Source organism: Bradyrhizobium sp. Ec3.3 (assembly GCF_000472925.1).
Taxonomy (GTDB): domain Bacteria; phylum Pseudomonadota; class Alphaproteobacteria; order Rhizobiales; family Xanthobacteraceae; genus Bradyrhizobium.
Map to the genome: position 1 here is coordinate 1 of NZ_KI421479.1, position 56,939 is coordinate 56,939.

Annotated in this window: 51 protein-coding genes and 1 pseudogene; 24 read left to right on the forward strand and 28 right to left on the reverse strand. The window is 64.2% G+C overall.

Annotated elements, in window-relative coordinates; all coding sequences use genetic code 11:
- Positions 1-208, forward strand: a pseudogene (locus YUU_RS60955) (group II intron reverse transcriptase/maturase); the annotation flags it as partial.
- Between the two features lie 59 nt (positions 209-267).
- Here the strand turns inward: YUU_RS60955 and YUU_RS54660 are convergent.
- Complete coding sequence (locus YUU_RS54660; RefSeq protein ID WP_035665385.1) at positions 268-1,089, reverse strand: class I SAM-dependent methyltransferase; 822 nt, start codon at positions 1,087-1,089, stop codon at positions 268-270.
- Positions 1,090-1,380: 291 nt separating this feature from the next.
- On the opposite strand from YUU_RS54660, the gene YUU_RS0147310 reads away from it, so the two are divergent.
- Both YUU_RS0147310 and clcA read left to right on the forward strand, forming a co-directional pair.
- Positions 1,381-2,037, forward strand: coding sequence for a phosphoribosylanthranilate isomerase (locus tag YUU_RS0147310; RefSeq protein WP_027528364.1), 657 nt, complete (start codon positions 1,381-1,383; stop codon positions 2,035-2,037).
- Positions 2,038-2,052: 15 nt separating this feature from the next.
- A complete protein-coding gene (gene clcA / locus YUU_RS0147315) occupies positions 2,053-3,639 on the forward strand; it encodes a H(+)/Cl(-) exchange transporter ClcA (protein ID WP_245288336.1) in 1,587 nt (528 codons plus the stop codon).
- Positions 3,640-3,732: 93 nt separating this feature from the next.
- Here clcA and YUU_RS0147320 read toward each other — a convergent pair whose 3' ends face one another.
- Positions 3,733-4,110, reverse strand: a complete 378-nt coding sequence (locus tag YUU_RS0147320; protein ID WP_027528366.1) for an NUDIX hydrolase — start codon at positions 4,108-4,110, stop codon at positions 3,733-3,735.
- A gap of 247 nt (positions 4,111-4,357) precedes the next feature.
- Here YUU_RS0147320 and YUU_RS0147325 point away from each other — a divergent pair, with 247 nt between their 5' ends.
- From YUU_RS0147325 to YUU_RS0147340, 3 genes are all read left to right on the forward strand, one after another.
- On the forward strand, positions 4,358-5,821 hold the full coding sequence (locus YUU_RS0147325) for a GH1 family beta-glucosidase (RefSeq protein ID WP_027528367.1): 1,464 nt from the start codon (positions 4,358-4,360) through the stop codon (positions 5,819-5,821).
- Between the two features lie 233 nt (positions 5,822-6,054).
- The gene (locus YUU_RS0147335) at positions 6,055-7,287 is read left to right on the forward strand and encodes an acetyl-CoA C-acetyltransferase (RefSeq protein ID WP_027528368.1); all 1,233 of its coding nucleotides are present in this window, start codon (positions 6,055-6,057) and stop codon (positions 7,285-7,287) included.
- A 281-nt stretch (positions 7,288-7,568) separates the two neighbouring features.
- A complete protein-coding gene (locus YUU_RS0147340) occupies positions 7,569-7,871 on the forward strand; it encodes an HU family DNA-binding protein (RefSeq protein ID WP_027528369.1) in 303 nt (100 codons plus the stop codon).
- 238 nt (positions 7,872-8,109) lie between these two features.
- On the opposite strand, the gene lon is transcribed toward YUU_RS0147340, so the two are convergent.
- Together lon and YUU_RS0147355 are read right to left on the reverse strand one after the other, a co-directional pair.
- Positions 8,110-10,494 carry an endopeptidase La gene (lon, locus tag YUU_RS0147350; RefSeq protein WP_027528370.1) on the reverse strand — a complete coding sequence of 795 codons (2,385 nt, stop codon included), beginning with the start codon at positions 10,492-10,494 and terminating at the stop codon, positions 8,110-8,112.
- An 8-nt stretch (positions 10,495-10,502) separates the two neighbouring features.
- Positions 10,503-10,889: an Hsp20/alpha crystallin family protein gene (locus tag YUU_RS0147355; protein ID WP_027528371.1), complete on the reverse strand. Its 387-nt coding sequence runs from the start codon at positions 10,887-10,889 to the stop codon at positions 10,503-10,505.
- A 185-nt stretch (positions 10,890-11,074) separates the two neighbouring features.
- Here YUU_RS0147355 and YUU_RS0147360 point away from each other — a divergent pair, with 185 nt between their 5' ends.
- Positions 11,075-11,701 carry a MarC family protein gene (locus YUU_RS0147360; RefSeq protein ID WP_027528372.1) on the forward strand — a complete coding sequence of 209 codons (627 nt, stop codon included), beginning with the start codon at positions 11,075-11,077 and terminating at the stop codon, positions 11,699-11,701.
- Between the two features lie 29 nt (positions 11,702-11,730).
- Here the strand turns inward: YUU_RS0147360 and YUU_RS59960 are convergent, their stop codons facing one another.
- A complete protein-coding gene (locus YUU_RS59960) occupies positions 11,731-12,018 on the reverse strand; it encodes a hypothetical protein (protein WP_156944965.1) in 288 nt (95 codons plus the stop codon).
- On the opposite strand from YUU_RS59960, the gene YUU_RS0147370 reads away from it, so the two are divergent.
- Together YUU_RS0147370 and YUU_RS0147375 are read left to right on the forward strand one after the other, a co-directional pair.
- A complete protein-coding gene (locus YUU_RS0147370) occupies positions 11,933-13,744 on the forward strand; it encodes a chloride channel protein (RefSeq protein ID WP_027528374.1) in 1,812 nt (603 codons plus the stop codon). The two genes, YUU_RS59960 and YUU_RS0147370, sit on opposite strands and share 86 nt — an antisense overlap.
- A gap of 165 nt (positions 13,745-13,909) precedes the next feature.
- Positions 13,910-14,797 (forward strand): hypothetical protein, encoded by an 888-nt coding sequence (locus YUU_RS0147375; RefSeq protein WP_027528375.1) that lies wholly within the window; start codon positions 13,910-13,912, stop codon positions 14,795-14,797.
- Positions 14,798-14,829: 32 nt separating this feature from the next.
- Here YUU_RS0147375 and YUU_RS0147380 read toward each other — a convergent pair whose 3' ends face one another.
- On the reverse strand, positions 14,830-15,078 hold the full coding sequence (locus tag YUU_RS0147380) for a DUF2798 domain-containing protein (RefSeq protein WP_027528376.1): 249 nt from the start codon (positions 15,076-15,078) through the stop codon (positions 14,830-14,832).
- A 301-nt stretch (positions 15,079-15,379) separates the two neighbouring features.
- On the opposite strand from YUU_RS0147380, the gene YUU_RS0147385 reads away from it, so the two are divergent.
- Positions 15,380-15,772, forward strand: coding sequence for a hypothetical protein (locus YUU_RS0147385; RefSeq protein ID WP_027528377.1), 393 nt, complete (start codon positions 15,380-15,382; stop codon positions 15,770-15,772).
- A 170-nt stretch (positions 15,773-15,942) separates the two neighbouring features.
- Here YUU_RS0147385 and YUU_RS0147390 read toward each other — a convergent pair whose 3' ends face one another.
- Positions 15,943-16,161 carry a hypothetical protein gene (locus YUU_RS0147390; RefSeq protein ID WP_245288337.1) on the reverse strand — a complete coding sequence of 73 codons (219 nt, stop codon included), beginning with the start codon at positions 16,159-16,161 and terminating at the stop codon, positions 15,943-15,945.
- A 256-nt stretch (positions 16,162-16,417) separates the two neighbouring features.
- On the opposite strand from YUU_RS0147390, the gene YUU_RS0147395 reads away from it, so the two are divergent.
- The 4 genes from YUU_RS0147395 (at position 16,418) to uraD (ending at position 19,049) form a co-directional block, all read left to right on the forward strand.
- Entirely contained in the window at positions 16,418-16,696 is a 279-nt protein-coding gene (locus YUU_RS0147395) for a hypothetical protein (protein ID WP_027528379.1), read from the forward strand.
- A gap of 103 nt (positions 16,697-16,799) precedes the next feature.
- The gene (locus YUU_RS0147400) at positions 16,800-17,213 is read left to right on the forward strand and encodes a DUF3830 family protein (protein ID WP_027528380.1); all 414 of its coding nucleotides are present in this window, start codon (positions 16,800-16,802) and stop codon (positions 17,211-17,213) included.
- Between the two features lies 1 nt (position 17,214).
- Positions 17,215-18,150: an allantoinase PuuE gene (gene puuE / locus YUU_RS0147405; protein WP_027528381.1), complete on the forward strand. Its 936-nt coding sequence runs from the start codon at positions 17,215-17,217 to the stop codon at positions 18,148-18,150.
- Positions 18,151-18,161: 11 nt separating this feature from the next.
- Positions 18,162-19,049, forward strand: coding sequence for a 2-oxo-4-hydroxy-4-carboxy-5-ureidoimidazoline decarboxylase (uraD, locus tag YUU_RS0147410; protein WP_027528382.1), 888 nt, complete (start codon positions 18,162-18,164; stop codon positions 19,047-19,049).
- A 105-nt stretch (positions 19,050-19,154) separates the two neighbouring features.
- Here uraD and YUU_RS0147415 read toward each other — a convergent pair whose 3' ends face one another.
- Together YUU_RS0147415 and YUU_RS0147420 are read right to left on the reverse strand one after the other, a co-directional pair.
- Positions 19,155-21,884, reverse strand: a complete 2,730-nt coding sequence (locus YUU_RS0147415; protein WP_027528383.1) for a molybdopterin cofactor-binding domain-containing protein — start codon at positions 21,882-21,884, stop codon at positions 19,155-19,157.
- Positions 21,881-22,708, reverse strand: coding sequence for an FAD binding domain-containing protein (locus YUU_RS0147420; protein WP_027528384.1), 828 nt, complete (start codon positions 22,706-22,708; stop codon positions 21,881-21,883). Before YUU_RS0147420 ends, YUU_RS0147415 begins: the two co-directional genes overlap by 4 nt.
- 140 nt (positions 22,709-22,848) lie before the next feature.
- Here YUU_RS0147420 and YUU_RS0147425 point away from each other — a divergent pair, with 140 nt between their 5' ends.
- On the forward strand, positions 22,849-24,195 hold the full coding sequence (locus YUU_RS0147425) for an 8-oxoguanine deaminase (protein ID WP_027528385.1): 1,347 nt from the start codon (positions 22,849-22,851) through the stop codon (positions 24,193-24,195).
- A gap of 98 nt (positions 24,196-24,293) precedes the next feature.
- Here YUU_RS0147425 and YUU_RS0147430 read toward each other — a convergent pair whose 3' ends face one another.
- The 4 genes from YUU_RS0147430 to YUU_RS0147445 form a co-directional block, all read right to left on the reverse strand.
- Positions 24,294-25,370, reverse strand: a complete 1,077-nt coding sequence (locus YUU_RS0147430; RefSeq protein ID WP_027528386.1) for a BMP family ABC transporter substrate-binding protein — start codon at positions 25,368-25,370, stop codon at positions 24,294-24,296.
- Positions 25,371-25,443: 73 nt separating this feature from the next.
- A complete protein-coding gene (locus tag YUU_RS0147435) occupies positions 25,444-26,361 on the reverse strand; it encodes an ABC transporter permease (RefSeq protein WP_027528387.1) in 918 nt (305 codons plus the stop codon).
- Complete coding sequence (locus YUU_RS0147440; protein ID WP_027528388.1) at positions 26,348-27,439, reverse strand: ABC transporter permease; 1,092 nt, start codon at positions 27,437-27,439, stop codon at positions 26,348-26,350. The genes YUU_RS0147435 and YUU_RS0147440 overlap by 14 nt, the downstream gene beginning before the upstream one ends.
- Positions 27,423-28,994, reverse strand: a complete 1,572-nt coding sequence (locus tag YUU_RS0147445; protein WP_027528389.1) for an ABC transporter ATP-binding protein — start codon at positions 28,992-28,994, stop codon at positions 27,423-27,425. Before YUU_RS0147445 ends, YUU_RS0147440 begins: the two co-directional genes overlap by 17 nt.
- 568 nt (positions 28,995-29,562) lie before the next feature.
- Here YUU_RS0147445 and YUU_RS0147450 point away from each other — a divergent pair.
- Positions 29,563-30,669, forward strand: coding sequence for a hypothetical protein (locus YUU_RS0147450; RefSeq protein WP_027528390.1), 1,107 nt, complete (start codon positions 29,563-29,565; stop codon positions 30,667-30,669).
- 157 nt (positions 30,670-30,826) lie between these two features.
- On the opposite strand, the gene YUU_RS0147455 is transcribed toward YUU_RS0147450, so the two are convergent.
- From YUU_RS0147455 to YUU_RS0147480, 6 genes are read right to left on the reverse strand one after another with little or no spacing between them, the layout of a single operon-like run.
- Positions 30,827-31,309 (reverse strand): nucleoside deaminase, encoded by a 483-nt coding sequence (locus YUU_RS0147455; protein ID WP_027528391.1) that lies wholly within the window; start codon positions 31,307-31,309, stop codon positions 30,827-30,829.
- A 13-nt stretch (positions 31,310-31,322) separates the two neighbouring features.
- On the reverse strand, positions 31,323-32,855 hold the full coding sequence (locus YUU_RS0147460; protein ID WP_027528392.1) for an ABC transporter ATP-binding protein: 1,533 nt from the start codon (positions 32,853-32,855) through the stop codon (positions 31,323-31,325).
- Positions 32,852-33,535 (reverse strand): cysteine hydrolase family protein, encoded by a 684-nt coding sequence (locus tag YUU_RS0147465; protein WP_027528393.1) that lies wholly within the window; start codon positions 33,533-33,535, stop codon positions 32,852-32,854. Before YUU_RS0147465 ends, YUU_RS0147460 begins: the two co-directional genes overlap by 4 nt.
- A gap of 16 nt (positions 33,536-33,551) precedes the next feature.
- Complete coding sequence (locus YUU_RS0147470; RefSeq protein ID WP_027528394.1) at positions 33,552-34,478, reverse strand: ABC transporter permease; 927 nt, start codon at positions 34,476-34,478, stop codon at positions 33,552-33,554.
- A gap of 1 nt (position 34,479) precedes the next feature.
- A complete protein-coding gene (locus YUU_RS0147475) occupies positions 34,480-35,592 on the reverse strand; it encodes an ABC transporter permease (RefSeq protein ID WP_027528395.1) in 1,113 nt (370 codons plus the stop codon).
- A complete protein-coding gene (locus YUU_RS0147480) occupies positions 35,589-36,698 on the reverse strand; it encodes a BMP family ABC transporter substrate-binding protein (protein ID WP_027528396.1) in 1,110 nt (369 codons plus the stop codon). The genes YUU_RS0147475 and YUU_RS0147480 overlap by 4 nt, the downstream gene beginning before the upstream one ends.
- Before the next feature lie 405 nt (positions 36,699-37,103).
- On the opposite strand from YUU_RS0147480, the gene YUU_RS0147485 reads away from it, so the two are divergent.
- Positions 37,104-38,378 (forward strand): allantoate amidohydrolase, encoded by a 1,275-nt coding sequence (locus tag YUU_RS0147485; RefSeq protein ID WP_035665434.1) that lies wholly within the window; start codon positions 37,104-37,106, stop codon positions 38,376-38,378.
- A gap of 108 nt (positions 38,379-38,486) precedes the next feature.
- Positions 38,487-39,860, forward strand: a complete 1,374-nt coding sequence (locus YUU_RS0147490; RefSeq protein WP_027528398.1) for a hypothetical protein — start codon at positions 38,487-38,489, stop codon at positions 39,858-39,860.
- Between the two features lie 11 nt (positions 39,861-39,871).
- Here YUU_RS0147490 and YUU_RS0147495 read toward each other — a convergent pair whose 3' ends face one another.
- The 4 genes from YUU_RS0147495 to YUU_RS0147510 all read right to left on the reverse strand — a co-directional run bounded on the left by YUU_RS0147495 (position 39,872) and on the right by YUU_RS0147510 (position 46,317).
- The gene (locus tag YUU_RS0147495; protein ID WP_027528399.1) at positions 39,872-41,191 is read right to left on the reverse strand and encodes a dicarboxylate/amino acid:cation symporter; all 1,320 of its coding nucleotides are present in this window, start codon (positions 41,189-41,191) and stop codon (positions 39,872-39,874) included.
- A 119-nt stretch (positions 41,192-41,310) separates the two neighbouring features.
- Entirely contained in the window at positions 41,311-43,971 is a 2,661-nt protein-coding gene (gene acnA / locus YUU_RS0147500) for an aconitate hydratase AcnA (RefSeq protein WP_027528400.1), read from the reverse strand.
- Between the two features lie 21 nt (positions 43,972-43,992).
- Positions 43,993-45,312, reverse strand: coding sequence for an MFS transporter (locus tag YUU_RS0147505; RefSeq protein WP_027528401.1), 1,320 nt, complete (start codon positions 45,310-45,312; stop codon positions 43,993-43,995).
- A 120-nt stretch (positions 45,313-45,432) separates the two neighbouring features.
- Positions 45,433-46,317, reverse strand: coding sequence for a GntR family transcriptional regulator (locus tag YUU_RS0147510; RefSeq protein ID WP_027528402.1), 885 nt, complete (start codon positions 46,315-46,317; stop codon positions 45,433-45,435).
- A gap of 304 nt (positions 46,318-46,621) precedes the next feature.
- On the opposite strand from YUU_RS0147510, the gene YUU_RS0147515 reads away from it, so the two are divergent.
- The 4 genes from YUU_RS0147515 (at position 46,622) to YUU_RS0147530 (ending at position 51,959) form a co-directional block, all read left to right on the forward strand.
- Positions 46,622-47,698: a lactonase family protein gene (locus YUU_RS0147515; RefSeq protein ID WP_027528403.1), complete on the forward strand. Its 1,077-nt coding sequence runs from the start codon at positions 46,622-46,624 to the stop codon at positions 47,696-47,698.
- Positions 47,699-48,059: 361 nt separating this feature from the next.
- The gene (locus YUU_RS0147520) at positions 48,060-48,674 is read left to right on the forward strand and encodes a TetR/AcrR family transcriptional regulator (RefSeq protein WP_245288338.1); all 615 of its coding nucleotides are present in this window, start codon (positions 48,060-48,062) and stop codon (positions 48,672-48,674) included.
- A gap of 14 nt (positions 48,675-48,688) precedes the next feature.
- A complete protein-coding gene (locus YUU_RS0147525) occupies positions 48,689-50,554 on the forward strand; it encodes an adenine deaminase (protein ID WP_027528405.1) in 1,866 nt (621 codons plus the stop codon).
- A 13-nt stretch (positions 50,555-50,567) separates the two neighbouring features.
- Positions 50,568-51,959, forward strand: a complete 1,392-nt coding sequence (locus tag YUU_RS0147530; protein ID WP_027528406.1) for an NCS2 family permease — start codon at positions 50,568-50,570, stop codon at positions 51,957-51,959.
- A gap of 8 nt (positions 51,960-51,967) precedes the next feature.
- Here the strand turns inward: YUU_RS0147530 and YUU_RS0147535 are convergent, their stop codons facing one another.
- Positions 51,968-52,189: a hypothetical protein gene (locus YUU_RS0147535; protein WP_027528407.1), complete on the reverse strand. Its 222-nt coding sequence runs from the start codon at positions 52,187-52,189 to the stop codon at positions 51,968-51,970.
- 349 nt (positions 52,190-52,538) lie between these two features.
- Between YUU_RS0147535 and YUU_RS0147540 the strand changes: the two genes are divergently transcribed.
- Positions 52,539-52,727: a hypothetical protein gene (locus tag YUU_RS0147540; RefSeq protein ID WP_027528408.1), complete on the forward strand. Its 189-nt coding sequence runs from the start codon at positions 52,539-52,541 to the stop codon at positions 52,725-52,727.
- Positions 52,728-52,742: 15 nt separating this feature from the next.
- Here the strand turns inward: YUU_RS0147540 and YUU_RS0147545 are convergent, their stop codons facing one another.
- The 3 genes from YUU_RS0147545 to YUU_RS0147555 all read right to left on the reverse strand — a co-directional run bounded on the left by YUU_RS0147545 (position 52,743) and on the right by YUU_RS0147555 (position 55,415).
- Positions 52,743-54,116 carry a VWA domain-containing protein gene (locus tag YUU_RS0147545; RefSeq protein ID WP_027528409.1) on the reverse strand — a complete coding sequence of 458 codons (1,374 nt, stop codon included), beginning with the start codon at positions 54,114-54,116 and terminating at the stop codon, positions 52,743-52,745.
- 5 nt (positions 54,117-54,121) lie between these two features.
- Positions 54,122-55,069, reverse strand: a complete 948-nt coding sequence (locus tag YUU_RS0147550) for a MoxR family ATPase (protein WP_027528410.1) — start codon at positions 55,067-55,069, stop codon at positions 54,122-54,124.
- A 145-nt stretch (positions 55,070-55,214) separates the two neighbouring features.
- On the reverse strand, positions 55,215-55,415 hold the full coding sequence (locus tag YUU_RS0147555; RefSeq protein ID WP_027528411.1) for a hypothetical protein: 201 nt from the start codon (positions 55,413-55,415) through the stop codon (positions 55,215-55,217).
- Positions 55,416-55,641: 226 nt separating this feature from the next.
- Between YUU_RS0147555 and YUU_RS0147560 the strand changes: the two genes are divergently transcribed.
- Positions 55,642-56,616: a quinone oxidoreductase gene (locus YUU_RS0147560; RefSeq protein ID WP_027528412.1), complete on the forward strand. Its 975-nt coding sequence runs from the start codon at positions 55,642-55,644 to the stop codon at positions 56,614-56,616.
- A gap of 40 nt (positions 56,617-56,656) precedes the next feature.
- Here the strand turns inward: YUU_RS0147560 and YUU_RS0147565 are convergent, their stop codons facing one another.
- On the reverse strand, positions 56,657-56,932 hold the full coding sequence (locus YUU_RS0147565; RefSeq protein WP_027528413.1) for a hypothetical protein: 276 nt from the start codon (positions 56,930-56,932) through the stop codon (positions 56,657-56,659).
- Between the last annotated feature and the right edge of the window lie 7 nt (positions 56,933-56,939).

The window sequence follows — 56,939 nt, forward strand, 5'->3', positions numbered from 1 at the left end:
GGGTAACCACCCGAGCATGTGGTGGTTCTGCAATCAGGTGCGAAGGCTCTGGCTTACGACGCTTCGGCGTCGGAGTCAGAAGGCTGATCTGTCCTGGGAGCGCTTCATCCGCCTCGTCGATCGCTTCTTTCCGCCAATCAAGACACTACACCCGCTGCCCTGTCACCGCTTCGACGCCAAAACCCGAGGGAGGAGCCCGGTGCGTTAGCAGCGCTCGCCGGGATCTGGGTGGGGGGCGAGGAGCAATCCTCGTCCCTACCACGACCCTCAGTGAACTGACGCCATCACCACGAACGATTGCTGCGGGAAGGTCAGCTTGCCGCCCGCCAGCATCGGACGATCAAGGCGGGACGCCGCGTCATCGGCAATCGACATGATGAGGCGCTCACGCTCGGACGCACCTACGTCCTTCAGCAGGAGCGCCGCCATCGGCGTCGCCGTGAGCTGAAAACGGACATAATCTATCACGGAGGGAAACGTGATCTGCTTTGTGACGGTGGCTACATCAACAACGTCGAACCCCGCCTGCTTCGCCCAAGCGCCGACCTCGTGCGCATCGTTCGAGAGGTGCTCCGAACGTTTGGTTCGCGAAGCCTCTTCTCCAAGATATTTCTCGAGCGCCTGCACGAAAGCGTGCGCTGCTGGCGTCCTCTCGATTGCGCTGTAGACGCTCAACCCAGCGCGGCCTCGCGGCTTCAGCACCCGCACCATTTCCCTTAGCGCCAGCGCGCGATCCGGGAAGAATTGTAGCCCGAGTTGGCAGAGCACTACGTCAAAGCTATTGCTATCGAACGGCAGGTCCAGCGCGCTACCTTCAATCCATTCAATGCTGGCGGACTTTCGCCGCGCAATCGCGATCATGGCTGTATTGAGGTCAATGCCAACCAATCTTCCGGCATGCCCACGCTGCTCTGCCAGCCTCGCCACGACGCCTGTCCCACAGGCGATGTCGAGTACACTTTCACCTCGTCCCAGAGCGATACGATCAAGGAGATCATTAGCCCATACGGAAGTGATGGCTGGCACTAGGTAGCGCTCGTAAAGTTCCGGCGCGCTGGCGTCCATCTGCCAATGTTCATGTGCCGACATGCGTTCCTCCCATAGTGCCGTGGGATTGGAAATTATCGAGCAATTCCTGTGCAATGCCGTCGCGTCCGGTGACGTTGACCGACTTGGCGATCAATCGCAAGCGTGAACGGAACGGCCGCTTTTGGCCCTGAGCTGAACAACTGCGAGCCGTCACGATGTCCGCTGTCTGCGGGAGATCGGACGTCGTACGATGCTGCGCTGACCGCTGCCTTTGCCTCAAACCGGCTATTGACTCAGGGCAGGGCCGTCGTGCCCGTTCAAACGTGTGGCCCAGGAAACTGGTGTAGAACAATGCTGACGCAAATCTACGAGGTGGCGACACCTGCTGAAGCCGAAGCGATCTCGGCAATTGGCGTGGATCATGTCGGCGTGCTTGTCGGCGATGGGTCTTTCCCTCGCGAGCTTCCGGTTCACGAGGCTGCAGCTGTCATGAAGGCGATCCAGGCGCCGTCCGTGCTTTCGGCGCTGTTCCTCTCGGCGGATGTCGCTCTCATCGAACGGATGGCCAGGGAGCTTGACCCGCCCATCGTGCATCTTGGCGCTTCAAACGAATTGCTTACGCCAGATCATGTCGTGGCGCTGCGAAAGTCTCTGCCAAAAATCAAGTTCATGCGTAGCGTACCTGTGACGGGACCCGTGGCAGTGCACGTGGCGCGCACATATGATGGAATTGTCGAGTGGATCCTGCTTGATAGTCACCGCCTAGGCGATATCCAGATTGGTGCACAGGGCGTTACGCATGACTGGAGCATCAGTCGAACGATTGTCGAGACCGTTCGTACCCCGGTCATACTCGCTGGCGGCCTCGGACCGGACAATGTCAAAGAGGCCATCCGGTCTGTCCAACCCGCCGGCGTTGACTCAAAAACAAAGACCGACCGCGAGGGCACCCACGCAAAAGACCTGGCGCAGGTCGAAGCGTTCTATCGCGCTGCGAACAGCGGTTAACCAGCGCGGAGGTTTTTGACAGCTACTACAGTGGTCATCGATGGGGCGGCGGCGCTATCGGCTTGTCAGCAGCACCGCCTAGAGATAGTGGAAAAACACGGTCGGCATCGGCAAATCCGTATGAAGTCCCGCGGCAGGACGTGCGGTGAGGTCCTGGCAAGTCGACCGGACAGACGGTTCTTCGATCAGGTCGGAGGCATTTTTTCCGGGACATTCGCCAGTGATTTCGGCAAAGATTGTCCCTTGCGAAAGCCTCGAGATCATCGACCTGCTGTGGACCATAACCCTAGTGACGACAGCCAAGTCGCAGACGAACGTCGCAGCCTGTTGGGTCTCGCGGCGATGGCCCTCATCATTGGAGCAGCCACTGGATGTGTTGGGGCTGTTTTCCGGCTTTTGCTCGCGCATGCCGATCGTCTGCGCGATGCGATGATCGCCTGGGCCTATGGCCACGCGATCTGGGGATTCTTGATCGTCGTCGGCACGTGCGCTGTCGCAACCCTGGTTGCCGCGTGGATGGTCAGGCAATTCTCGCCACACGCTTCGGGCAGCGGCATTCCGCATGTCGAAGCTGTCCTGCGCGAAGAGATTCCACCGGCTCCGTTTGGTCTGGTGCCAGTGAAATTCATCGGGGGGATACTGGCGATAGGCTCCGGGCTGGCGCTGGGCCGCGAGGGGCCGACCGTCCAGATGGGCGCTGGTATCGCGGTTTTCGCCGCGCGCGTCTGCCGGCTCTGCGGTGCGGACTCCCGAGTGCTGCTGGCGGCCGGCGCCGGCGCCGGCCTTGCAACGGCCTTCAATGCGCCGATTGCAGGGCTCGTGTTTGTGCTGGAGGAGTTGGTGCAGAGGATCGAACACCGTGTTGCCATCGCCGCACTTGCAGCGCTGGCAACGGCGATCCCGGTCGCAAGGCTGCTTCTCGGTGACGCGCCCGACTTCCAGATCGGGCCGCTGAGCTACCCCAGCGCTGAGTCCGCCCCGCTGTTCTTTACTCTGGGTGGCATCGCGGGCCTGCTGGCCGTCGCATACAATCGCACCCTGCTCGCGACCATCGCAGTTCGGGACCGATTCGGACGGCTACCGATCGAGCTCCGCGCCGGATTGATTGGCGCAAGCGTCGGCATGTTGGCCTGGTTCGCGCCCGAGCTGGTCGGCGGCGGAGATCAGATCACGCAGCGCACGCTGATCGGCCGCGAGAGCGTGGGGATCCTGGGGTTCGCATTCCTGGTCCGGTTCGGGCTCGGCGCTCTCTCATATGCCGCCGGCACTCCCGGCGGATTGTTCGCACCCTTGCTCGTGCTGGGAGCCCAGTCTGGGCAGTTGTTCGGAGCGGCTTGTCGCCTTGCATTCCCAAAGCTCGCTGTCCAGCCGGAAGCATTTGCATTGGTGGGCATGGCCGCTTTCTTCACCGGCGTGGTGCGTGCGCCGGTTACCGGCATCGTTCTCGTCGCCGAAATGACCGGTAACGTGACGATGCTGCTGCCGATGCTGGGCGCCTGCTTCATGGCGATGCTGCTACCCATGCTGCTGGGCAATGCACCGATCTACGATTCCCTGCGTGAGCATACGCTGCGCTTGGAGCGGCAAATCAGACAGAGATGACCGCCGAAGGCTAAGCAATCTTCGACAAAGGCAAAGCGCACTCGATGCCCGCTTATTGCCCGGGTTCGAAGCCCTGATTGCGAGCCTGGGAACTCACCTCGGAAACAGCCTGTCCCGGATGTAACGCGACGTCGGCGTTAGTCTGAGCCCTCGCGGCTTGCGCCAGACCGCCTTGTCGATTTCCTTCTTGTCTCCGATCTTCAACTGGCCGAACGCGTTCTTCGCCAGGAAAATCGCATCGCTCATCTTCCGCCCGGACCGGCGGTTTTTCCCTTTCACTTCCTTCCAGAGCTTTAAAGAGCCTAGCTTCAACTTTGGCAGTTCTTCCCCGATCTCGCGGCGAAGGCACTTCCTGTCACTCTCATTTGCACGCCTGCGGCCGCCCGGGAACATCCAGCGCTTATCGCGCCGTCGCCGGACCAGGAGCACGCGCCCCTTCTTTGCCGCAACGAGTTTGGAGGACTTTGCCATAATCCCTGCGAATCGATTTCACCAATGAGCCTCAGTCTAGACCAGTCGGTTCGGCCGACAATAATGGGCGCTGCGTTTGCCACCCTGTATTATCCCGGCATTGGCCTGGCCGGAGCGTGACCAAGTTTGCCCCTGCCGCTCTCGATACACCAGCGGCGCATCACGATCGTCCCCGAACTTCACTTCTCAAATCGGCCCTGACCCGCCATTGTGCCGGCCCGAAACGAATGGATCTGGAGCAGCATCAATGTCGGACAAGGTCTCGCGTCGCCAATTTGCGAAGATCGCGGGGCTGTCCGCAGCAGGGATGGCGGCGCCGGGGCAATCCGTCGAGGCGAAGCCCGATGCCGGGCCGCGCAGCTCGCGCGGGTTTCCGCCGGGCTTCCTCTGGGGTACCGCCACCTCGTCCTATCAGGTCGAGGGTGCCGTTACTGAAGACGGGCGAGGGCCCTCGATCTGGGACATTTTTACGCGCGTGGCCGGCAAGATCGAGGACGGCACCAATGGCGACCGCGCCAATGAGCACTTTCATCGTTACAAGGACGACATCGCGCTGATCAAGGAGCTCGGCTGCAAGGCCTATCGCTTCTCGATCGCCTGGCCGCGGGTGTTTCCGGACGGCGACGGCAAGCCGAACCCGAAGGGGCTCGACTTCTACAATCGCCTGATCGACGAGCTCCTGACGAACGGCATCGAGCCGTGGCTCACACTCTATCACTGGGACCTGCCGCAATCGCTGCAGGATCGTTTCGGCGGCTGGCGCTCGGCCGAGACCTGCAAGGTGTTCGGCGACTATGCGGCCTATGTCGCGCGGCACCTGACCGATCGCGTCAAGAATGTGTTCACGCTGAACGAGAGCGGCAGGTTCGTCTATTTCGGCTACGGCATCGGCATCGACGCGCCGGGGCTGACGCTGTCGCAAGCCGAGGTGAACCAGATCAGGCACAATACCGCGCTGGCGCACGGGCTCGCGGTGCAGGCGGTCCGCAGCTCCGGCCGCCGCGGCACCAGGGTTGGGCCGGCCGAGAACATCGATGCCTGCATTCCCGCGATCGACACGCCCGAGAACGTCCGCGCCACCGAGATCGCGCTGCGCGAGTTGAACGCGAGCTATCTCAACGTGATCATGGAAGGCAGGTACACCGACGCCTTTCTGAAATTCGCTGGAGCCAACGCGCCGAAATACACCGATGCGGAGCTGAAGATCATCTCCTCGCCGATCGACTTCCTCGGCATTAACATCTACGCGCCGCAGCATTATGTCGTGGCCTCCGACAAGGGCGCCGGCTTCTCGCTGCTGCCGATCCCAAAGTCGTTTCCGCACATGAATTCGGACTGGTTGCGCGTCGGCCCCGAGACGATCTACTGGGTGCCGAAGTTGGCTGCGAAGATATGGAAGACGGGCGCGATCTACATCAGCGAGAACGGCGCCTCCGGTGACGACCAGGTCACTGCGGACGGCAAGATTTTCGACACCGACCGCATCATGTATTTGCGCAACTATCTCGCCCAGCTCGAGCGCGCGACGGCGGAGGGCGTGCCCGTGAAGGGCTATTTCCTCTGGAGCCTGATGGACAATTTCGAGTGGGTCTACGGGCTCAACAAGCGCTTCGGCCTCTACCACGTGAACTTCGATACCCAGGTCCGCACGCCCAAGCTCAGCGCGAGCTTCTACCGCAACGTGATCGCGAAGAACGCGGCGGGGGTATGAGGCACTTCGCCCTCTCACTCCTGATTGCGCGACCATCGCTTGTTGCCGGCGATTTGTCTTGACGCATCAAATGGTTTCGCGAAACGGCCGTGCATCATCCGGCAATCGTATTTCTACTTTGCATGGGTTGTTTTTCAGCTTTTGCGAAAGGGTAGTCCGGCCGGCCCCGATTGACTCCGCTCTCCCCCTGATTCAAAACCGCGCTCAACAGCCAAGAACAAGAGGACAACGCCATGGTTGACGCGCTGATCATCGATGCCTGTCGGACGCCGCGCGGGGTGGGCAAGGCCGGCAAGGGGGCGCTGTCGGGGATCCATCCGCAGCAATTGGGCGCCACCGTGCTGCGCGCGCTCGCCGATCGCACCGGCATCGACACTGCAGATGTCGACGACATCGTCTGGGGCTGCAGCGCGCAGGTCGCGACGCAAAGCGGCGACCTCGGGCGGATGTCGGCGCTCGATGCCGGTTATGACGTGCGCGCCAGCGCGGTGACGCTGGACCGCTTCTGCGGCTCCGGCATCACCAGCGTCAACATGGCGGCGGCCTCGATCATGGCAGGCGCGGAAGACCTCGTCGTCGCCGGCGGCTGCGAGATGATGTCGATGGAGGGACGGCGCGGCGGCGGTCCGATGATGATGGACTCCGGCAATCTGCGCCTGCGCGCGAGGCATCCGCAGTCGCATCAGGGTGTCTGTGCGGATGCGATCGCGACCATGGAAGGCATCACGCGCAGGGATGTCGATGCGCTCGGGCTGGAGAGCCAGAAGCGCGCGGCACATGCGATGGCCAACGGGCACTTCAAGAAGAGTCTGGTGCCGGTCTATCGCGAAGACGGCAGCCTCGCGCTCGACCACGAGGAGTATCCGCGGCCGCAGACCACGATGGAAGGACTTAGCAGCCTCAAGCCGGCATTCCCGGCGATCGCCGACTATGCGCTCGACGACAAGGGCACGACTTATCGCGGCCTGATCCTGCAACAATATCCGGACCTCATAATCGACTTCGTGCATCACGCCGGCAATTCCTCCGGCGTCGTCGATGGCGCCGCTGCGATCCTGTTGGCTTCGCCGACCTATGCCAAAGCGCATGGGCTGAAGCCTCGCGCCCGCGTGGTCGCGATGGCGAATATGGGGGACTCGCCGACCCTGATGCTGAACGCTCCGGGGCCGGCGACCCGCAAGGTGCTGGCCAAGGCCCACCTGACGATCGACGACATCGATCTCTTCGAGATCAACGAGGCCTTTGCAGTGGTTGCGGAAAAGTACATCCGCGATCTCCGGCTCGACCGCGCCAAGGTCAACGTCAACGGCGGCTCGATCGCGCTCGGCCACCCCATTGGCGCCACCGGCTCGATCCTGATCGGCACCATCCTCGACGAACTCGAACGGCGCGACCTGAAGCGCGGCCTCGTTACGATGTGCGCCGCCGGCGGCATGGCGCCGGCGGTGATCATCGAGCGGGTTTAGCCTTCTTTCATAGGGTGAATCGCGCTCCTCCTTGCACAAAGAGGGCGCTCGTCGCTTGTCGAGAGCATGGAATCAGCTTTAGCAAGGGCGTCGCGGGCCTTTGAAATAAGGCAAAAAGCGCTGTTTTGGCTGCCATCCGCTCTGGAAGTGGCTAAAAAAGCAGGGTTTTTGTCACAGCGGGACAAAAAAGCCCGTAATTTTCGCGACAAAACTGTGCAGAAGGCTATAGGCCTTCAACGGTTGGTCTAATATGCAACCGGCAACGAATCAGAGGAGACACGATGCCAACCCAACTTTCCAAATCGCAGCTGATCGAAAAGATCGCGACTGCCACCGAGCTTTCCAAGCGCGACGTCAAGAACGTCATGGAGACCTTGACGGACGTCGGCCACAAGGAGCTCAAGAAGAACGGCCTGTTCCTGGTGCCGGGCTTCGCCAAGTTCGTGGTCATCAAGAAGCCCGCGACCAAGGCGCGCAAGGGCACCAACCCGTTCACGGGTGAAGAGATGATGTTCAAGGCCAAGCCGGCCCGGAAGATCGTCCGCGCACGGCCCGTGAAGGCCGCCAAGGACGCCGTGGCCTAACGGCTAAAAGCAAAGGCCCCCTCCACAAGAGGGGGCCTTTTGTTTTGAGGTGCCGCAGGGGTGAGGCGGAGGGGTCAGCCCCTGCGGTATCTGGCTTTGACCCGAACGGGCTGAAGCCGACCGCGCGGCGCGGGGATCTGCTCCCGGAGCCGGCCGATCGCACGATCGAGCCATTGCCGCAGCCGCTGCACAGTTCGCTTCGTCTTCATCCTTTTCAACACCATCGTCATCACCGTTCTCACTCGGCTGCCTCGACCTGCGGCTTGGTCGGGTCGAGCGCTTCGGCGACCGCCTCGTCGACCCGCTCGAGCCAGATGAATTCGAGGCTCTCGCGCGCGCCCTTCGGGATGTCGTCGAAATCCCGCTTGTTGCGCGCCGGCAGCATCACCCGCTTGAGGCCGGCTGCGGCCGCCGCCACCACCTTCTCCTTGATGCCGCCGACCGGCAGCACCAGGCCGCGCAGCGAGATCTCGCCGGTCATGGCGGTGTCGTTGCGCACGGTGCGGTTGGTCAGCAGCGACGTCAGCGCCGTGAACATCGCAACGCCTGCGCTCGGGCCGTCCTTCGGGGTGGCGCCCGCCGGGACGTGAACGTGGATGTCGCTCTTCTCGAACAGCGAAGGCTCGATCCCCAGCTGGCTGGCGCGGCTCTTCACCAGCGTCATCGCGGCCTGCGCGCTCTCGCGCATGACGTCGCCGAGCTGGCCGGTCAGGATCAGGTTGCCCCTGCCGGGCACGCGCGTCGCCTCGATGAACAGGATGTCGCCGCCGACGGGTGTCCAGGCAAGGCCCGTGGCAACGCCCGGCACGCTGGTGCGCAGCGCGATCTCACCCTCGAAGCGCGGCTGGCCAAGCACGGGGGTGATATCCTTCGCGCTCACCACGACCTTGGCCGCCGTGCCCTCGGCGATCTGCACCGCCGCGTGCCGGAGCACCTTCCCGATCTCGCGCTCCAGCCAGCGCACGCCAGCCTCCCGCGTATAGCCCTTGACGATCAGCTTCAACGCCTCCGGCTCGATCTCGGCCTGGTCCGCCGTCAGGCCATTGGCCTCGAGCTGACGCCGCACCAGATAGCGCTTGGCGATCTCGAGCTTCTCGTCCTCGGTGTAGCCGGCAAGGCTGATGAGCTCCATGCGGTCCAGAAGGGGGCCCGGGATCGAGTCCAGCATGTTGGCCGTGGCGATGAAAACCACGCGCGAGAGATCGAAGGGCACGCCGAGATAATTGTCCCGGAACGTCCCGTTCTGCTCGGGGTCGAGCACCTCCAGCATCGCCGCCGAGGGATCGCCCTGCACGCCGCGGCCCATCTTGTCGATCTCGTCCAACATCATCACGCAGTTCCGGCTGCCAGCCTTCTTGATGCCCTGGATGATGTTGCCGGGCAGCGCGCCGATATAGGTGCGGCGGTGGCCGCGGATCTCGGCCTCGTCGTGCACGCCGCCGAGGCTGACACGCACGAATGGGCGATCCATCGCACGCGCGATGGACTGGCCGAGCGAGGTTTTGCCGACGCCGGGCGGGCCGACGAAGCACAGGATCGGCGCCTTGCCATGCGGCGCGAGCTTGCGCACCGCCAGATATTCGATGATGCGGCTCTTGATCTTCTCCAGGCCATAGTGGTCCGCATCGAGGATGCGGCGGGCCTCAGCGATGTCGATCGGCTTCTCCTCCGGGATCGCCCATGGCAATTCGATCAGCCAGTCCAGATAGGTGCGGACCATGCCGGCTTCGCCGGCGGCTTCCGGCATGCGCTCATAGCGGCGCAGCTCCTTCCTCGCATGGGCTTCTGCTTCCGGCGGCATTTTTGCTTTGGCGATGGCCTCGGTCAGTTCGGCGACCTCAGCAGCCTTGCCGTCGCCTTCGCCGAGCTGCCGCTGGATGGTCGCCATCTGCTCGCGCAGGATCGCCTCGCGCTGCCGCTCGTCGAAGACCGCCTTGGTCTGCTGGCCGATTTCATTGCTGATACGCAGCACCTCCAGCCGCTCGCCGAGCTGCTTGGACACTTTCTCCATGCGCACGGAGAGATCGACGGTTTCCAGGATCTCCTGCTTGTCCTGCGGCTTGATGTCCATATAGGCGGTGGCGAGATCGGCCAGCGCTCCGGGCGCGGTCGTGCCCTGGAACATCGCCACCAGCTCCGGCGGCACCTGCGGCAGGAGCTGGATCGCCTCGATCGCCTGGCGCTGCAGATTGAGAAAGCGCGCCTCGATCTCCGGCGAGGTCGTGCTCGGCTCCGGAATCTGCTGCACGCGCGCGGCCGGGAACGGCGTCCCTGGCAGGAAGTCGAGAATGCGCGCGCGCTGCACGCCCTGGCAGACGATGTGATGGGTCTCGTCGGGCGCTGTGATGTAGCGAACGATGTTGGCGATGGTCGCGATCCGGTAGAGATCATCCGGCGCGGGGTCGTCGATGTCGGGGTTGCGCTGGAGCACGATGCCGATCGGCCGCTGCTCGCGCAGCGCCTGCTGCGCGGCGGCGATCGATTTCGGCCGTGCGATCGCGATCGGCGCGATCATGCCGGGAAACAGCACCATGTTGCGAACGGGGATGACGATCAGCGCGTCGTCCGGAATCTTCGCGGCTTCGGTATTCACGGTGGACTCGGTCTGTTGTTCGTTTGCCATGGTCGACCTCAAGCGGATTTGGCGAGGCGCAGCGCGACGCAGCCGTCCATCACGAAACGGCTGATGGCGTAGCGTCCGACTGGCAGTGCAATACGGCGCTCGAAACGTCCCTGCGGCAGCTCGAGCCGGTGGATGCGGGCGCTGCGCAGTTCCGGCGGCAGCGTGCGCCGGCCCGAGATGACGAGCACGCCGTCATGGATCACCGTTTCGACATTGTCGGGATCGACGCCGGGAAGGGCGACCAGGATCAGGAGCTCCCGGTCGGTCTCCAGCACGTCGATCGGCGGCTCCCAGCAGGATTCCTGGCGGCCGAACTGCTGGCGCAGCCGCTCGCCGCGGTTGAGTTGCTCCAGGGCTTCGGAGAGCATCCAGTCGAGGGGATTTTTGGGTTGCATGGCGCAGGCTCTGGAATGGAAAGCCTGCATATGGTGCGCCCCCTGCAAAAATCCAGCGCGCCTGCCGGGTAGCGTCGGCACCTCTGCTTCGCGATCGTTCCGCGCTGATTTCCCAAAGCGGCGGGGGTGGGCTAAGCCGGTCGCAACGTCATCGTTCCCTGCATGTGGTGAGGAGATGGCCACGCATGCTCGATCTTGCCCTGTCGGCGTTTGTCACCCTGCTGCTGGTGGTCGATCCCGTCGGCCTCGTGCCGGCCTTCCTGGCCGCGACCGCCGGCATGCCGGAAGCGGTCAAGCGCACCGTCGCCTGGCGCGCCCCACTGATCGCGGCCTCGATCCTGGTCGTGGTCGCGCTGATCGGAAACTGGCTGTTGCGCCAGCTCGGGATCGGCATCCCGGCGTTCCAGATCGCCGGCGGGCTGCTGCTGTTCGGCGTGTCCTACCGCATGATCTTCGGCGACCGGCCGCACCGCGAGGCGCGCGAGGCCGACAAGGCGCTGTCCGAGCACGCCTCCGACGTGGCGGTGTTTCCGCTCGCGATCCCCATGATGGCCGGCCCCGGCGCGATCGCGACCACGCTGCTGCTCACGGGCGACGCCAGCAACGTCGCCCGGCTCGGCATCAACATCGCGATCATCCTCCTGGTCTGCCTGCTCTGCATGATCTGCTTTGCCACCTCGACCCTGATCGCGCGCACGCTGGGGCGGACCGGCAATGCCGTGCTCTCGCGCCTGCTCGGCATCCTGCTTGCGGCCTATTCGGTGCAGTTCGTGATAAACGGCATCGCCGCGGTCCGCGCCAGCCTGTCGTGATGCCGTCAGATCAGATCAATCTATTGATTTTATTGTAATTTTCGTGTGGCTCCCGGGCCGGACATATCGCCGTCGGCAATTCCGTCCGCTTTCTCTTGCGCAGCCTCATGGCTTTGACGTAACTCGGGTCGATAAGAGCGCGGAACGCGCGCATCGCCAGGATGCCGATCCCGATGATAACACAGCGCATGGCCGGCGACGCCATGGCCGAAGAATAGAAGAGCCTCGCCGGTGTTTGCGCGGATCAGGCACATCGTCGATCGCAAGAGATCGCACAAGGGATCGAACAAGGCATCGAACCGGATGCTGGTCCGCATCCGCGCCCTCCTGCGCAGCAACGAATTCTACCTGATCCCGCTCGCGCTTCTGATCGGCGTCGCCACGGGCGGCGTCGTGACACTGATGGCCGAGATCGCGCAGATCGCACACGTTCTGATCTTCGGGATTCCCGTCGACGTTCGGCTCTCTGCCAATGCCTATGTCAGCCCGTGGGCGGCGCTGACCGCGCCCGCACTCGGCGGACTGGCGCTCGGCATGATGGAATGGTCGCGGCGGCGGCTGAAGATCTCGAGCGCAGTCGACCCGATCGAGGCCAACGCGCTGCGTGGCGGCAATCTGTCCCTGCGCGACAGCGTGGTGGTCTCGAGCCAGACGCTGATCTCCAACGGCTGCGGTGCCTCCGTCGGCCTCGAGGCCGGCTATACCCAGATCGGCTCCGGTATCGCTTCGCTGCTCGGTCAGTTCTTCAACCTCCGGCGCAACGATCTCCGCCTGATCGTCGGTTGCGGGGCTGCGGCCGCGATCGCGGCCGCCTTCGGCGCCCCGATCACCGGCGCGTTCTATGCCTGCGAGCTGATCGTCGGTGTCTATGCGGTCGGCAGCGCCGCGCCGATCCTGGCAGCCTCGCTCGCCGGCGCGCTGACGGCGCAATGGCTCGGCGGCGCGCCGTACTCCATCGAGATACCGAAGGTGAGCACGGTCGGCATCGAGCAATATCTGGCGCTGATCGGGCTCGCGCTCGTCACCGGCGGCGTGGGCATCGCCGTGATGCGCTCGTCCTCGACGTTTGAGCGTCTGTTTGCCTGGCTACCGGTCTGGCTGCGCCCGGTGATCGGCGGCCTCATCGTCGGCTGCTTCGCGATCACCACCCCGCAGGTGCTGGCGGCCGGCCATGGCGCGATGGTGCTCGATCTGTTTCACGACATGACGATCGGCCTGATCGCGCTGATCATTGCCCTGAAGCTGACGGCCTGCCTGATCTCGCTCGCCTCGGGCTTCCGCGGCGGCCTGTTCTTCGCCTCGCTGTTCGTCGGCAGCCTGATCGGAAAGTTCTTCGCTGCCGTGCTGCTGCTGATCAGCCCCAGCTTCGCGATCGATCCGCTGGTTGCGATGCTGACGGGCATGGCGACGCTCGGGGTTGCCATCGTCGGCGGTCCCCTGACGATGTCGTTCCTGGTGCTGGAGATGACGCGCAATGTCGACGTCACCGCCGTGGTGCTGGCGGGCTGCATCGTCACCTCGATCTGCGTGCGCTTCATGTTCGGCCATTCCTTCTCGACCTGGCGCCTGCATCTGCGCGGCGAGACCATCCGCAGCGCCAACGACGTCGGCTGGCTGCGCAACCTGACGGTCGAGCGGATGATGCGGAGCGACGTCGGCAAGGTGCCATCCTCGACGACGATCGCCGCGACGAGGCGCGAATTCGCGCTGGGCTCGCGCCCGGGCATCGTCGTGGTCAACAACGCGGACGAATATGTCGGCCTCGTTATGCTGCCCGACCTGTTCTCCAGCGACCTCGACACCATCGCCGACGACATCCAGGTGATCGAGCTCGCCCGCTACACCGACATCGTACTGATCCCGGAAATGAACGTGAAAAGCGCGATGGCGGTGTTCGACGAGGCGGAGGCGGAGATGCTGGCGGTGGTCGAATCCGCCGACAGCCGCAAGGTGATTGGCTTCCTCACCGAGACCTTCGCCCGCCGCCGCTATGTCGAGGAGATCGACAAGGCCACGCGCGGCGTGCTGGGGGCGTTGTCGTAGGACGAGCGGTATCGGAGGAGGGGGAGCCGCGGCGCCCGCCGTCACTCGGCCTCACACTTTCCATGATGGGGTCTTGCTTTGGACAAACCGCATTGGCGATGATCGGCCAAGCGGAAATGCGACGAATGCCCTTCGGGGCGACATTGGGCTGGGGTAGGAGCGCCAATGGATTCCGTGTCAAACCCGACACAAGTCGAGCCACATTTTGCGCTGTCCGCGCGAATGGACCAAGAGCTCACGCACACCTACGAGAAGATCAAAAGCGTGGATGAAGAGATCGCGCGCGCCAGCGAGAAGCTTTCCAGGCTGGAGCGCGAAGAGCGCGAGGAGCGTCGCGAGGAGCGTGATGACACACGCAGCCGTCTGCCGCGCGGCCGGCCAGTGGTGCGCGGCCTCGTCGGCCTGGTACTGGCAGCGGGGATTGGCACCGCGGCCTTGGTCTCGCAATCGTCCCGAGGTGATGAGGTCAGGCAGATGATCGCCGGCTGGGCACCGCTGCATGCTGCGATGCCGTCGCCGTCGCAAGCGCAGCCGCTGCCTGACGCGCAGCCGAGCCCGACTGTTCAGCTGGCCCAGGCCTCGCCGCAACCGGAGCCTGCCGCTCAGACCGTCCCGGAGGCGGTTGCGCCGACCGCAGCCACGCTCCCTCCGCAGGTGACGGAATTGCTCGAGAAGATGGCGAGTGATCTCGCCAACGTGCAGCAGGGCATCGAGCAGCTCAAGGCAAGCCAGGAGCAATTGAAGGCAAACCAGCAGCAGATGTCTCTCGATAACCTCAGGGTTGCCGACGAACTGAAAGCGGGCCAGGAGCAAATGGCGCGTCTTGTCGCCAACGCTCCTGATAACAATGCGCCGGTCAATGCGCCCGACAAGACCACCGGAAAGACTGTTCAGGCGCCCGATCCCAACGCGCGTGCCAAGACGGCCACTGCCGCCGTACCTCCACCGCGCCCGGCTGCGGCTTCGGCGCACAAGCCGGCGCAGGCCGCTCCCGCGCCGCATGCGGCGGTGCGACGGTCGCCGCCGGTGCAACTGGAGTCCGCGCAACAATAGTCTAGCGCCGCGAAAGCGGCGCGCGCAGGCTATCAGCTTGGTTCGGTTGAGGGCGCGACCACGAAGGCGACGATCCGGCGAACCAGTGGCAGGACCACTAGCAGCGTCGGAAAGGCGAACGACAGTCCCCAGGCGGCTGGCCATGTCGCCAGGAAGAGAGGGGTTGGTCCGAGGCTCTTCAGTGTCGAGATGATCGACACCACGGCTGTCATGAGGATGGAAAGCACCAATGGCATGACGACAGGCGCATAGCGCGCCGGCAGTTTGCGAACCGCAATCATCTGATCTCTTTGGGAAATGGACGCGTCGGTCACGGTGAACCCTGAAAAATGCATCGATCCCGACCGCGTCGGTTGATGCGTTGGTTCACGTGAAACGCTTACGACGCCGAAGAACAGCGCGCCGGTTTCATAACGGCTCCGCTGACATCGATCAAGCCGGATTTGCCAGGCAGGTTTACAATCGTTTCAAATCGGCGCGGCGGATTGCCGCGAGGGGGGCAACCACATCGCTGGGTTGTGGATTATATATCGTTTGCATATCTGAAATCTGGTTCTTTGAGCGCGAACGGAGGAAGCTCAGATGACGGATCAAGCCATGATGTCCCTGAAAAGCAGGAACGTCCTGCTGGCCACGCTCGCTGGCCTCGCCCTTGTCGCGGCGTCGGCGGTGCCCTCGGCTGCTGCGTCACGCACGCCACTTTCGAAGACTGCCACAGTGGCCCCGGCTTCCGCCGCTGCGACCGACTTCAGTGCCGCGCGGCGCCGCTATTACCGTCGCGGACCGAGCGCCGCCGGTCTCGCCTTCATGGGCATGGCGACGGGCATGGTCGCCGGCGCGATCGCCGAGCAGCGCCGCCAGGAGTATTATGAGAACCGCTACTATTACGGCCCGGGTTCTTATGGTCCCGGCTACGGCTATTACGGCGGCGGGCCTTATTATGGTGGGCCGCGCTACTACTATCAGCCGTACTGAGGCCAGTCACGCGCCCTACACCGTCATTGCGAGCGCAGCGAAGCAATCCAGGCTGTGTCTCCACGGGAAGATTCTGGATTGCTTCGCTGCGCTCGCAATGACGACGTGGGCGCATGCGAGGCCACAAGTGAGTTGCGCTGGTCGCCGGATCAACCTCGATCCGAAAGAACTCACCGCCCCGCAGGCGCCGAGAGCGAGCCGGTCGAGTAGCGCCACCAATCCAGTTCCCTCGGTTCGGTCGGCCAGACAGCGGCGTTGGAGTCGCGGAATGACTGGCTGGCCGAAGCAGGGGCCTTGCGGGCATGGTGCCGCTGGTTCGCCGATGCCATCTGGACCGTGAGGGTCGCGATCAACGTCGCGGTCAAAATGGCGAGTGCAGTTGTTCGCATCATCGATCTCCCTTGATCAACTCCTCATTCTGGCTTGGCGACGCCTTGGGTCGTTGGGGAGAAACATCTCCTGCCGGCGCCGCCCCTTTGGAGATAGCGATGCGGCTTGCCTGACATCACGGTTTCGGCCATCACGAAGCGGCGAGCCGAAATTTTGGTCGCGGCCAAAAATTCGGCAATTGTGGCGGCTGTCCTGATGGACTCGCCGCGGGCGATCCGTTTTGAATGGGACGAGTTGATGTTTCGAGCCACAACGATGTGGAAGTATTTGCTGCTCCTTGCCCTCTTGACCTCGCCCGTGATGGCGCAGGTCAAGCCGACGCCGAAGACCACGGCGGCCCGCACCGATCCCTGCGCCCCGATCGGGCGCACCGCGGACGGCAAGCTGGTCTATTCCATGAAATGCGAGAACCTTCCCGCACCGCCCACGCCACCGCCGCAGGCGGAACTGAAAGAAGCGCCTCCGCCCGCCGCCGAGCCGGAGCCCGAGACGCGGCGGAGCGGCATTTTCGGCTGGTCCTATGACCGCCGGTAGGGTGCACGCCACTTGCGCTCATCCCGCCGGAATGCTCTTTGCTTGGGAGTTCGCTTAAGAGTTACCTTTGGGGGGCCGATGCCCTCCCACCTAGAGAGATGAGATGAGCAAACTCGTTATCCGCGCCGGCGATTTCACCTTCGATGCCCGTTTCGAGGAGCAGCTGGCGCCGAAAACCGTCGCCGCATTCCGCAAGGCCATGCCGTTCGAAAGCCACATCATCCACGTCCGCTGGAGCGGCGAGGGCGTGTGGATGCCGCTCGGCGACCTCGATTTCGGCGTCGGCTACGAGAACCACACCAGCTATCCCGCGCCGGGCCAGATCATCCTCTATCCCGGTGGCATCAGCGAGACCGAGATCCTGCTCGCCTATGGCGGCGTGCACTTCGCGAGCAAGATGGGCCAGCTCGCCGGCAACCACTTCATTACGCTGACCTCGGGCCTGGAGAATCTGGCGACGCTGGGCAAGAGCGTGTTGTGGAAGGGCGCCCTGCCGATCCGTTTCGAGGAAGTCTGATTTGTCGGAGCCCCGCTATCCCCGTGATCTGCGCGGCTATGGCCGCAACCCGCCGCATCCGCATTGGCCGGGTGGGGCCCGGGTCGCGGTGCAGTTCGTCGTCAATTTCGAGGAGGGGGGCGAGAACAACATTTTGCACGGCGACCGCGCCTCGGAAGCGTTCTTGTCCGACGTGCTGGGCGCGCAGCCCTGGCCCGGCCAGCGCCATGCCAACATCGAATCGATGTTCGAATATGGCTCGCGCGCCGGCTTCTGGCGGCTGTGGCGTATGTTCACGATGCGCAAATGGCCGACCACCGTGTTCGGGGTCGCCACCGCACTGAAGCGCAATCCGGAAATCGTTGCCGCGATGCAGGAGGCAGGCTGGGACATCGCCAGCCACAGCCTGAAATGGATCGAGCACAAGGACATGACCGAGGCGCAGGAACGCGCCGAGATCACCGAGTCCATCCACGTGCATACCGAAGCGACCGGCGCGCGGCCGCTCGGGTGGTACACCGGACGCTCCTCGATCAATACCAACAGGCTGCTGATGGAAGAGGGCGGCTTCCTCTATCTCTGCGACTCCTATGCCGACGATCTGCCCTATTGGATCAAGGCTGCGGGCCGCAAGCAGCTCGTCATTCCCTATACCCTCGACAACAACGACATGCGCTTCATCAACGCTCAGGGCTTTGCGGAGGGCGGGCAGTTCTTCACCTATCTCAAGGATGCCTTCGACGTGCTCTATGCCGAAGGCGAGAGCGCGCCGAAGATGATGTCGGTGGGCCTGCATTGCCGCCTGGTCGGCCGTCCCGGTCGCGCGGCGGGGCTGATGCGCTTCCTCGACTATATCGGCAACCACGAGCGCGTCTGGGTGCCGACGCGATTGCAGATCGCGCGTCACTGGCACGACAATCTCGCCCACCTAGCCGACGACGCGTTCGAGATTGGCTGAGGCGGGCGGCGATGTCGCAGGTCTCGCTCTCCGATCTCAACGCTGCTGGCAAGGCTGATTTCGTCGCGGCGCTTGCCAATATTTTTGAGCATTCGCCATGGATCGCCGAGCGGGTGGCAGACCAGCGGCCGTTCGCCGGCGTCAATCAGTTGTTCGCAGCGATGACGGCGGCGGTCGAAAGTGCCACGCCGGAGTTGCAGCTGGCGCTGATCAAGGCGCATCCCGATCTCGCCGACAAGACGCAGCGCGCGGCGAAACTGACAGCGGAATCCAACGCCGAGCAGAATAGCGTGGGGCTGGACCGGCTGTCGGACGCCGAATACACGGCGTTCGAGCGCGTCAACAGCGCCTACCGTGCTAAGTTCGGCATCCCCTATATCGTCTGCGTGCGCCGCCACACCAAGGATTCCATCCTGCGCGATTTCGAGCAGCGCCTCCCGAATGATGCCGAGACCGAGACACGCCGCTCGATCGCGGAGATCTGCCGGATCGCTGCGTTGCGGCTCGACCAGCTCGTGGTCGCCGATGATCGCCTGAAGGTCCACGGCCGGCTCTCGACCCATGTGCTCGACAATCACAACGGTAAGCCTGCGCCAGGGATCGCGGTCGAGCTCGTCGAGCTTGCCGCCCTTGGCGAAAGCCGCATCATCGCGCGCGCGGTGACCAACCATGACGGCCGTACCGATCAGCCGCTGATCGGCGGCCGGCCCCTGCCGATCGGCCGTTACGAACTCCGCTTCAGCGTCGGAAAATATTATGCCGAGCGCGGCGTACCGATGTCGGACCCGCCGTTCCTCGACGAAATCCCGCTGCGTTTTGCGATCAGCGAGCCAGAGGGCCACTATCACGTGCCACTGCTGGTCACGCCCTGGAGCTATTCGACCTATCGCGGCAGCTAGGCGCGAGCGCGCCGCTTCACCTCGATCCGCTTGCGGGGAGAGGTCGAAATTCAAGCGAAGCTTGAATTTCGGGTGAGGGGGATGGAGAGGGAGAGCAGCACCGAGCTAGTCGCCGAACTTTTCGTGCAGTGCCGGGAATAACCGGTCTGGCTTGAAGGGTGTCGACGTAAAACGAATGCCGGTGGCATCCGCAATGGCGTTGCCGAGCGCAGCGGAAACCGGATTGTACGGGCTCTCGCTCATCGACTTCGCGCCCATCGGCCCGATCGTGTCTGATGTCTCGGCGAAAAGCACCTCCGTGCGCGGCACGTCGGCGAAGGAGGGCAGGTGATAGTCGCGGAACTTGGCGTTGATGATGCGCCCCTGCGCATCGATCACCATCTCCTCATACATCGCGGCTCCCAAAGCTTGCGCCACGCCGCCCTCGACCTGGCCGCGGCACTGCATGGGGTTGGCGACGACGCCGGCATCGGCCGCCTGCACGCTCTTCAGGATCTTGATCTCGCCGGTGCCCTTGTTGACCGCCACGCGAAAACCCTGCACGTTGAATGCGACCGAGCGCGGCGTGCCCTGCGAATTGCCGCTCGCCGCGAGCACCTCGCCTTGCTCCTGCGCGTTTCTCACAAGCTCAGCAAATGAGATTCGTCTGACGCCGCTGACGACAGAATTGTCGTCGAGTGTGCAGCTCGCGGAATCGCACAGCCATGCCTCGGCCGCGGCAGCCTTCAACATGTTCGCAAGACGCTCCGCCGCCGCATGCGTCGCCTTGCCGGCAACGAAAATGCCGGCGCTGCCATAGGCGCCGGTGTCGTGACCGCCATGAGCCGTGTCGGATTGCTTGAGGCGGATGTTGTCCGCGGTGGTCGCGAGGGCGCTGGCCGCGATCTGCCGGTGCACCGTGCTGGTACCGTTGCCGAACTCGGCGGTGCCGACGGTGAGATCGAAGCCGCCGTCGTCGTTGAGCGTGATCATCGCGTCGGCGATATGCCCGGCAGGCGGCACGGTGTCGATCATGGTCAGCGCGATGCTCTCGCCAATCAGCCAGTCCGCCGACAAATCGGGCCGGGGCGCATCTGCCTGCATTGCGCGCTCGACAAGGTCGAGACACTGGTCGAGTCCGTAGGAGCCATACGCAACGTCATGATACTCCGACGGCGGCGGCGACAGCATGGGATCACCGGGCCTGACGACGTTGCGGCGGCGAATGTCGTATGGGCTGATGCCGAGCTGCCTTGCCAGCTCGTCGATCGCTGCTTCCACCGCGACCAGGGTCTGCGGCAGGCCATAGCCGCGAAATGCGCCCGCGGGCACCGTGTTGGTGTAGACGGCGACCGCGTCGACCTTCTTGTTCGGACAATTGTAGACGCTGATCGACTCGGCCACCGCGTGACCCAGCACCGGCCCGGCGTGATTGCCATAGGCGCCGGTGTTGGAGAGCACGTCGAGCTGGAGCGCGGTGAGCTTGCCGGCCGCATCGGCGCCGGCCTTGATGTGGACGCGCATCGGGTGGCGCGTCGAGGTCGCGATGAACTGCTCCTCGCGCGTGAGCTCGAGCTTGACGGGGCGTCCCGTCTTCAGCGCGGCGAGCGCCAAAATGTCCTCGACGAGCATCTCCTGCTTGCCGCCAAAGCCGCCGCCGACGCGCTCGCAGAACACGCGGACCTTGTCCATGGGCAGATTGAAAACGTCGGCCAGCGCCCGCCGCGTCAGGAACGGCACCTGCGTAGAGGAGCGGACGTTGAGCACGCCGGACGGATCGAGCCAGGCAAGTCCGCCATGCGTCTCGAGCGCAGCATGCTGCACCCGCTGGGTGGTGAAGGTGCCTTCGTACGTGACGGCTGATGCTGCAAGCGCTGCGGCGACGTCGCCGAACTCGCCATGCGTCTCCGCGACGATGTTGCGCTGGGCGTTGGCGACGCGATGTTCGGTGGTCCGGTCGGGATGCACGATCGGCGCGCCCGGCGCCATCGCCCGCTCGGGGTCGACGACGGCAGGCAGGATCTTGTAGTCCACCCTCAGCCGTCGGCATGCTTCCTCCGCAGCAGCCTCGCTTTCCGCCACGACGGCGGCGACCTTCTGGCCGATGAAGCGGACGACATCATCGAGGACGCGCGTGTCCTCGGGGTCCATCCAGTCCTTCTCGTGCCGCGCAGTCGAGAACAGGCGATCGGGCGCATCGTCATGCGTCAGCACCGCGTGGACGCCGGGAACGCTCAAGGCGGCCGTCTTGTCGATCGCGACGATCTTCGCATGCGGATGCGGTGAACGCAGGAGCCTGATGTGCAGGAGGCCCTCGATCTCGGTGTCAAATGTGTAGCGCGCCTTGCCGCGCACGATATCGGGACCGGCGGGCGCTGGAAGGCTGCGGCCGAATGCGCCGCCGGCCTCGACGACATCGTCAACATTGGTCCTGCCGTCGAGCGCATCCTCGATCGAACGATAGCCTGTGCAGCGGCAGATGTTGCCCTTCAGCGCCGCACCGAGATCGGTGCGCTGCGCCTGGTTCAACGACGCGCAGGTCAGAATCATCCCGGCGGTGCAGAAGCCACACTGAAAGCCTTGCGCGTCGAGAAAGGCCTGCTGCATCGGATGCGTGCCACCGTCGCCGCAGCCAAATCCCTCGATGGTGGTGATCGCGCGGCCCTCGGCGCGGAAGGCCGGGATCAAACAGCTATGCACGGGCTCGCCGTCGAGCAGCACCGCGCAGGCTCCGCAATCGCCGGCGTCGCAGCCTTTCTTGACGCCGAAATGGCCGAGCTCGCGCAGGAAAGTCCGCAGGCATTGGCCTGCGCGGGGCATTTGCGAAAACGGCTTGCCGTTGATCTCAAAACTCATGGCCGCGCGCTATCCAGCAACTCGCGACGGATCTCCTCGGCGAGCCGTAGCGTCATGTGCTTGCGCCAGAACGGCTTGCCGTGGATGTCGTCGTGGTAGAGGTCGTCGGTGATCTCGTGCGCGATGGCCGCGCGCAGTGCGTTCGCATCGGGCTGCTTCGGAAAGGACAACCGGATGGGGCGCACGGTCGAGGCGGTCACCGTCAGGTTCAGCGCACCATCGCCATCGAGATTGCCGATCAAGAGCGCCGCGGAGCGACCGACCGGCGTCAGCGAGATCTGGCGGAACGCCGAGCGGCGCTTCAGCCCCGCGAGGGGGATATCGATCTGCCGCAACAGATCGCCCGGCATCAGGCGGTTGCGCTGGTTGCCCGTGACGAAATCGAGGACCGAAATCTTCTGCTCGCCGCCGCCGGCCTTCCAGATCGTGCAGACGCCGTCGAGCGCCGCCGTCAGCGAGATCATCGGACCTGCCGGCAGCGACATGCAGAGATTGCCGCCGACGGTCGCCGTCTTCCAGATCTTGAACGAGGCGAGGAAGGCACGGCAGCATTGGCTGATCAGCGGTGCGGCCAGCCAGTCGGGCGGACAGGTCAGCGCATCGAGCTCTGCGATGGTGCAGGTGGCCGCGATCGTCAGATGGGTGTCGGTGATGGTCAGCGCCGGCCATTTGAGGTCGGCGAGATCGATCAACCGGGACAGGTGGGCCTGGGGCTCCGAGAACAGCCAGGTTCCGCCCGCGAGCCAAGCATCACCTGCCGTCCAAGCGGGCAGTTGCGCGCGGCTCGACGGATGGGCCACCGACGTGATGGTATTCAAGTCCATGAGTACGCCAACGCGTTGAATCGGATCTGTCGCTTGAAAAGGAGTCTTGCAAGTCCGGAGCCAAGTCGCAACAAGGACGCAAGCGGCTGGCCCTCGCCTTGCAGGCCAAAATGCCGGCCGACGTCAGGAGAAACGGGATCATGGATAATGCAAAGCCGGTCTGGATCAAGGATCCGCTCGCCATCCTCGCCGACGGTGCCGAGCGCGGCTTCGTGGTGCAGGATGGGCGGATCGTCGAGCTTGTGCCCGCCGGCGGCAAGCCCGCAGCGGACGCCGCGGTCTTCGAGGCGGGCGAGCATGTCGTGCTGCCCGGGTTGATCAACACGCATCATCACTTCTACCAGACGCTGACGCGCGCGCTGCCGGCGGCGATGGACCGCGAGCTGTTTCCCTGGCTCAAGGCGCTCTATCCCGTGTGGGCGCGAATGACGCCGGAGGCGCTCCAGCTCGGCGTCACCGTGGCGATGTCGGAGCTGCTGCTGTCGGGCTGCACCACCACGACGGATCATCACTATGTGTTCCCCGCGGGGCTGGAAGATGCGGTCGACATCGAGGTCGCCGTTGCAAAGCGGCTTGGCGTGCGCGTGCTGCTGACGCGCGGCTCGATGAACCTGTCGCAGCGCGACGGTGGCCTGCCGCCTGATAGCGTGGTGCAGGACGAGGACACCATCCTCGCCGACAGCGCGCGTGTGGTCGCAAAGCATCACCAGCGCGGAGCGGATGCGATGGTGCAGATCGCGCTGGCGCCATGCTCGCCATTCTCGGTGACGACGTCGCTGATGCGCGCCACCGCCGATCTCGCCGACAGGCTCGACGTCCGCCTGCACACCCATCTTGCCGAGACCGAGGACGAGAACAGGTTTTGCGAGCAGATGTATGGCTGCCGTCCGCTCGATTATCTCGAGCAGTGCGGCTGGCTCAATGCGCGCAGCTGGCTCGCTCACGGCATCTTCTTCAATGCCGACGAGATGAAGCGGCTGGGCAAGGCGAAGACCACCATCAGCCACTGCGCCTGCAGCAACCAGCTTCTCGCGTCCGGCTGCTGCCCCGTCTGCGAGATGGAGGAGGCTGGCGTCGGCATCGGCCTCGGGGTGGATGGTTCTGCCTCCAACGATGCGTCCAATCTGATGCAGGAGGTGCGCTCCGCGTTCCTGCTCCAGCGTGCCCGCTACGGCGTGACGAAGATCAGCCACAAGGACGCGCTGCGCTGGGCCACCAAGGGCTCGGCCGCCTGCGTCGGCCGTCCCGAGCTCGGTGAGATCGCTGTCGGCAAGGCCGCAGATCTCGCGCTCTACAAGCTCGACGAGCTGCGTTTCTCGGGCCATGGCGATCCGATTGCCGCCGTCGTGCTTTGCGGCGCGCATCGGGCTGATCGGGTGATGGTCGCGGGCAAATGGGCCGTGGTCGACGGGGCGATCCCGGGCCTGGACGTCGCCGATCTGATCCGCCGCCATAGCGCCGCAGCCCGCGCGATGCAGGCGGGATGAAATAAGAGGGGGCAACCACCATTGCCGGGTATTGGTGGCTACCCCCTCCTGACCTCCTCCGGGAGGGAGCAGGTGATTTTAGCAAAGCAAGAAGCGTGCTACTTGCCCGGAACCTTGTCGTCGATGCCCTTGACGTAGAAGTTCATGCCGAGGATCTGGCCGTCATCGAGGTGATCGCCGCCCTTGCATTCGACTTCCTTGCCATCCTGCCCAACCACCGGGCACTTGAACGGATGCAGCTTGCCGGCAGTGATCGCGGCCTGGGCATCCTCTGCCAGCTTTTTCACATCGTCGGGCATATTGGTGTAGGGCGCCATCGCGAACATGTGGCTGTCGAGCCCGCCCCAGGTGTCCTCGGACTTCCAGGTGCCGTCGAGCTCGGCCTTGACGCGCGCAATATAGTAGGGGCCCCAGGTATCCAGGATCGAGGTGAGCTGGGCCTTGGGCCCGAACTTGATCATCTCGGAATCCTGGCCGAAGGCGAGCTTGCCGCGCTCGGCCGCGATCTGCATTGCCGCCGGCGAGTCCGTGTGCTGCATGATCACGTCGGCACCCTGGTCGAGCAGCGCCTTGGCGGCGTCAGCCTCCTTGCCCGGATCGAACCAGGTGTTGGCCCAGATGATTTTGACCTTGATGTTCGGGTTGATGGTCTGCGCCGCGAGGATCGTCGCGTTGATGCCGGAGACAACCTCCGGAATCGGGAACGAACCGATATAGCCGAGCACGCCGGTCTTGGACATCTTGGCCGCGATCAGGCCCTGGATGTAGCGGCCCTGGTACCATTTCGACGAATAGGTCGACATGTTCTTGTCGCGCTTGTAACCGGTGGCGTGCTCAAAATGCACGTTCGGATATTTCTTGGCGACCTTCAGCGTCGGGTCCATGTAACCGAACGACGTGGTGAAGATCAGCTTGTTGCCGGCGCGGACGAGCTGCTCGATGGCGCGCTCGGCGTCGGGACCTTCGGGGACGTTCTCGAGATAGGTGGTCTCGATCTTGTCGCCGAGCTCCTTCTCGAGCGCCAGGCGCCCTTGATCGTGCTGGTAGGTCCAGCCGAGATCGCCAATCGGGCCAAGGTAAATGAAGCCGACCTTCAGCTTGTCGGCGGCGGAGGCAGCGCTGACGCTTCCGGCAAGCAAGAGCCCGGCAGCCAGCGCAACAAGTGTTTTCCTCATCATCAATCTCCAAACAGTCGGGGAAAGCCACACCGCTTCGTGCGCGCCCCATCGCGCACGAAGCGGAAGTCCATCAACGATCGGGCACGAACACGGTGCCAAGCGCGGCCGGCGCGGTCGAGCCGCCGGTGCGCGCACGGGACAACAGAACCAGGACGATCACGGTTGCGAGGTACGGCAGCGCCGACATGAACTGCGAGGGAATGCCGATGCCCCAGCCCTGTGCGTGCAGCTGCAGGATGGTCACCGCGCCGAACAGGTAGGCGCCGACGACGAGCCGCCCGGGCCGCCACGACGAGAACACCACCAGCGCGAGCGCGATCCAGCCGCGGCCCGCGGTCATGCCGGGAATGAAGAAGGGCGTGTAGGCGAGGGGCAGATAGGCACCGGCGAGTCCCGCACAGGCGCCGCCGAACATCACCGCAAGGGTCCGGATGCGCAGCACGGGATAGCCGAGCGCATGCGCGGAGACGTGGTTGTCGCCGCAGGCACGCAGGATCAAACCGGCGCGCGTCCGGTACAGGAACCGCCAGACGCCGACGATCAGCGCGATCGAGAGATAGACGAAGGCGTCCTCGCCGAACAGCACGCGGCCGATCAGCGGAATGTCGGTGAGGAGGGGAATGTAGAGATGCGGCGCCGGCGTGATGCGCTCGCCGACGAAGCCTGCGCCGATCAGGCCCGAGAGCCCGATGCCGAGGATGGTCAGCGCGAGACCGGTCGCGACCTGGTTGACGGCAAGGCCGAGCGCCATCAGCGCGAAGACCAGCGACATCAGCGTGCCCGCAATGATGCCGCAGATCGCGCCAATGATGATCGAGCCGGTCAGCCAGGCGCCGGCAAAGCCGCAGGCCGCGCCCATGATCATCATGCCCTCGACGCCGAGGTTGAGGACGCCGGAGCGCTCGGTCACAAGCTCGCCCGTCGCCGCGATCAAGAGCGGCGTCGAGGCGGCAAGCACCGACAGGATGATGGCTTCAACCAGTTCCACGGGCCACCTGACGGTTCGGGAAGACCAGCCGGAAACGGTAGAGGATCAGGGAATCGCAGGCGAGCACGTAGAACAGCAAAATGCCCTGAAAAACCTTGGTGACATCGAGCGGGATTTTCATTGCGATCTGCGCCTGCTCGCCGCCGATGAAGGTCAATGCAAGGAAAAGGCCTGCAATTAATATTCCAATCGGATTCAACCGGCCGAGGAAAGCGACGATGATGGCGGTAAATCCGTAGCCGGGCGAGATGCCGGGTTGCAGATGCCCGACGGGACCGGCGACCTCGATGATGCCGGCAAGGCCGGCCAGGGCGCCCGAGACGGCGAAGGTCAGGATGATCAACTGGTTGGCGTTGAAGCCGCCGAACCGCGCCGCGCGCGGCGCAGCGCCGACCACGCGGATCTCGAAACCCTTGATGGTTCGTCCCAGCAGCACCGCCGCTGCCGCTACGACCAGAAGTGCGATGATCGAGCCGAGATGTAGCCGGCCGCCTTCGATGAGGAGCGGCACGGTTGCGACTGGATCGAACTCGGCCGTGGTCGGGAAATTAAATCCGTGCGGATCGCGCCAGGGGCCACGCACCAGATAATCGAGGAAGAGGTCGGCGACATAGACCAGCATCAGACTGGTCAGGATTTCGCTGGCGCCGAACTTCACCTTGCAGATCGCGGGGATCAGCGCGTAGAGCGCGCCGGCGATGGCGCCGAGCAAGAGCATCACCGGCAGCACCCAAGCGCCGGCGTCGGTGCCCTGCGTCTTCACCGCGATCCAGCTTCCCGCGACCGCGCCGATCAGGAACTGGCCCTCGGCGCCGATGTTCCAGGCATTGGCGAGATAACAGAGCGACAGCCCGATCGCGATCATCACCAGCGGCGTTGCCTTCACCGCGATCTCCTGGAGCGAATAGCCGTCGGTCAGAGGCGCGATGAAGTACGCATGGAGAGCAAGGAGTGGATTCTTGCCGAGGACCGCGAACAGGATGCTCATCGTCGCGATCGTCAGGCCGATCGCGATCAGCGGTGAAGCCAGGGCGATCGTGTTGGAACGCTCGGCGCGCTTCTCAAGCACGAGCTGCATGCGCGACCTCCTTCTGGTCCAGGCTGCTGCCGCCCATCAACAGGCCAAGCTTTTCACGCGTCGCTTCGCCGGCTGCGAGTGGTACCGACATCCGGCCGTGGAACATCACGGCGATGCGATCGGCGATCTCGGCGAGCTCGTCGAGATCCTGGCTCGTCACCAGCACCGCCGCGCCGCTGGCGGCGAGATCCAGGAGCGCCTGGCGGATGATGGCGGCCGCGCCTGCATCCACGCCCCAGGTCGGCTGGCTTACCACTAGCACGGCCGGGTTGCGCAGGATCTCGCGGCCGACGATGAATTTTTGCAGATTGCCGCCGGAGAGGCTTGCCGCTTCCGGATCGCGCTTGGCCTTGCGTACGTCGAAGGTCTTGGTCGCCTTGTCGACCGTTTTCAGCGTGGCCGCCGTATCAATGAAGCCGTGCCTGACCATGCCGCTTGCGGCGTGGCCTGTCAGCAGGGCATTTTCCGACAATCGCATCCGCGGCGCGGTGCCGTGGCCGAGCCGCTCCTCTGGGACGAAGGCCGCGCCCAGCTTGCGGCGCAGGGTGATCGACAAATGTCCGGCGGCGATGCCTTCGATCACCACCGTGCCCGGATCTTTCGCCAGCCGCTCGCCCGACAAAGCGGCGAAGAGCTCGTCCTGACCGTTGCCGGCGACGCCTGCGATACCCAGGATCTCGCCGCCCTTGAGCTCGAGCGAGATGTGCTCGAGCCGCACGCCGTGCGGCTCGTCGGGCGCAAGCGTGAGATCATTGACGACGAGCCGCGGCACCGTGGTCTGCCGGCTGGCCGCGGCCTTGACCTCCTTGATCTCGCCGCCGACCATCATGCGGGCGAGCGAGGCTGCAGTCTCTTGCCGCGGATTGCAGGTCGCAACCTTCTTGCCGCCGCGCAGGATGGTGGCGGTGTCGCACAGCCGTTTCACCTCTTCGAGCTTGTGGCTGATGTAGAGGATGGCGCGGCCTTCGGCCTTGAGGCGTTCGAGCACGATGAAGAGCTGGTCGGCCTCCTGCGGCGTCAGCACGGCGGTCGGCTCGTCAAGGATCAGGAAATTGGGATTTTGCATCAGGGCGCGCACGATCTCGATGCGCTGGCGCTCGCCGACCGACAACTGCCAGACCTCGCGCCTGGGATCGAGCGGCAGGCCGTAAGTCTTCGATACCTGCTCCAGCCGCGCCGACATGTCCTTGAAGGATTCCTTGCCGTCGAGCCCGAGCGCGACGTTCTCGGCGACGGTGAGATTCTCGAACAGCGAGAAATGCTGGAACACCATGCCGATGCCGCGGCTGCGGGCTTCCGACGGGCCGGACAGCACGATGCGCTCGCCCTGCCAGCGAATCTCGCCGGCGCTTGGCTGGATCAGGCCGTAGATCGCCTTGACCAGCGTCGACTTGCCGGCGCCGTTCTCGCCGAGCAGGGCATGGATCTCCTTAGGGAAGATATCAATGTCGATCGACGCGTTGGCGAGGAAGTCGCCATAGCGCTTGGTGAGCCCGATCGTCTGGAGCAGCGGTGGCTCCCTGGTATGCAGGCTGTTGGGCATCGCGTCTGACATTCGCCGTCACGTGGGTCGGGTAAAAGTGCCTCTGCCTCAATAGTGGGCTAGTTTGATCCGCCGCGTAAGTAGCGAAAAAACGTCATGCCTTGCTCAACGCTTCGGCAAACGAGAGGATTCGCCGTCCATTCGCGATTCTCGAGCGGCAGTTCTAGCGAGTCCGTAGTTGTGCGGTAAGTGTCTGTTGCAAATTTGTGACGGTTTAAACCAATTCGGAACCGCCCTGTGCAGCCTTGATGCCAAGTTGGGCAACCGACGCGTTTCGCCCTGCATGCTTTGCGCAGACGCGGTGAAGCCGCGGGTTCGGGCTCAGCGTGTCGTTTTTTGCCGAGCACAAAAGGCAAAGAAAAACAATCGGGAAACTCTGGCAGGGGCTTGCGCAACGCGCCCAGGCGAAGCGCGTTGCCGCGTATCGAAGCGAGCGAAAAAATCCTGATCCTCGCGCGCCTTCTGCCGAAACCTGCAGCAAGCGCTGAAACAAGTTGAGGCTTCTCACCTCCGGGGAACGGCGCAAGTGTCGCACCCAACGGGGCTTGCTTTCTAAGCTTCAACATTGGGGGTGTTCAGGATGTCGTTTCGTTTCACGGCAATTGCAGCAACGGCGCTGTCTCTTGCTACGCTAGCCACCGGCGGCTTGGCTCATGCGGCGGATCTTCCGGTCAAGGCCGCCAAGAAGACAACGGACCTTCCGTTCTTCCTGGTGATCGATGACCGGGTGTCGTTCTCGTATATGCCGAAGGGCACCGACCCCGGCATGTGGAGCGTCAACCCGAACGGCACCATCAACGGCACAACGCCCAAGCAGGTCTATTCCTTCACCCATTTCGACCTCTGGGCCTACGGTACCAACTTCTTCACCATCTCGATGTTCAAGTCGGGTCATAACGACCCCGCCAGCCCTTGCGTCGCGCCCGGCGTGACCATCACCGGCGGCGCCGCCGACTGCGCCGGCGCGACCGAGATCTACGGCCTGTTCCGCTCGACCTTCGGCTGGAACGAGCTGTTCAACACCAAGGCCTTCACCGCCGGCCCGCTGCACAACATCTCGTTCGAAGTCGGTATGGACGGCAACACCGAGAACAACTTCCTCGCGCCCGCCAAGCGCGATGTCGTCGCCGGTCTGCAGTTCGCCTTCGATCTTCCCTACAAGGGCTACGTCAACGTCGCGCCTTTGATGTACTGGGAGTTCTCGAACCACAACGCCTTCACCCAGTGCGGCCTGTTCGTTGCCGGGCCGGCGGGCGTCGTCTGTAACTCGGACGGCAACGTCAGCTACAACCCGACCTGGGCGGTCGAGATCAACTACTACATGGATCTCGGCTTCCTGCCGCCGAACATGCAGTACTGGTCGATCAGCGGCCGCGCCGGCTGGTACGGTCCGAAGGGCGACTCCAACGGCCTTCCTGCGCTCTCGGGCGTCGGCCGGTTCTCCACCGCGTCCAAGACCGAGCTGAACAGCGAGCCGATCCGCCTGACCTTCGACGCCTCGAAGGCGGCATGGGGTGACAAGTACTCGCACTTCGTCGACCTCTGGGTCGCCTACCGCTACTGGCAGAACAAGTTCGGCCTCGACCACAACGCCATGCCGGGCGTCTGCACCGTCGCCGCCACCGGTCAGAGCACCAAGACCTGCACCGAATCCACGGTCTATGGTGGTGTCACTCTGAAGTTCTGATCGGCTGAACTGCGTAGGGTGTGCAAAGCCAAGAGGGCGCGCGAACGCGCGCCCGATGGCGTGCCACCACTTCTGTCGCAATCGTGGAGAGATGGTGGGCACGGCGCGCGAAGAGCGCGCCTTTGCCCACCCTACGATTCCGGGTTTGCTGCGATCGCTACCTCGTCCACACGCCGTCGTGCAGGGCTTCGGCTTCGTCTTCCAGGAGCGGGCCGACGACTTCGGTCGGGCGCTGACCGCTGGCGAAGACTTCGCGGCAGGGCAGATCGAGGGTCGGGTTCTCCGGGTGATTGCCGGTGACGCCGCGCAGGCGGTGCTCGCTCAAGGCATAGACCACGCGGCCGATGCCGGCCCAGTAGATCGCGCCGGCGCACATTGCGCAGGGCTCGGCGGAGGAGTAGAGCGTCGCCTTGGCCAGCACCTCACGGCCCTGCGTGCGGCAGGCCTGCGTCGCAGCAAGACGTTCGGCATGGGCGGTGCCGTCATGGTCCGGCATGTAGCCGTTCTCGGCCTCGATCAGCACGTTGCCGTCGACATCGACCACGAGGCAGCCGAACGGGTGGTTGCCATGGGTGAGGGAGCGGCGGGCGACCTCAAACGACAGGCGCAAGAAGTGCTCGTCGCGCTCAGATCCGCTCATCGCTGCTCCGCGGTTAATGTCCCGCCATGTGTCGGCCGACCACGGTGAGGTCGGCTTCGCTGGTCCGTGCTTCATACACGAATTCGCCGTGGAACATCACCACCAAGCGGTCGGACAGTTCGAGCAATTCGTCGAGATCCTCGCTGACCAGCAGCACCGCCGCGCCGCGATTGCGCGCCGCCATGATTTCGGCGTGGATCTGCGCGACCGCCGCGAAATCGAGGCCGAAGCAGGGATTGGCCGCGATCAGCACCTCGACGTCGCCGCCGAGCTCGCGCGCAAGCACCGCGCGCTGGACGTTGCCGCCTGACAGCGCCGAGATCGGCGTCTCCGGCGTACGAGTCTTGATCTTGTATTGTGCGATCTTCTTCCTGGCGTCATCGCGGAAGGCGCCGCGGTTGAGCCACCAGCCGAGGCTCGCAAAGGGCGCGCGGTCGAACTCGCGGAAGGCGATGTTGTCGGCGACGCTCATGCCGCCGACACAGGCGTTCTTGAGCGGCTCCTCCGGCAACAGTGACATCTTGTGCCGGCGCATCTCCTCGCGGCGCGCGTGATAGGGATCGCCGGCGACGCGGATTTCGCCGCTCTCGGGGTTGCGCTGGCCGGCCAGCACCTCCACGAGCTGGCGCTGGCCGTTGCCGGAGACACCGGCGATGCCGACGATCTCGCCGGCCCGCACCGTAAGGGAGACGTCGTGCACAGCAATGGCGCCGGCATCGTCGAGCGCGCGGACCTTTGCCAGCTCCAGCCGCGCCTGGCCTGTTTCGCCGGCACGCGGGGGCTGCACTGTCAACTGCTCGGCGCCGATCATGGTGCGCGCCATGGCGTCGGGCGTGAGCTCGGCAACCTTGCCCTGGCCGGCGAGCTTGCCGCGCCGCAGGATCGTCACCTCATCGGCGAAGGCCATGACCTCGCGGAATTTGTGCGTGATCATCAGGATCGTCAGCTCTCCCTTGACCACCATGTCACGGAGCATGCCGAGCACCTCGTCGGCTTCGGCCGGCGTCAGCACCGAGGTCGGCTCGTCCAGGATCAGGAAGCGCCGCTTCAGATAGAGCTGCTTGAGGATCTCGCATTTCTGCCGCTCGCCGGCGGAGATGTCGGAGACCTTCGCGTTGAGCGGCACCTTGAATGGCATCCGCGCCAGAAATGCTTCGAGCTCCTTCTTCTCTTTGCTCCAATCCACCACTGCTGGAACATCGTCGCGCGCGAGCACGAGATTCTCGGCAACCGTCATCGCCGGCACCAGGGTAAAATGCTGGTAGACCATGCCGAGCCCGAGCGCGTGCGCGTCCTTGGGATTGCCGATCGCCTGCTGGCGGCCGCCGATCAGAATGTCGCCTTCGGTGGCGTGGTAGTAGCCCATGATGCATTTGACGAGCGTCGACTTGCCGGCGCCGTTCTCGCCGAGCAGCGCGTGAAACGAGCCGGGACGCACCTTCAGATCGACATTGTCCAGCGCCAGGAAGTCGCCGAAGCGCATGGTCATGGCGAGCGCGTCGACGCCGAAGGCACCACTCGGCGGAGGTATTTCGCCGATGATCACGAGATCGCCCCCATCAGGGCGTCGGAGGTCGCGACCGCGCCGAACACGCCGCCCTGCATCTTGATCATCTTCAGTGCGTGGTCGTGATTGCCCTTGTCGGTCGCGCCGCAGCAGTCATGCAGCAATACGCATTCGAAGCCGCGGTCGTTGGCCTCGCGCATGGTGGTGTGGACGCAGACGTCGGTGGTGATGCCGGTCAGCACGATGTTGTCGATGCCGCGCACGCGCAGGATCAATTCGAGATCGGTGGCGCAGAACGAGCCCTTGCCGGGCTTGTCGATGATGGGCTCGCCCGGCATCGGCGCGAGCTCGGGGATGATGTCCCAGCCGGGCTCGCCGCGCACGAGAATGCGGCCGCACGGGCCGGCATCGCCGATGCCGGCGCCAATCTGCCGCGAGCGCCAGCGCTTGTTGGCGGGCAGATCAGAGAGGTCGGCGCGATGGCCTTCGCGGGTATGGATGATGTGGAAGCCCTGTTTGCGCATCACCGCGAGCAGCTTCTTGATCGGCTCGATCGGCGCCCGCGTCAGCGAGAGATCGTAGCCCATCTTGTCGACATAGCCGCCGACGCCGCAGAAATCGGTCTGCATGTCGATGATGACGAGCGCCGTGTTCTCGGGTCGCAGATCGCCGTTATAGGGCCAGGCGTAGGGCTCGGACTTGATATGGCGCTCGGGCATGGCTTCGTCCCTGTTATCAGCGGGTGATCGATAGTTCTGCCGGCGCGCCGGTCAACGTTCGTTTTGGCGAGCAGGTGATGATCATGATCGCCAGCGTCAGGATGTAGGGCGCGGCGTTGAAGAGGTGATAGCCGGAGGTGACGCCGACCGATTGCAGCGCTGGTCCAAGCGCCGCGGCGCCGCCGAAGGCAAGCGAGGCCCACAGGCACAGCATCGGATCCCAGCGCGCGAAGATCACGAGCGCGACCGCCGTGATGCCTTGGCCCGAGGACAGGCCCTCGTTCCAGCTTCCGGGATAGAACAGCGACAGAAAGGAGCCACCGATGCCGGCGAGGAAACCGCCGACCATGGTGGCGCGCAGGCGGATCAAGAGCACTGAATGGCCCATCGCGCGCGCCGCATCCGAACTTTCGCCGACGGTGCGGATGAGCAGGCCCCACCGCGTGGTGCGGAAGGCCCAGTAGAGGATGGGCGCGAGCGCGACGCCGATCAGGAACATGACGTTGATGCGCAGCGCCGCACGAACTTGCGGGATGTCGCTCCACCAGCCGAAATCGATCGCCGGCAGCCGCGGCGCGGTCGGCTCGATCAGTGGCTTGCCGAGATAGAAGGCGAGGCCCGTACCGAATAGCATCAGCGCAATGCCGACCGCGATGTCATTGACGCGCGGCAACGAGCAGATGCCGGCGTGCAGCGCGCCGAGAAGCGCGCCGGTGACGCCGGCGGCGAGCACGCCAAGCCAGGGCGAGCCCGAGAGATAGGAGATGCCATAGGCGCTCATCGCGCCCATCACCAGCGTGCCTTCGAGTCCGAGATTGATGCGTCCGGAACGCTCGGTGATGCATTCGCCCAGGCTCACGAACAAAAACGGCGTGGAGACGCGAATGGCGCCGCCGAACACGGCGAGCGGAACGGTCCAGAGTCCGATCGAGCCATCTGCCATCTCAGGATTTTCCCTTGAGAAAACTGATGCGGCCGTAGAGCGCATCGCTTGCCAGCACGAAGACGAAGATGATGCCTTGCAACACCAGCACGGAGGCGTCGGGCAGACCCAGGCGACGCTGCAGCAGCCCGCCGCTGGCGCTGATGCCGCCGAGCAGGATCGCGACCGGAATGATCGCAAGCGGATTTTGCCGCGCGAGGAAGGCGACCAGGATGCCGGTGAAGCCGTAGCCGGCGGCGAGATTGGCATTGGTGCGGCCCTGCACGGCTGCGACCTCGACCATGCCCGCAAGGCCGGCCGCGCCGCCGGCGAGGAAGCAGATCGTGAGGATGAGCTTGTTGACGCCGAGTCCGACGATCTTGGCGGCGCGGATGTTGCCGCCGGCAACCCGCGCGGCGAAGCCGAACACGGTGTGATAGATCAGGATGTAGGCGGCGATTGCGGCGACCAGGCCGAAGACGAGGCCCCAATGCACGTCGGTGCCGGGGATGCTGCCGATCATGTTGGCCGCGCCGATCTCGCGCGTTGACGGCTTGTTGAGGCTCGCAGGATCGCGCATCACGCCTTCGACGAGATGGTTGAGGATGGCGAGCGCGATATAGACGAGAAGGAGGCTCGATATCGTCTCGTTGACGCCGCGATATTGCCGCAGCGCGCCGGACAGCATGATCCAGAGGCCGCCACCAATTACGCCGGCGCAGACCATTGCAATCTGCATCACGAGCGGTGGTGCGCCTTGCAATGCCAGCGCCGCGCTGGTCGCCGAGAGCGCGCCGATCAGGAGTGCACCTTCGCCGCCGATGATGACCATGCCGAGCTGCGCCGGCAGCGCCGTGCACAGCGCGGTGAGGATGAGGGGCGCGGCACGTGTCAACGTGTTCTGCCAGGAGAACCAGGTGCCGAACGCGCCCTGGTACATGTAGAAATAGAGGTCGAGCGGGTTCTTGCCGAACAGCGCGACGAAGATGCCGAACACCGCGAGCGCGCCGACCAGCGCCGCGCCCGGGATCAGGATGTACTCGATGCTCGCGCCGTGGCGCTGGAGGAAGCCCGCGTCGGCAGCCGGGGCGACGGCCCCGACCGCACCGAGGGGATCCGCCGCTTCCGTTGTCACGAAGTCGCTCCGATCACGCCTTCGACGAGATAGTCCATCTTCTCGAGCTCAGGATCCTGCTGGCCGCGCTCGGTGCCGGCCGCGATCACCGTCTTGCCCTTGTTGTCCGTGATCGGACCCTTGAAGATGACGTAATTGCCGGCGGTGAGCTTCGCCTTGATATCATCGGCATGCTTGCGCGCCTCGGCCGACACCGCTTCGCCGTAGGACGAGACCTTGACGATCTCCTCCTTGAGGCCGCCGCGGTAGAAGTTCGGGATCTCCTGGCCAGCTGCTATCATCTTGACGAATTTGGGATAGAGCGCCTCCCAATTCCACTCGGCGCCGGTGAGATAGGCCTTCGGCGCCAACGCCGACTGGTTGCAGTGATAGCCACAGACCATTGCGCCGCGGCGCGCGGCGTTCTCGACCATGGTCTTCGGACCGTCGACATGGCAGGTCAGCACATCGACGCCCTGGTCGATCAGGCTGTTGGTGGCCTCGGCTTCCTTGACCGGCATCGACCAGTCGCCGGTGAAGATCACCTGCGTGGTTGCCTTCGGATTGGCGAGCCGTGCGCCGAGCGTGAAGGCGTTGATGTTGCGGAGAACCTGCGGAATCGGTTTTGCGGCGACGAAGCCGAGCTTGCCGCTCTTGCTCGTGTGGCCCGCGACGATGCCGGAGATGTACTGGGCTTCGTCGATATAGCCGAAATAGCTGCCGGCGTTCTTCGGATCCTTGTCGGTCCACAGGCCGCCGCAGTGCTCGAAGCGCAGCTTCGGGTACTTGGTCGCCATCTTGGTCGTGTGCGGATTGTAGTAGCCGAACGAAGTCGGGAAGAGCAGGGTGGCGCCGTCGAGATTGATCATGGACTCGATGGTCTTCTCGACCGCATCGGTCTCCGGCACCTTCTCTTCCTCGACCACCTTGAGGCCCGGAATCTTCTTCAGCGCCGCGGCGCCCTGCGCGTGCGCCTGGTTGTAGCCATAGTCGTCGCGCGAGCCGACATAGATGAAGCCGATCGTCGTCTCGGCCGCGAAAGCCGGGCGGACACCGACCGCGGCTCCCAAGGAGAGCGCCGCGCTACCCTGCAACAAATGCCGTCGTGAAATCCTGCCAAAATCCATTGGATTCTCCCTTGGCGGGTGGACCGCCCCTCTCTCCTGGCCACCGCCGGTCTGGGGCAGCCAGAACAGGATGTCGCAAGCTTCGTGCCAGAGGTTATCGGGCGAGCATGCGCAATTAACTCGTTGTAAAATAACGGGTATGTCTTGAGGTTGAATCTTGGGCAGATGGCGTTCAGATTAAATTATAGGCAGTATCGCGACATTGTATGCAAGGCAGTTAAGCAACGTTAACCGGGCTCTCAGCGGTTGTCCGATGTGCCGGGTGGCCTGCCGGCCCGGCATTCATGCTAACCAGTCCGCGAGTCGGACCTGCGCGTGAGGCGTGCGCTGGCACCGAACTTGTATCGATGGTCATCGGGCCTCGCTTGAGCGGTTGCGGCCTGCAGGATGGAAAGTTTGAGCGAGATGGCTCCTGGTATCGCCGTTCAAAATGGCTCGCTCGGCGACGAGATCGTACGACGCATCAACGAGCTCGGCTCCATCTCGGAAGATGCGGACAAGCTCACCCGGATCTATCTGAGCAAGGAGCTGCGCACCGCTGCCGATCTCATTCTCGCCTGGATGCGCGAGGCCGGCATGAGCGCCCATCTCGATGCGATAGGCAACGTCTGCGGCCGCTACGAGGGCGAGCGGCCGGGGCTGCCGTGCCTGATGTTGGGCTCGCATTACGACACCGTGCGCGATGCCGGCAAATGGGACGGTCCGCTAGGTGTGATCACGGCGATTGCCTGCGTCGCCGAGCTGAACAGGCGCGGCAAACGCCTGCCGTTCGCGATCGAGGTCATCGGCTTCGCTGACGAGGAGGGCGTGCGCTTTGCGTCCACGCTGCTTGGCAGCCGCGCGGTCGCCGGCACGTTCGACGAGAGCGTGTTGAACACGCGCGACCGCGACGGCGTCTCGATGCGCGATGCTCTCGTGCAGTTCGGCCTCGACCCCGACCACATCGGCGCGGCAGCGCGGACGCGGCGGGAGCTACTGGCCTATCTCGAGCTGCACATCGAGCAGGGACCGGTGCTGGAAGCGCAAGGTCTCCCGGTCGGCGTGGTCACCGCGATCGCCGGTGCGACGCGGCTCGCAGCGCGGCTGACCGGGATGGCCGGCCACGCCGGCACCGTGCCGATGGCGCTGCGTCGCGACGCGCTGACCGGGGCGGCCGAATGCATCGCCGCGATCGAGCAGTTCTGCCGCACCGATGAAGGCGGCCTCGTCGGTACCGTCGGCTACATCCACGCAAAGCCCGGCGCGACCAACGTCATTCCCGGCGAAGTGTCGTTCACCATCGATATGCGTGCACCGACCGACATGCACCGCAAGCGCGCGGTCGCCGACGTCGTCCGCCAGATCGAGGCGATTGCCAGGCGCCGGCAGTTGTCGCTCCAGCTCGACGTCACCCACGAGAACCGCACCGCGCCCTGCGCGCCCTGGCTGAAGGACCAGATCGCGCAGGCGATCGCCGCGGAAGGATTTGCCGTATTCGAGCTCCCGAGCGGCGCGGGCCATGACGGCATGGCCATGATCGACATCGCCGATGTCGGTATGATCTTCGTCCGTTGCCGCGGTGGCATCAGCCATCACCCCGACGAGCATGTCGAGCTCGCGGATGCCGACGCGGGCGCCCGCGTGCTGCTCCGGGTGATCGAGAATTTCAGGCCGCGCGAGGGCCGTGCCGGCACGGCTTGACGATGGCCGCAGGTCATCGATCCCGCAAGTCATCAGGTAGAGATACGAATCAGACGTGTTTAAGATGGTGGCCATCACCGGGATCACGAGACATTGGCCGACGTGCACATGAACAGCGACATTCCATTTCCATCTCACCATGCGAACCGATTTTACCAGGGCATGGCTGCGACCTTCGTCGCCAATGTCATCCAGGCGGTCAATTTTCTCGGCGATCGATTCCTGAGGAAGTCGCATCATTCGTTGACGCTCATCGAGGACCTTTACCGGCACTCGATGGACAGCGCTTTTTCGGTGACCGAGGCATTCCTCGTCACGGGGGCGCCGCACGCATCCGCCTATTACCCGCGCGACTTCGCCTGGTTCTATCCGGACGTTCTTGATCCTGAGACCATCATGGATTCGCGGGACGCGGTGCGGCGTGCGCGTCTGCTCGAAAAGAGCGTTCGCCTGTTGCTCGAGGCGGTTCGCGCCGACGTCGTCACGACGACCATCGTCCCGGCAGGGCGCGGTCGCTATCTCGGGGTGAACTATTTCTCTCGGCCCTCCGATACGCTGCTCGGCATTCTGGCCGGTCTCCGGCAGATGATCTCTGCCGAGGAGCGGGCGTCGTCCTACCTGGCAATGTCACAATGCGCGCATGCCGGCCACCTGTTGCTGGCCGAATACGGTGTTAACCTGAAGCGTGCGATCCTGCAGCTCGCAAGCGGGCTCGAGCCGTTCGACGATGACGGCACCGAATATTTGCTTTGCGACGCAAACGCCTCTCGCTCAGCAGCGACGGACACCCGCGCCGAGCGCAAGCGGTTTGTCACCAACGCCTGTGTCTACACGACCTTCGTTTGGAGCGTGCAGCTCGGGATCGTCGATCAGAACGAGCTGAAGCAGCTGCTCGGGCGCGACCTCGCACAGTACAAGAAGGATCTGCTCCGGCTGTTCGGCAAGGACGGCCATGTTAGACATTCCCTGGACGGCCCGGCAGGCACTCCGGTGTCCTCGGTTGCGCTGGATTTCGTCAGCGTGCATCGCGGCTTCTGGGATCTGAGCGATGCAAGCGAGCGCGCGCTGTTTGCGGCCACGACGAATCTAATCATCGCCGAACCGCGCTTTCGCATACCCAGTACCTTTCACTTCCTGGTGTCCGCGGATAATCCGCGGAACAAGATGATCCACAAGATCGCTGCTCCTGCCTACCAGGGACGTTCCTCATGGCCGACGTTCAACGTCGAGTTCGCGGATCGCATGCTGGACTATGATGAATTCTCAGGTCGCGACACCTACCGCTCCTGCGCCCAGGGAATTCTGAAGGACATCCGCACCGCGACCGAGGTCCACGGCGGATATCAGGAACTGATCTCGGAGCAGGGTCTGAAGTATCGCACCTGGGCCTATAAGGGTGCCGTTGCTCACTCCTGGTTTCCGCGGTTCCTGTCGGTCTGGAGGAGGGCGTATGGAACGCCGCTCCTCCATTGGAACGACTGATCCGCGGACAGCTATCCCTCCGTCACGTCCACCATCTCGCCGCCGTCCAGCACCTGCGCGGCCTTGGCGCGGTCGAGATCGCCTTCCCAGGCTGCGACCACGACGGTGGCGACGCAGTTGCCGACCAGGTTGCCGAGCGCGCGGGCCATGCCGATGAACCAGTCGACCGAGAGCACCAGCACGAGGCCGATCGCGGGAATGCTCGGCACCGCGTTCAGCGTCGCCGCAAGGATCACGATCGCCGAGCCCGGCACGCCGTGGGCGCCTTTTGACGTGATCAGAGACACGCCGAGCACCAGGAGGAGATCGCCGAAGGACAGCGGCGTGTTGGTTGCCTGCGCGATGAAGACCACCGCAAGCGTCAGGTAGATCGAGAACGCATCGAGGTTGAAGGAATAGCCGGTCGGGATCACGAGGCCGACCACGGAATCCTTCACCCCCATGCGCTCCAGCTTCTTCATGATCTGCGGCAGCACCGCGTCGGAGGAGGCGGTCGCAAGCACGATGGTCAGCTCCTCGCGCAGGTAAGCGAGGAATTTGAGGATGTTGATCCCGGCGAGGGCCATTACGCCGCCGAGCACGCCGAGCACGAAGATGCCGACCGAGACGTAGAACAGCATCACCAGCGAGACGAGCTGCTTCAGCGAGCCGACGCCGTATTTGCCGACGGTGTAGGAGACTGCGCCGAGCACGCCGAGCGGGGCGACCCGCACGATCAGCCCCATGACGCGGAACAGCACGGTGGAGGCCGCGTCAACAATGGTGGTGACGAGCTTGCCCTTCTCGCCGCCGACGAGCGCGAGGCCGACGCCGAACAGCACGGCGAAGAACAGCACCTGGAGCACGTCGTTGCGCGACAGCGCATCGAACGAGGTCGACGGGATGACGTTGAGCAGGAAGGCACCAATGCCCGCGCCTTGCAGCTTGTGGGCGTTGTCGGCGTAGGTGTTGAGCGCCTTGGCATCGAGCGTCGACGGATCGATGTTCATGCCGTGGCCGGGGCCGAAGATGTAGGCGAGGATGAGGCCGACCACGAGCGCGACCGTCGTCATGGTTTCGAAATAGACCAGCGCCTTGATGCCCACCCGGCCAACCTTCTTGAGATCGCCGGCGCCGGCAATGCCATGCACGACCACGCAGAACACGATTGGCGCCACGATCATCGAGATCAGTTTGAGGAAGGCGTCGCTCAGGATCTTGAGGCTGATGGCGAAGTCCGGGACGGTCACGCCCAGGATGATGCCGAGCACCAGCGCCGCCAGGACCTGGACGAACAGCGAGGTATAGAGCGGCTTCGGCTCGGCGGCCGGCGCCGCGGTGATGGTCGACATGGTGAACTCCCCCGGTTTGACGCGTCTTGGACGCCAAAAAGGAGCAACAACCGTGCCAGTTTGTCGCGATCTGGCCGGGAATCCGCTCGTTTTTCTCGACTTTCCCCCAGCGCCTCGCTTCAAACCGACAAAATTGCGGTCCCTTCGAGGGATGCTTCGCTAGCCTGTTCGATGGGCCTAGACGAGTGGCGTCGCAGAATGAGCGGCAGCAGCCCGCCGACACGTAGGGTCTCACATTCCAGATTGGTTTCCACCGCAGCGATGGCATCGAAGCGGACGATCTCGGCGCCGTCGCGCAGGAGGCGAACTTTGATTGTTGCTCGCGGCTTGAGCGCGCCGATGTGTGCGTCGATCTCCAGGCGATCATCCGGCCTTATGTCCAGCGTTTGCGGCCGGCGATCGGGCGGCAGGCGGAGCGGCAGAATGCCCATGCCGATCAGGTTGGAGCGGTGAATGCGCTCGAAGCTCAACGCCAACACCGCACGCGCGCCGAGCAGCGCAACGCCCTTCGCAGCCCAGTCGCGCGACGAGCCCATGCCGTAGCGCTCGCCAGCCACGATGACGATCGCGCGCTGTTGCTTCTCATAGTGCTCGGCGGCAAGCCGGAGCGATAGCCGTTCACCGGAGCCTGCGAGAATCGTCTGTCCGGGCGGCAGATCAGAACCGAGCAGATTCCGCACGCTCTTGTTGGTGAACAGTCCGCGCAGCATCACCTCCCAGTTTCCGCGGCGTGACGCAAATACGTTGAGATCATGCGGGTCCTCGCCGCGCGCGACGAGATAACGCGCCGCTTCGCCGTTCGCCGCGATCGCGCCTGCTGGCGAGATGTGGTCAGTCGTGATGTCGTCGCCGAGCACCAGGAGTGGCGTTGCCGAGTAATGTCCAAGGCGCGTGCCATGGCCAAAATCCGCGAAAGGCGGGCGGCGGATATAGGTGGAGGCGTCATCCCACGGGAATAGCGCTGTGGCGGGCGCCGAGAACGCAGCCCAATCGGCGCTGGCTTCCGCGGCGTCATAGGCACCAGCGTAGTCGCGTGCGTCGCGTGCGAGTGCCAAGGCCGCATCGATCTCGCGACCAGTCGGCCAGATGTCAGCCAGGCGCACCTCGGTGCCGGCAGAACTGCGCGCGATCGGATCGCGCAAAATGTCGCGTGCGACATCGCCGGCGAGTGCGAAGGCCACGACGAGCGGCGGCGAAGCAAGAAATCCAAGCTCGATCTGCGAATGCACGCGGCCGGGGAAATTGCGGTTGCCCGACAGCACGGCGACCGGCGCCATTTGCTTTTCGGCCATCGCGCTGGCCATGCACGGTGCCAGCGGCCCAGAGTTGCCGATGCAGGTCGTACAGCCATAGCCGACGATGCCGAAGCCGAGCGTCTCGAGATCGTCGAGCAGGCCTGAGCGTCGCAAATAGCGCTCCGCGGTCGGCGAGCCCGGCGCGAGCGAGGTCTTCACCCAGGCGGGCGGCATGAGCCCGAGCCGCCGCGCCTTGCGCGCGAGCAGGCCTGCGGCGATCAGGAGCCTTGGGTCCGAGGTGTTGGTGCAGCTCGTGATCGCGGCGATCGCGATCGCACCATTGACCGGCGGATCGGCGCGCTCCACGTCAGTCGTTGCAGCGGAACGTCCAAGCGAGAGCGTCTCGGCGGTCTTGCTGGCAGCGATACGGTCTTGCGGCCGGCGAGGGCCGGCGAGGCTGACCTCGACCTCGTCGAGATCGATGCTGATCGTCTCCGTGTAGCGCGGCGCGGCTTCGGGATCGAACCAGAGTTTTTGGCGCCGAACATAGGCTTCGACCAGCGCGACCTGCTCGCGTGATCGGCCGGTCTGCTCGAGATAGTCGAGCGTCCGGCTGTCGATCGGGAAGTAGCCGGAATTGGCGCCGAACTCCGGCGTCATGTTGGCGACAACGGCCCGATCGCCGGCCGAGAGCGCCGAGACACCTGGCCCAAAGAATTCCACAAAGCGGTCCGCAAGATCGATCTGCCGAAGGCGCTCCGTGACGGTCAGGGCAAGGTCGGTCGCGAGTACGCCTTCACGCAGCCGCCCGGTCAGGCGTACACCGACGACATCGGGCACGCGCATCGCGACGGGCATGCCGAACATCACGCTTTCGGCTTCGAGTCCGCCGACACCCCAGGCCAGCACGCCGATCCCGTTGATCATGGGTGTGTGGCTGTCGGTGCCGATCAGCGTGTCGGGTACGGCCCACGTTTCGCCGTCGCGGTGCAGCGTCGTCACGACGCTTGCGAGCCGCTCCAGGTTCAGCGTGTGCATGATGCCGGTGCCAGGCGGATGCACGCGCACGCCCTCGAGCGCTTGGCTGGCCCATTTCATGAAACGATAGCGTTCGCCGTTGCGCGTGAGCTCTTGCGCCATGTTCCGCGCCATCGCATCCGGCCGTGCAAACACGTCGACGCCGAGTGAGTGATCGGTCGAGACGTCGACCGGTAGGACCGGATTGAGCCGAGTCGGATCGCCGCCAGCTTCCGTGAGCGAGGCGCGCAGACCCGCAATGTCGACCAGCGCCGGACCACAGGTCGTGTCGTGCATGAGCACGCGCGAGGGCTGGAAGGCGATCTCGCTTTCGCTGCGTCCATCGGCGAGCCAGCCGAGGATCGCGGCAACCGATGCGTCCCGCTCCGCACCGCCGATGCGCAGCACATTCTCGAGCAGGATGCGCAGGATCACCGGCAGGCGAAGGAGGTCCTCACCTGCCACGGCGGCGATGTCGGCGATGTGATAAGTCTGCGACCCGCAGCGGAGCGTTCCGGAACCAGTCATCTCTCGATCCTGCCTATCCGATCAGGCGTGTTGCTCGGCAGCCTGCGTCTGCGCTTCGTCCGCGTCCTCCATTCGGGCGAACCAGGTCATCAGGAAGGACACAAACAATAATCCGCTGAGGAACAGGAGCCCGCCATAGGTGCTGCCGGTGGCGTCCTTGATTGCGCCGATGGCGTAGGGGCCGGCGAAGCCACCGAGATTGCCGATGGAGTTGATCGCCGCGATCGACACGGCTGCGGTCGAGCGCGTCAGGAACAGCCCCGGCAGCGACCAGAACGGCGACTTGAAGGCGTAAATGCCGGCAAGCGACAGCGAGATCAGTGTCATGGCGACGGCGGGCTGTACCGCGAGCCCGGTGAGCGCAAGCGCGACCGCGCCCCACAACAGCGGAATCGCGGAATGCCTCTGCCGCTCCCCGGTGCGGTCGGAATTGCGCGACCACAGCACCATCACGATCGTCGCAAAGGCATAAGGCAGCATGGCGGCGAGGCCGATCTCGAAATTCGTCAGCGAGGACGAGAGGCCTTTGATGATCTGCGGCATCCAGAGACCGATGCCGAGATTGCCGACCTGGTAGATGAAATAGATCACCGACAGGAACAGTACTTTTGGGTTGGTGATCGCGGCGACGATGCCGAGATGCTGAATGTTACGGCGGCCGGTTTGGTCCTTGCGCAGCTCCTCGGTAAGCCAGTCGCGCTCCCGCGGCGTGAGCCATTTGGCCTGCTCGGGGCGATCGGTCATGATGAAGTAGTTGACGATTCCGGCGACGATGGCGGGGCCGCCTTCGAGCAACAGCATCCAGCGCCAGCCGCTGAGGCCAAAGCCTCCGACGTGGTCCATGATCCAGGTGCTTAGGGGCGCGCCGATCAGATAGGACACAGGAATGGCCGCGGTGAACAGCGCGACCGTGGTCGCCTGTTCCTTGGCGCGGAACCAGTAGGTCAGATAGATGATGATGCCGGGAAAGAAGCCGGCTTCGGCGACGCCGAGCAGGAAGCGCAGGATATAGAGCTGCGTCGCGCTCTGCACGAAGGCGCTCGCGGTCGCGACGATGCCCCAGCTGATCAGGATGCGCGAGATCCAGATACGTGCGCCATATTTGTTCAGCGCGATGTTGCTCGGCACCTCGAACAGGAAATAACCGATGAAGAAGATGCCGGCGGCAAAGCCAAAGGCCTCGCTCGACAGCGCGAGCTCCTTGTTCATCTGAAGCGCCGCATAGCCGATATTGGCGCGGTCGAGATAGGAGATGACGTAGAGGCTGAAGCAATATGGCACGATGCGCCAGGACACCTTGCGCATGGTGGATTGCTCGATGGTCGCTGCGGTGGCGGACATTGACGGCGTTCCCTTGCTGCGTTTCGTCGGGGCTTGTCGGCAACGCCACAACCTTCCCCGCAGGCGGGCGCCTTGCGGGCATATATGCATTTTATATAATAAAGTGCAATATGGTTGAAGTCAGACCTTTGGGACCTTGATCAGGCCAGCGCCCTCGATGTGGACGCGAAGGAAGTCTGACGCCTCCTGGCGCAGGCCTTTTTCCAGCAATGTCAGGATGTTGATGTGCTCGCGGCACTGGATGGGGAGACGGCTGCGGTCCACCGTGATGCGGTACTCGACCAGCCGCCGCAGCCGGTTCACGCGCTTCACCGCATCGAGGAAGAACGGGTTGCGCGCACAGCCGACCAGCATTTCGTGGAACTCGGCATTGGCGGCAAATATCTCCGAGCGCGAGGCGCGCTTGTAACCGCCGTCGAGTAGCCATTGCTGCTGCTCGCGCGCGGCCGCAAACGCCGCGCGATCGATCTCGAAGCTCGGCAGCAGCAAGGCCTGTGGCTCCAGCGCGACGCGCAGCTGATAGCCCTGTTGATAGCTCTCGCGCGAGGTCAGGAGCGGGCCGAACGCCCAGCCATTGCCGGGCAGGCGCTCGATCCAGCCTTCATCGGCTATATTGGTGAGGATCTTCAGGAGGCGTGTGCGGGAGAGGCCGTAGCGGCGCATCAGCTCGTTCTCGCTGACCTTGTCCGGGAGGTTTCCGGCCAGCCGGTCCTCGGCGATGGCGAAGTACCACTCGTCCTCGCGCTCCGGTTCGGCGTCCTCCGCATCCGGCAGATCGGCGAGCTCAGTGGCGCTCTTGACCAGGAAGAAGCCGCGATTGGGCTCGGAGCGGACGACCTTCATGTCTTCGAGGATTTGCAGCGCCGCATTGATCGGCGCGCGCGAGACCCGCAGCGCATCCGCCAGCATCTGGCTCGGCAGATGCTGATCGGCCCGCAAGCCGTTGGCGCGGATGTAGTCGAGGATCCGCGCAGTCATCTGGGTCGCGAGATTGGGGCGGGGCATGGGGCGACTCGGGTTGGTCCTCTCCTGAAGAGATGTCGCTTACCGGCGCGGACTGTACAAGCGTGGCGGCCCGCCGGTTCTTGCGTCTTGCCTAGAATTGTGTTTTAAAAAATAAAAAGCAATATGGGGAGGGGCCGTGACACCTAAGAATTCTATTGCGCGCCCTACGTCGTCGCTCCGCGCTGACGGCGCACCTCTGTCGCGGCGCATGTTCGCGGGCCTCGTCGCCGCCGGCGCGGTGAACGCTGCATGGCCTGGCGCATCCGCGTTATCTCAGACACAGACGTCCCATCCGGAGGACAACATGCTCGAAGGCTCTCACTCATTCGTCTATGTCGGCGCGCGCACGACGAAGGAGCGCAACGCCCGTGGCGATGGGCTCAACGTCTATGCGATGGACAATGCGACCGGCGCCTGGCGCCACGTCCAGCTCCTCGGCGATCTCGTCAATCCGTCGTTTCTCACCTTCGATCGCACGCGACGCTTCCTCTACACGGTGCATGGCGATCTCAGCGATATCACGGCTATGGCGATCGACCCAGTGAGCGGCAAGCTCGCCGTGATCAACCGGCAGGGCACGGAAGGAAAGAACCCCGTCCATCTCGCGATAGATCCCACCAACCGCTTCGTGGTGGTCGCCAACCACATCACGTCCACGTTGGCGCTGCTGCCACGGCAGGACAACGGTTCGCTCGGTGCCGTGATCGATCTCGTCAAGGTGGAGGGCAAGATCGGCCCGCATCGCGTCGAGCAGCCCTTCGCCAAGCCGCATCAGGTCGAGTTCGATCCATCAGGAGCGTTCATTGTGGTACCGGACAAGGGCCTCGATCTCGTTTTCACCTACAAGATCGATGCTGAGAAGGGAAAGCTCGTGCTCGCCGGCAACCCGGTGCAGGCGCGGGAAGGAGCGGGGCCGCGCCACGTGGCGTTTCACCCACAAGGGCGGCTCGCCTACGTCGTCAACGAGCTCGACTCGACCGTCGCGGCCTATCATTTCGATCCCGCGACCGGTGCGCTTGCTCCATTCCAGATCGTCTCCGCGGTGCCTGACGCGTATACGGGCAACAGCCGCGCGGCCGAGATCGCCGTATCGGCCGATGGGCGCTTTGTCTACGCCTCCAACCGTGGCGAGAACAGCATCGCGACCTTTGCAATCGATCAGGCGACCGGCCGCCTTTCGTCCGTCGGCTGGATGCCGAGCGGCGGCAAGACGCCGCGCTTCTTCGCGCTGGCGTCATCGGACGACTTCCTGTTCGCGGCGAATGAGGACACCGACACGGTCAATCTCTTCAAGCGCGATGCCGCCAGCGGCCGCCTCGTTGCGACGGCCCAGGTTGTCCATGTCGGCAGCCCGGTTTGCGTTCTCTTCAAAACGGGTTGACTGGGTGCGCAGACGCACGCTGATCAGTCGCGACGTCACACCTTGCGCCGTCATTGCGAGCGCAGCGAAGCAATCCAGAGTGTCTCCGCGGAGGGATTCTGGATTGCTTCGCTGTGCTCGCAATGACGATGTTGATGCATTGAGCACCGGCCTCATGCCGGCCCCCCCCGTGCAACGGCGAAGTCATTGCCGCTGGAGACGCCGGAGCGTAGCTCGGGCCTGGAGGAGTACACCTTCGCCCATCGTTGCAGCGCGGGGTGCCTCAAATCTCGGCTTGACCGCTGAAATCGCCCGATGTCAGACTTATGACATGAATACAGCAAAGCGACACGGGTCGAGCCTCCGCGACGAGTACGCCGAGATGACGCGGCAACGCATCGTGGCGGCCTTTGTCGAGACGCTGGAGGACGAGGCGGCCGACGACATCTCGATGGCTGCGGTGGCCAAGCGCGCCAAGGTTGCCGAGCGGACCATCTATCGCCACTTCAAGACCCGCGCGGAGCTGTTCGCGGCGGCCGGCGAGTGGATCGAGAACAACGTCTTCAGCTACATTCCCTTCACATCGCCCGACGAGCTACCGGATATCTTCCGCAAGCTGTGCAAGCGGTTCGACCGCCATCCGCATCTGGCGCGCGCTATTGCGATGACGCGGGCCGGCCGAAGGGTGCGCGCCGGCTTCCGGCGGCACCTGATCGAGCAGCATCGCAAGGCGATGGCGCCGCTGGTGCTGCATCTTCCTGCGAAGGAGGTCCGGCAGGCGGAGGCGCTCGCGTCCTATCTCAACAACGTGCTGGCCTGGAATGCGATGCGCGAGGACTTTGGCATGTCCAGCACGGATGTTGCCGACGCGATCGAGTGGGCGCTCACGACCCTCTTGAAAGATGTCCGTCAGCGCGATGCTGCTGCTGCGGCGCGCACCGGCAAGGCCGGCAAATCATCGCGAAAGCGAGCCACGGCTGCGAAAGAGCCGGCGTAGAGTGAGGGCAATGCATGAATGCGATACCCGACGATCTCCTGATCAACGCGCCCGACGAGGTTCGCATTCGCCAGGACCTCGTCCTGACGGCGCTCGGCCGTCGCCCCGCCGATCGATCCTTGCGGGTCGCCAGGTTGCTCGACGTCCACAGCCGCACCTGGAGCGAGGATCAGGAGATCGTCTTTAGGGGACGGCGCATCGCGTGGGTCGGGCCCGCCGGGGGCTACCCGGGCGAGGTCCGCGAACGCGTGCATCGGCCGGATCTTGCCGCCGTGCCCGGCTTCGGCGAGGTGCACAAGCACATCGAAAGTTCGCATCTGACGCCGGAATGGGAGGCGGCGCTGGTGCTGCCGCATGGCAATACCTGGACCTGCGAGGCGAGCCACGAATTCTCCAATGTCAACGGTGCACGCAATCTCGAATTCTGGTTCGAGGCACGCCGCGGCGGCTCGCCGCTCAAGATCTTTCCGCAGCCTGGCTCGGCCGTCCCGCCGACGGCTTACGAATGGGGCGGCGGCTGGTATGGCCGCGACGAGCAAGTGCGCTTCATGGGCGAGAGCCTGATGGTCACCGGGCTCGACGAAGTCATGGACTGGCCCGCGGTCTGGAATCCCGACAATCCCTCCTACAAGCGGCTCTGGGGCATGATCGAGGCGACGTTCGCGGCGCGCGGCGTCGTCGAAGGCCACGCGTCGGGCTTGCGGGATCTGCCCTCCATCAACGCTTTTGCCGCAGCGGGGCTCGCCTCCGACCACGAGGTGCAGACGCCGGAAGAGACCTGGGACAAGCTCACCCGCGGCCTGTTCGTCGAGCTGCGCGTTTACGCGATGGACGAGATCGTCAAATGGCTCCTCGCCAGGGGCTTGCAGGACTGGTCGCAGATCGCGTTCACCACCGACGACCGCAGCGCCAGCCACACGCTCGAGCTTGGCGCAAGCGATCACAATGCGCGCGTCGCGATCGAAGCCGGCCTCGCGCCGGAAATCGCGTTCCAGTGTCTCACCATCAACCCGGCGCGGCACATGCGCCTCACGCCGTTCGTCGGCAGCCTCGCCCCGGGCCGCTTTGGCGATGTCGTGCTGCTCTCGGACGTATCCAAGCTCAGCATTGCCGAGGTGTGGGCCGATGGCGTGCAGGTCTCCGACGGCAAGCGCTACCTCGGCGAGGTCCCCAGGATCGAATGGCCGGAATGGGCGACCAAGACGGTCAATATCAAGCGCACCGTCAAGCCCGAGGATTTCGCGCTGTCGGCCGAGCCCGGCCGTACCACGATGAAGGCGGCCGTGATCCGTCCCTTCCATTGGCATCCCGAGTTCTACACGCTCGAATTGCCGGTGCGTGACGGCGCCGTGCAGCGCGATGAGAGTGAGGCCATTACCAAGTTCGCCATCGTCGACCGCTTCTCCGGCGATGGACGGGTTGCAAAGATGTTCTGGCGCGGCTGCGGACCGCGGACGCCGGAGACGGCGCTGGCCTGCTCGGTCGCGCATGACAAGCACAATATCTGGGTGGTCGGCTCGTCCGACGCGGCGATGGCCAAGGCGGTGAACGCGCTGATCGAGCTTCAGGGCGGATGGGCGCTGGTGCGCGAGGGTGAGCTCGTTGCGACCGTACGCTTCGAGGTCGGCGGGCTGATGAGCTGTCGCTCGGCGCAGGCGCTCGATGCCGAGATGCAGGCGCTCTACGCCGAGGGCCGCAAGGTCGACTGGATGTATGAGCCGACCTTCCGGCCGCGCTGGTATCCGGGATTCCCCGAAAGGCTGATGTTCGCAACGCTGACCTGCGCGCCCTGGAGCTGGGTGCTGGTGGCGCCGTGCGAGCAGGCGCCGCTCGGGTTCATCAATGTACAAACCGGTGAAGCGCACCCGGTGGTCTGGTAGGGGAGTGACTGGGATGAACGAGATGACGCCGCCGCAAGCTGCTTCCGCAGAGCCGGCGCCGCGCGCCGGCGCAGGCCCGCTCGATCGCATCTTTGGCCTCACCGAGCGCGGCACCAGCGTCGGGCGCGAGGTGATGGCCGGCGCGACCACCTTCGCGGCGATGGCCTATATCATCGCGGTGAATCCGGCGATCATGTCCAATGCGGGAATGGATCGCGCCGATCTCGTCAGCGCCACGGCACTTGCCGCGATCTTCGGCTCGGTGATGATGGGCCTGTGGGCCAACCTGCCGCTCGCCGTTGCGCCGGCGATGGGCTCGAACGTCATCTTCACCTATGTCATCGTCAAGCAGATGGGCATGCCCTGGCAGGGTGCGCTCGCCATGGTCGCTTTCACCGGCGTGCTGTTTTTGATCCTCAGCCTGTCGAAGCTGCGCGAGAAGGTTGCGAAGGACGTTCCGGAAGCGCTGAAGATCGGCATCCAGGCTGCCGTCGGCACGCTCATCGTCTTTATCGCGCTGCGCGGCGCCGGCTTCGTGGTGCAGAACCCCTCGACCTACATCGCGATGGGATCACTGCGCAGCCCGCCGGTGCTGCTGACGCTGTTCGGTCTCCTGTTGACGCCGGTGCTGGTGGCGCGCCGGGTGCCGGCCGCATTGATCCTCTCGATCGCGGTGCTGACCCTGATCGGCTTCTTCGTTCCCGGTGCGAACGGGAAGATGGTGACGTCGGTGCCATCAGCCATCATGTCGTGGCCGCGCTGGCCGACCAGCACCTTCATGGCGCTCGACGTCGGCTATCTCTTCAGCCATTTCGTCGTCGCGCTGCCGCTGCTGTTCTACTTCCTGTGCGCCGAATTCTTCTCGACGCTGGGCACGCTGATCGGCGTCACGGGCGCCGCCAATCTGCGCAAGGCGGATGGTTCGATTCCGAATGCTACCGCGGCGTTTGCGACCGACGCGACGGCCTCCATCGTCGGCCCGCTGCTCGGCACCTCCGTCGTCACGGCCTATATCGAGTCCATCACCGGCGTGCAGGCTGGCGGCCGCACCGGCCTTACTTCAGTGACCGTCGCGGCGCTCTTCTTCCTCGCGCTGTTCTTCTGGCCGATCTTCGTCATCATCCCGCCGCAAGCCACCGCGCCCGCGCTGGTGCTCGTCGGCGTCTTGATGATGCAGGGTCTCGCGCGCATCGACATGACCGATCTCGTCAATGCGGTGCCGATTGTGCTCACCCTGCTGGTCACCGTGCTGACCAACAATCTCATCAACGGCATGGCGCTGGGGACGCTGAGCTACATCGCGCTGGAGGTGACCATGGGGCGCCGCGCGCAGATTCCGGCAATGGTCTGGGGGCTGGGTGTCGTGTTCATCACCTACGCGATCGTGATCGCGCAGATATTCTGAAGGCAGGGCTACGCCGCCAGATCCAGCAGCCGGCACGATCCGCGCACCAGCACCTTGCGGCCGGATGAAGTCATGTTGGGGACGCCGTCCCTGATGGTGACAAGGCCGAGTTTGACGAGGTCTCCGACCGCATGGGCCTTCGAAAGACGATACTGCGAAGCCGGACAGCGCAATGCTTTCAAGATTTCCCACTGGTGCGGCGAAAGATCGAAGTCGAAATCGTCGTTCATGTTGCCTCGAAATATCTGGCCGTTCGTGCACCGATTAGCGGCGCAGCATGAAAACCATGCGACGACAATGAGTCGGGAATTCGATTAGTTGTTTAGAACATCTCTTCACAAATTGCCGCAGATCATTGGCGCCACAATAGTTAAGATCGCGCGCATGCGGATATCGTCCCGATATTCGATCACCTCTTGATGATCCGGAGTTGATGGTGCGTTGCGAATTGCCGCAGTGCACGGGAAGAAGGGTTGCCCCATTCCGCGCTGCGATGTGCACAGGAAAATGAGACAAGCCGTTCAAGACTCTGTTACGTTGACTCGCGGGGAATGACTTCACGCGGCAGGAGGGGAGTGCGTGAACAGGCTGGTGGAAATTCGCAGTCAGGAATCCCTTTGCCGGGAACGGGCGGCGCTGGATTTCAATCGCCGGGGTTTCTGGCTTGCGCAGGCGAAGGAGTGGGAGCAGCGCGCGCTCGACGAGATCGCCTATCACTTTCGCGAGTGCAATCTGGCTCACGGCGATTTGCACGCAATCGCCAGCTAGCGGACCTTCAGGGGTTTACTGATAGCTTGCCACGATATCTGATACGGCGCGCTCGAGTTGTTGTGCGGTGGCGCATTGTCGCACCACGCTGCAAAATGTCGCGTAGCGCGGCATCTCGGAGTCGCCAAAACCCCAGACCATGCGGCCCTCCGGATTGAGCCAGACCAGCCGCTTCGAGCGCTCGGAGATGCGCCGCAAGATGTCGGCGCGCGGATCGAGATTGTTGCTGCGGGCGTCGCCCAGCACGATGACCGTGGTCTGCGGCGTCAGCGTGCTCATGAACTCATGCTCGAAGTCGTCGAGGGAGGAGCCGTAGTCGGATGAGCCGAAGCCGACCTTGGACATGATCTCGGCCATCGCAACTTCCGGCGAGTTCGATTCCAGGATGTTGCTGACCTCGATCAGATGCGAGGAGAACGCGAAGGAGCGGACGTCGTCGACCACCTCGTGCAGCGAGTGGATCAGCAGCAGGAAGAAGTCGGAGACGCGGGCAACCGAGCCCGAGACGTCGCACAGCGCGACGATCTTCGGTCGGTCGCGGTGCTTGCGCTTCCAGGCCGTGAGGAACGGCACGCCGCCCCAGGCGGCGTTGCGGCGCAGCGTGCGGCGGACGTCGAGATGTCCGCGGCGCTGGCGCTTGCGCGGCTTGGAGTAACGCTCGCGCAGGCGGCGCGCGATCTTGCGGATCAGCGCGCGCATCTCTTCGACCTGGCGCGGCTCGATTCGGGCCAGCGGCGCATTGCGCAAGATCTCGTTGCGCAGGTTTTCGGCCTCCTCGCGCGCATAGAGCGCGAGACCCTGCGAGACCGTGTCGCGGACGGCTTCGCGCAAGCCCTCGAGCGCTGTACGCAGACGCTCGGCGAGCGACGGGTTGGCCGCGGTCAGGTCGTCGAGATCGTCGCGCAGGCGCTGAAGGCCCATCGCGTCGAGGATGCGGCCAGAAAATATCCCGCGCTGGGTGGCGTAGCGGATGTTGGACAGCGACGCCGCGCCGGCCGCGCTGGCAATGGCGGTCGCGATCGCGTTGCGGTCCTGCGACAGAAGCATTTGCGCCAGCGGACCCAGGCCTTCGGTGGGCTGACCGCCGCCCGCGTCATTGGCCGCGTCGGGGGAGGGCGGCTGACCGTCCTTCGAAGACGCATCATTGTCGTTGGCCTCCTGCTCCTGCCGCGGCTCCGGCTGGCTGAAGAACAGATCAAAGCAGTCGCCGAGCGCGAGCTTCTCGTCCTGCGACTTAGCCAGCGTCAGCAGCAGCGCATCGCGCAAGATGTCGCGATCGGAAAAGCCGACCTGCGCGACCGCGCGCATCGCGTCGATGCTTTCGGCGGGCGAGACGTGGACGCCGGCGCCGCGTGCCGCACGAAAGAAGCGATGAAGGTTCTCCCGCATCGGCGTCAACCGAAGACGTTGGACCGCGCCGCCTTGGCAATGAACGTCGTGACGTGGGGCGCCGCCGCCTCGATGTCGGCCTCGTATTTCAGGAGCACGTTGAGCGTGTCCTTGACGATCTCGCTGTCGAGCTCGCCGGCCTGGAGCAGCACCAGCACGCGCGCCCAGTCGATGGTCTCACTGACCGACGGCAGTTTTTTCAGGTCCAGCGTGCGGATCTCGTGGATGAAGCCGACCATCTGCCGGCGCAGCGTCTGCGAGATTCCGGGCACGCGGCTCTCGACGATGCGCTCCTCCAGCCGCTGCTCGGGAAAACCGATGTGCAGGTGCAGGCAGCGCCGCTTCAAGGCGTCGCCGAGATCGCGCTCGCTGTTGGAGGTGAGGATCACCGTCGGCGGTGTGATCGCCGAGACGGTGCCGAGCTCGGGAATGGTGACCTGGAAATCGGACAGGATCTCCAGCAGCAGCGATTCAAACTCGGCGTCGGACTTGTCGATTTCGTCGATCAGCAATACGCAGCCGCCGGGCTGCTCGAGGGCCTGTAGCAGCGGGCGCGGTTCGACGAACTCCTTGGAGAAGAACACGTCGCCGAAATCATGCAACTGGTCGAGCGCGGCGTGCAGAGTCTGCGCGCCGCCGAGCACTTCGCCAAGCTTGTCCTTCAGGATCTGGGTGTAGAGAAGCTGCTTGGCGTATTTCCACTCGTAGAGCGCCTTGGCCTCGTCCAGGCCCTCGTAGCATTGCAGGCGGATCATCTTCATGCCGCGCCAGGCGGCGATCGCCTTGGCAAGCTCGGTCTTTCCGACGCCGGCGGGACCCTCGACCAGGATCGGCTTCTCGATCTGCTGCGACAGATAGACCGCGGTCGCGATCTGCCGGCTTGCGATATAGCCTTGCGCGGCGAGGCCGCTCTCCACTGCCTCGATCGAGGTCGAGGCCTTCTGATCAGCCACGAATGGGCGCTCCCGATGGTCTTTTCGAGGCTTGTTCTGCCCCCCTTCCGGACAAAGAACAAGCCTCGATTATCGGGGAACACATTGCGCTGACGGCATTTTTCCGTTCAGCGCAAATACGCGAGCGCAGGCTCGGGTGTCTCGATTAGTGACGCAGCAGCTCAGGTTTCCGGATGGTCTGCCGCAACTCGCCGCCGCAATCGGCGCATTCGTAGACGAAGTCGATCTTGGCGAGGCTCCAATGCGGCTCGACCTCGCGCACATACATTGGCAGGAACCCCATGCAGCTGGGGCAAATTACAGGCGCGATCTCGATGTCCTGATGATGCTGTACATAGGCTGGCATCTCGGCTCTCCTTCGCAGGCGACCACCAAACCCCGCGCAGAATCTACCGCCGGTGGCGTAAGCGCCGTCATCAACTCTTTCGAACAGAGGCGGAACGGCGGGCGTTTGTCCACCGCTGTGACATTCTTGTAACGTCTCTGTACTGTAACGGGCGGACTAAATGCCTATTTCACAGCCCAATCCGCTTTCTTCGGCGAACACTCCAACAATAAGGGAGCAAAAACCCATGACGCATGCCATTCGTTTTCACAGGACCGGAGGTCCGGAAGTCCTGGTTTGGGAACAAGTCGAGGTCGGTAAGCCCGGTCCGGGTGAGGCGCGCATCCGTCACACCGCGGTCGGTCTCAATTTCGTCGACATCTACAACCGCTCGGGTCTCTATCCCGCGCAATTGCCGAGCGGGCTCGGCAGCGAGGCGGCCGGTGTGGTCGAGGAAGTCGGACCCGGCGTGACCGATTTGAAGCCGGGTGATCGCGTCGCTTACGGCGCCTCGCCGCTCGGCGCCTATTCCGAGGCGCGGCTGATCCCGGCCGACCGGTTATTGAAGCTGCCCGATGGCGTCGACGACAAGACCGCGGCGGCGATGATGCTGAAGGGACTCACGACGCAGTATCTGATCCGCCAGACCTATCGCGTGAAGGCGGGCGACACCGTCCTGCTGCATGCGGCTGCGGGCGGCGTCGGCCTGATCCTGAGCCAGTGGGCGAAGCATCTCGGCGCGACAGTGATCGGCACGGTGAGCAACGACGATAAGGCCAAGCTCGCCAAAGCTCACGGCTGCGACCACGTCATCATCTATACCCGCGAGGATTTCGTGAAGCGCGTCGACGAGATCACTGGCGGCAAGAAGGTGCCGGTCGTCTATGATTCCGTCGGCAAGGACACTTTCCTGAAGTCACTGGACTGCCTCGCGCCGCTCGGTGTCGTCGCGCTGTTCGGCCAGTCCTCCGGTGCGGTCGAGCCGCTCAATCTCGGGCTGCTCGCGCAGAAGGGCTCGCTCTACGTTACCCGTCCGACGCTCTTCACCTACGCGGCGAAGCGCGAGAACCTGGTGGCGATGGCGGGTGAGCTGTTCGACGTCGTGAAGTCCGGCGCGGTCAAGATCGAGGTCCACCAGACCTATCCGCTGAAGGACGCGGCGAAGGCGCATGCCGATCTCGCTGCACGCAAGACCACGGGATCGACCGTGCTGCTGGTGTGATGCCAGATCGGATGGTGAGGCAGGCCGCTTGCGGCCTGCCTCACGTCCGTTCGTGCTTGCGCAGGTCGCGGGCATGATCGAAGCGGGCCGCCCGAAGATCGACCTCGTCAGGCGCAACCTCAGGCAGTGCGGCCTGGGTGAGGATATCCTCGGTCACGTCCTCGACCGCGGACCCGCTGATTTCGTGGATGAAGCAGATGTTTCCGTATTCACCGGAGGCGACGCGCGAGACGACCTCGCGCCGGGTGACTTCGGGGTCGACGACCGCTTCGCGGCCGCGGCGACCATAGTCGATCATCACGACGAAATACTGCATCCAGATT

Coding starts and splice junctions, on each gene's coding strand:
- YUU_RS54660 (WP_035665385.1), bottom strand. CDS start 1,089: ATGTCGGCACATGAACATTGGCAGATGGACGCCAGCGCGCCGGAACTT.
- YUU_RS0147310 (WP_027528364.1), top strand. CDS start 1,381: ATGCTGACGCAAATCTACGAGGTGGCGACACCTGCTGAAGCCGAAGCG.
- YUU_RS0147320 (WP_027528366.1), bottom strand. CDS start 4,110: ATGGCAAAGTCCTCCAAACTCGTTGCGGCAAAGAAGGGGCGCGTGCTC.
- YUU_RS0147325 (WP_027528367.1), top strand. CDS start 4,358: ATGTCGGACAAGGTCTCGCGTCGCCAATTTGCGAAGATCGCGGGGCTG.
- YUU_RS0147335 (WP_027528368.1), top strand. CDS start 6,055: ATGGTTGACGCGCTGATCATCGATGCCTGTCGGACGCCGCGCGGGGTG.
- YUU_RS0147340 (WP_027528369.1), top strand. CDS start 7,569: ATGCCAACCCAACTTTCCAAATCGCAGCTGATCGAAAAGATCGCGACT.
- lon (WP_027528370.1), bottom strand. CDS start 10,494: ATGGCAAACGAACAACAGACCGAGTCCACCGTGAATACCGAAGCCGCG.
- YUU_RS0147355 (WP_027528371.1), bottom strand. CDS start 10,889: ATGCAACCCAAAAATCCCCTCGACTGGATGCTCTCCGAAGCCCTGGAG.
- YUU_RS0147360 (WP_027528372.1), top strand. CDS start 11,075: ATGCTCGATCTTGCCCTGTCGGCGTTTGTCACCCTGCTGCTGGTGGTC.
- YUU_RS59960 (WP_156944965.1), bottom strand. CDS start 12,018: ATGCGGACCAGCATCCGGTTCGATGCCTTGTTCGATCCCTTGTGCGAT.
- YUU_RS0147375 (WP_027528375.1), top strand. CDS start 13,910: ATGGATTCCGTGTCAAACCCGACACAAGTCGAGCCACATTTTGCGCTG.
- YUU_RS0147380 (WP_027528376.1), bottom strand. CDS start 15,078: ATGATTGCGGTTCGCAAACTGCCGGCGCGCTATGCGCCTGTCGTCATG.
- YUU_RS0147385 (WP_027528377.1), top strand. CDS start 15,380: ATGACGGATCAAGCCATGATGTCCCTGAAAAGCAGGAACGTCCTGCTG.
- YUU_RS0147390 (WP_245288337.1), bottom strand. CDS start 16,161: ATGCGAACAACTGCACTCGCCATTTTGACCGCGACGTTGATCGCGACC.
- YUU_RS0147395 (WP_027528379.1), top strand. CDS start 16,418: ATGTGGAAGTATTTGCTGCTCCTTGCCCTCTTGACCTCGCCCGTGATG.
- YUU_RS0147400 (WP_027528380.1), top strand. CDS start 16,800: ATGAGCAAACTCGTTATCCGCGCCGGCGATTTCACCTTCGATGCCCGT.
- uraD (WP_027528382.1), top strand. CDS start 18,162: ATGTCGCAGGTCTCGCTCTCCGATCTCAACGCTGCTGGCAAGGCTGAT.
- YUU_RS0147415 (WP_027528383.1), bottom strand. CDS start 21,884: ATGAGTTTTGAGATCAACGGCAAGCCGTTTTCGCAAATGCCCCGCGCA.
- YUU_RS0147420 (WP_027528384.1), bottom strand. CDS start 22,708: ATGGACTTGAATACCATCACGTCGGTGGCCCATCCGTCGAGCCGCGCG.
- YUU_RS0147425 (WP_027528385.1), top strand. CDS start 22,849: ATGGATAATGCAAAGCCGGTCTGGATCAAGGATCCGCTCGCCATCCTC.
- YUU_RS0147430 (WP_027528386.1), bottom strand. CDS start 25,370: ATGAGGAAAACACTTGTTGCGCTGGCTGCCGGGCTCTTGCTTGCCGGA.
- YUU_RS0147440 (WP_027528388.1), bottom strand. CDS start 27,439: ATGCAGCTCGTGCTTGAGAAGCGCGCCGAGCGTTCCAACACGATCGCC.
- YUU_RS0147445 (WP_027528389.1), bottom strand. CDS start 28,994: ATGTCAGACGCGATGCCCAACAGCCTGCATACCAGGGAGCCACCGCTG.
- YUU_RS0147450 (WP_027528390.1), top strand. CDS start 29,563: ATGTCGTTTCGTTTCACGGCAATTGCAGCAACGGCGCTGTCTCTTGCT.
- YUU_RS0147455 (WP_027528391.1), bottom strand. CDS start 31,309: ATGAGCGGATCTGAGCGCGACGAGCACTTCTTGCGCCTGTCGTTTGAG.
- YUU_RS0147465 (WP_027528393.1), bottom strand. CDS start 33,535: ATGCCCGAGCGCCATATCAAGTCCGAGCCCTACGCCTGGCCCTATAAC.
- YUU_RS0147470 (WP_027528394.1), bottom strand. CDS start 34,478: ATGGCAGATGGCTCGATCGGACTCTGGACCGTTCCGCTCGCCGTGTTC.
- YUU_RS0147480 (WP_027528396.1), bottom strand. CDS start 36,698: ATGGATTTTGGCAGGATTTCACGACGGCATTTGTTGCAGGGTAGCGCG.
- YUU_RS0147485 (WP_035665434.1), top strand. CDS start 37,104: ATGGCTCCTGGTATCGCCGTTCAAAATGGCTCGCTCGGCGACGAGATC.
- YUU_RS0147490 (WP_027528398.1), top strand. CDS start 38,487: ATGAACAGCGACATTCCATTTCCATCTCACCATGCGAACCGATTTTAC.
- YUU_RS0147495 (WP_027528399.1), bottom strand. CDS start 41,191: ATGTCGACCATCACCGCGGCGCCGGCCGCCGAGCCGAAGCCGCTCTAT.
- acnA (WP_027528400.1), bottom strand. CDS start 43,971: ATGACTGGTTCCGGAACGCTCCGCTGCGGGTCGCAGACTTATCACATC.
- YUU_RS0147505 (WP_027528401.1), bottom strand. CDS start 45,312: ATGTCCGCCACCGCAGCGACCATCGAGCAATCCACCATGCGCAAGGTG.
- YUU_RS0147510 (WP_027528402.1), bottom strand. CDS start 46,317: ATGCCCCGCCCCAATCTCGCGACCCAGATGACTGCGCGGATCCTCGAC.
- YUU_RS0147515 (WP_027528403.1), top strand. CDS start 46,622: ATGCTCGAAGGCTCTCACTCATTCGTCTATGTCGGCGCGCGCACGACG.
- YUU_RS0147520 (WP_245288338.1), top strand. CDS start 48,060: ATGACGCGGCAACGCATCGTGGCGGCCTTTGTCGAGACGCTGGAGGAC.
- YUU_RS0147525 (WP_027528405.1), top strand. CDS start 48,689: ATGAATGCGATACCCGACGATCTCCTGATCAACGCGCCCGACGAGGTT.
- YUU_RS0147530 (WP_027528406.1), top strand. CDS start 50,568: ATGAACGAGATGACGCCGCCGCAAGCTGCTTCCGCAGAGCCGGCGCCG.
- YUU_RS0147535 (WP_027528407.1), bottom strand. CDS start 52,189: ATGAACGACGATTTCGACTTCGATCTTTCGCCGCACCAGTGGGAAATC.
- YUU_RS0147545 (WP_027528409.1), bottom strand. CDS start 54,116: ATGCGGGAGAACCTTCATCGCTTCTTTCGTGCGGCACGCGGCGCCGGC.
- YUU_RS0147555 (WP_027528411.1), bottom strand. CDS start 55,415: ATGCCAGCCTATGTACAGCATCATCAGGACATCGAGATCGCGCCTGTA.
- YUU_RS0147560 (WP_027528412.1), top strand. CDS start 55,642: ATGACGCATGCCATTCGTTTTCACAGGACCGGAGGTCCGGAAGTCCTG.
- YUU_RS0147565 (WP_027528413.1), bottom strand. CDS start 56,932: ATGCAGTATTTCGTCGTGATGATCGACTATGGTCGCCGCGGCCGCGAA.